Annotated in this window: 51 protein-coding genes (1 of these 51 running past the window's edge); 23 read left to right on the top strand and 28 right to left on the bottom strand. The window is 74.2% G+C overall.

The genetic code is table 11. The annotated features are described in order from the left end of the window. From ACWGJO_RS17710 to ACWGJO_RS17670, 9 genes are all read right to left on the bottom strand, one after another. Positions 1-903, bottom strand: partial view of a M14 family zinc carboxypeptidase gene (locus tag ACWGJO_RS17710; RefSeq protein WP_452184774.1) — the 5' portion only. It extends 408 nt beyond the left edge of the window; the window shows 903 of its 1,311 coding nt (coding positions 1-903); it begins with the start codon at positions 901-903; its stop codon lies off the left edge, out of view. Between the two features lie 118 nt (positions 904-1,021). Next, positions 1,022-4,141, bottom strand: coding sequence for a phosphocholine-specific phospholipase C (locus tag ACWGJO_RS17705; protein ID WP_452184772.1), 3,120 nt, complete (start codon positions 4,139-4,141; stop codon positions 1,022-1,024). Positions 4,142-4,432: 291 nt separating this feature from the next. Beyond that, complete coding sequence (locus tag ACWGJO_RS17700) at positions 4,433-4,912, bottom strand: ATP-binding protein (RefSeq protein WP_452184770.1); 480 nt, start codon at positions 4,910-4,912, stop codon at positions 4,433-4,435. A gap of 138 nt (positions 4,913-5,050) precedes the next feature. Further along, positions 5,051-5,446, bottom strand: a complete 396-nt coding sequence (locus tag ACWGJO_RS17695) for an STAS domain-containing protein (protein ID WP_452184768.1) — start codon at positions 5,444-5,446, stop codon at positions 5,051-5,053. An 82-nt stretch (positions 5,447-5,528) separates the two neighbouring features. After that, positions 5,529-6,431 (bottom strand): SigB/SigF/SigG family RNA polymerase sigma factor, encoded by a 903-nt coding sequence (locus ACWGJO_RS17690; protein WP_452184766.1) that lies wholly within the window; start codon positions 6,429-6,431, stop codon positions 5,529-5,531. A 157-nt stretch (positions 6,432-6,588) separates the two neighbouring features. Further along, a complete protein-coding gene (locus ACWGJO_RS17685; protein WP_452184764.1) occupies positions 6,589-6,891 on the bottom strand; it encodes a DUF7701 domain-containing protein in 303 nt (100 codons plus the stop codon). After that, on the bottom strand, positions 6,888-7,373 hold the full coding sequence (locus ACWGJO_RS17680) for a RipA family octameric membrane protein (protein ID WP_452184762.1): 486 nt from the start codon (positions 7,371-7,373) through the stop codon (positions 6,888-6,890). Before ACWGJO_RS17680 ends, ACWGJO_RS17685 begins: the two co-directional genes overlap by 4 nt. Positions 7,374-7,497: 124 nt before the next feature. Then, on the bottom strand, positions 7,498-10,557 hold the full coding sequence (locus ACWGJO_RS17675) for a BTAD domain-containing putative transcriptional regulator (protein ID WP_452184760.1): 3,060 nt from the start codon (positions 10,555-10,557) through the stop codon (positions 7,498-7,500). Positions 10,558-11,116: 559 nt separating this feature from the next. Then, a complete protein-coding gene (locus ACWGJO_RS17670) occupies positions 11,117-11,644 on the bottom strand; it encodes a peptidylprolyl isomerase (protein WP_452184758.1) in 528 nt (175 codons plus the stop codon). A 319-nt stretch (positions 11,645-11,963) separates the two neighbouring features. Between ACWGJO_RS17670 and ACWGJO_RS17665 the strand changes: the two genes are divergently transcribed. The 3 genes from ACWGJO_RS17665 (at position 11,964) to ACWGJO_RS17655 (ending at position 14,960) form a co-directional block, all read left to right on the top strand. Next, a complete protein-coding gene (locus ACWGJO_RS17665) occupies positions 11,964-13,352 on the top strand; it encodes a uracil-xanthine permease family protein (protein WP_452184756.1) in 1,389 nt (462 codons plus the stop codon). A gap of 153 nt (positions 13,353-13,505) precedes the next feature. Next, complete coding sequence (locus tag ACWGJO_RS17660; RefSeq protein ID WP_452184754.1) at positions 13,506-14,228, top strand: heparin lyase I family protein; 723 nt, start codon at positions 13,506-13,508, stop codon at positions 14,226-14,228. Between the two features lie 150 nt (positions 14,229-14,378). Then, on the top strand, positions 14,379-14,960 hold the full coding sequence (locus ACWGJO_RS17655; RefSeq protein ID WP_452184752.1) for an SMI1/KNR4 family protein: 582 nt from the start codon (positions 14,379-14,381) through the stop codon (positions 14,958-14,960). Between the two features lie 203 nt (positions 14,961-15,163). Here ACWGJO_RS17655 and pepN read toward each other — a convergent pair whose 3' ends face one another. The 4 genes from pepN to ACWGJO_RS17635 form a co-directional block, all read right to left on the bottom strand. Then, a complete protein-coding gene (gene pepN, locus ACWGJO_RS17650) occupies positions 15,164-17,668 on the bottom strand; it encodes an aminopeptidase N (protein WP_452184750.1) in 2,505 nt (834 codons plus the stop codon). Between the two features lie 499 nt (positions 17,669-18,167). Beyond that, positions 18,168-18,707 (bottom strand): RICIN domain-containing protein, encoded by a 540-nt coding sequence (locus tag ACWGJO_RS17645; RefSeq protein WP_452184748.1) that lies wholly within the window; start codon positions 18,705-18,707, stop codon positions 18,168-18,170. Between the two features lie 237 nt (positions 18,708-18,944). Next, the gene (locus tag ACWGJO_RS17640; protein WP_452184746.1) at positions 18,945-19,154 is read right to left on the bottom strand and encodes a DUF397 domain-containing protein; all 210 of its coding nucleotides are present in this window, start codon (positions 19,152-19,154) and stop codon (positions 18,945-18,947) included. Between the two features lie 296 nt (positions 19,155-19,450). Further along, positions 19,451-19,834 (bottom strand): DUF6223 family protein, encoded by a 384-nt coding sequence (locus ACWGJO_RS17635; RefSeq protein WP_452184745.1) that lies wholly within the window; start codon positions 19,832-19,834, stop codon positions 19,451-19,453. Between the two features lie 219 nt (positions 19,835-20,053). On the opposite strand from ACWGJO_RS17635, the gene ACWGJO_RS17630 reads away from it, so the two are divergent. After that, positions 20,054-21,181: a sensor histidine kinase gene (locus ACWGJO_RS17630; protein WP_452184743.1), complete on the top strand. Its 1,128-nt coding sequence runs from the start codon at positions 20,054-20,056 to the stop codon at positions 21,179-21,181. Next, the gene (locus tag ACWGJO_RS17625) at positions 21,178-21,840 is read left to right on the top strand and encodes a response regulator (protein WP_452184741.1); all 663 of its coding nucleotides are present in this window, start codon (positions 21,178-21,180) and stop codon (positions 21,838-21,840) included. Before ACWGJO_RS17630 ends, ACWGJO_RS17625 begins: the two co-directional genes overlap by 4 nt. Before the next feature lie 744 nt (positions 21,841-22,584). Here ACWGJO_RS17625 and ACWGJO_RS17620 read toward each other — a convergent pair. After that, complete coding sequence (locus tag ACWGJO_RS17620; protein ID WP_452184739.1) at positions 22,585-22,797, bottom strand: DUF397 domain-containing protein; 213 nt, start codon at positions 22,795-22,797, stop codon at positions 22,585-22,587. Further along, positions 22,794-23,624, bottom strand: coding sequence for a helix-turn-helix domain-containing protein (locus ACWGJO_RS17615; RefSeq protein ID WP_452184737.1), 831 nt, complete (start codon positions 23,622-23,624; stop codon positions 22,794-22,796). The genes ACWGJO_RS17620 and ACWGJO_RS17615 overlap by 4 nt, the downstream gene beginning before the upstream one ends. 189 nt (positions 23,625-23,813) lie before the next feature. Here ACWGJO_RS17615 and ACWGJO_RS17610 point away from each other — a divergent pair, with 189 nt between their 5' ends. The 7 genes from ACWGJO_RS17610 to ACWGJO_RS17580 all read left to right on the top strand — a co-directional run bounded on the left by ACWGJO_RS17610 (position 23,814) and on the right by ACWGJO_RS17580 (position 28,915). Then, positions 23,814-23,954, top strand: coding sequence for a hypothetical protein (locus ACWGJO_RS17610; RefSeq protein WP_452184735.1), 141 nt, complete (start codon positions 23,814-23,816; stop codon positions 23,952-23,954). Between the two features lie 14 nt (positions 23,955-23,968). Beyond that, entirely contained in the window at positions 23,969-24,457 is a 489-nt protein-coding gene (locus tag ACWGJO_RS17605; protein ID WP_452184733.1) for an NUDIX domain-containing protein, read from the top strand. A gap of 137 nt (positions 24,458-24,594) precedes the next feature. After that, entirely contained in the window at positions 24,595-25,038 is a 444-nt protein-coding gene (locus ACWGJO_RS17600) for an ATP-binding protein (protein ID WP_452184732.1), read from the top strand. A 15-nt stretch (positions 25,039-25,053) separates the two neighbouring features. Beyond that, positions 25,054-25,605 carry a hypothetical protein gene (locus ACWGJO_RS17595; protein WP_452184730.1) on the top strand — a complete coding sequence of 184 codons (552 nt, stop codon included), beginning with the start codon at positions 25,054-25,056 and terminating at the stop codon, positions 25,603-25,605. A gap of 296 nt (positions 25,606-25,901) precedes the next feature. Then, positions 25,902-26,567 (top strand): SMI1/KNR4 family protein, encoded by a 666-nt coding sequence (locus ACWGJO_RS17590; protein ID WP_452184728.1) that lies wholly within the window; start codon positions 25,902-25,904, stop codon positions 26,565-26,567. Positions 26,568-26,638: 71 nt separating this feature from the next. Continuing rightward, the gene (locus ACWGJO_RS17585) at positions 26,639-27,061 is read left to right on the top strand and encodes a PH domain-containing protein (RefSeq protein WP_452184724.1); all 423 of its coding nucleotides are present in this window, start codon (positions 26,639-26,641) and stop codon (positions 27,059-27,061) included. 159 nt (positions 27,062-27,220) lie between these two features. Then, positions 27,221-28,915, top strand: a complete 1,695-nt coding sequence (locus ACWGJO_RS17580; protein ID WP_452184722.1) for an eCIS core domain-containing protein — start codon at positions 27,221-27,223, stop codon at positions 28,913-28,915. Between the two features lie 86 nt (positions 28,916-29,001). Here the strand turns inward: ACWGJO_RS17580 and ACWGJO_RS17575 are convergent, their stop codons facing one another. Together ACWGJO_RS17575 and ACWGJO_RS17570 are read right to left on the bottom strand one after the other, a co-directional pair. Next, positions 29,002-29,307 (bottom strand): hypothetical protein, encoded by a 306-nt coding sequence (locus tag ACWGJO_RS17575; protein WP_401050661.1) that lies wholly within the window; start codon positions 29,305-29,307, stop codon positions 29,002-29,004. 204 nt (positions 29,308-29,511) lie between these two features. Then, positions 29,512-30,009, bottom strand: a complete 498-nt coding sequence (locus ACWGJO_RS17570; protein ID WP_452184720.1) for an aegerolysin family protein — start codon at positions 30,007-30,009, stop codon at positions 29,512-29,514. A gap of 214 nt (positions 30,010-30,223) precedes the next feature. Here ACWGJO_RS17570 and ACWGJO_RS17565 point away from each other — a divergent pair, with 214 nt between their 5' ends. Continuing rightward, positions 30,224-33,247: an AfsR/SARP family transcriptional regulator gene (locus ACWGJO_RS17565; RefSeq protein WP_452184718.1), complete on the top strand. Its 3,024-nt coding sequence runs from the start codon at positions 30,224-30,226 to the stop codon at positions 33,245-33,247. A gap of 31 nt (positions 33,248-33,278) precedes the next feature. Here ACWGJO_RS17565 and ACWGJO_RS17560 read toward each other — a convergent pair whose 3' ends face one another. Then, positions 33,279-35,192, bottom strand: a complete 1,914-nt coding sequence (locus tag ACWGJO_RS17560) for a protein kinase domain-containing protein (protein WP_452184716.1) — start codon at positions 35,190-35,192, stop codon at positions 33,279-33,281. A 488-nt stretch (positions 35,193-35,680) separates the two neighbouring features. Here ACWGJO_RS17560 and ACWGJO_RS17555 point away from each other — a divergent pair, with 488 nt between their 5' ends. Then, on the top strand, positions 35,681-36,526 hold the full coding sequence (locus tag ACWGJO_RS17555) for a MerR family transcriptional regulator (RefSeq protein WP_452184714.1): 846 nt from the start codon (positions 35,681-35,683) through the stop codon (positions 36,524-36,526). 441 nt (positions 36,527-36,967) lie between these two features. Then, the gene (locus tag ACWGJO_RS17550; protein WP_452184712.1) at positions 36,968-38,374 is read left to right on the top strand and encodes an MFS transporter; all 1,407 of its coding nucleotides are present in this window, start codon (positions 36,968-36,970) and stop codon (positions 38,372-38,374) included. A gap of 161 nt (positions 38,375-38,535) precedes the next feature. Here ACWGJO_RS17550 and ACWGJO_RS17545 read toward each other — a convergent pair whose 3' ends face one another. Next, positions 38,536-38,862 carry a hypothetical protein gene (locus ACWGJO_RS17545; protein WP_452184710.1) on the bottom strand — a complete coding sequence of 109 codons (327 nt, stop codon included), beginning with the start codon at positions 38,860-38,862 and terminating at the stop codon, positions 38,536-38,538. 114 nt (positions 38,863-38,976) lie between these two features. On the opposite strand from ACWGJO_RS17545, the gene ACWGJO_RS17540 reads away from it, so the two are divergent. Further along, positions 38,977-40,080 carry an NADH:flavin oxidoreductase/NADH oxidase gene (locus ACWGJO_RS17540; protein ID WP_452184709.1) on the top strand — a complete coding sequence of 368 codons (1,104 nt, stop codon included), beginning with the start codon at positions 38,977-38,979 and terminating at the stop codon, positions 40,078-40,080. Between the two features lie 70 nt (positions 40,081-40,150). Here ACWGJO_RS17540 and ACWGJO_RS17535 read toward each other — a convergent pair whose 3' ends face one another. Then, complete coding sequence (locus ACWGJO_RS17535; protein WP_452184707.1) at positions 40,151-40,669, bottom strand: hypothetical protein; 519 nt, start codon at positions 40,667-40,669, stop codon at positions 40,151-40,153. Positions 40,670-40,944: 275 nt separating this feature from the next. Between ACWGJO_RS17535 and ACWGJO_RS17530 the strand changes: the two genes are divergently transcribed. Further along, complete coding sequence (locus ACWGJO_RS17530) at positions 40,945-41,385, top strand: carboxymuconolactone decarboxylase family protein (RefSeq protein WP_380636383.1); 441 nt, start codon at positions 40,945-40,947, stop codon at positions 41,383-41,385. A 155-nt stretch (positions 41,386-41,540) separates the two neighbouring features. On the opposite strand, the gene ACWGJO_RS17525 is transcribed toward ACWGJO_RS17530, so the two are convergent. Both ACWGJO_RS17525 and ACWGJO_RS17520 read right to left on the bottom strand, forming a co-directional pair. Continuing rightward, positions 41,541-41,753, bottom strand: a complete 213-nt coding sequence (locus ACWGJO_RS17525) for a hypothetical protein (RefSeq protein WP_452184705.1) — start codon at positions 41,751-41,753, stop codon at positions 41,541-41,543. 4 nt (positions 41,754-41,757) lie between these two features. Further along, complete coding sequence (locus ACWGJO_RS17520) at positions 41,758-42,816, bottom strand: zinc-binding alcohol dehydrogenase family protein (protein WP_452184703.1); 1,059 nt, start codon at positions 42,814-42,816, stop codon at positions 41,758-41,760. A gap of 143 nt (positions 42,817-42,959) precedes the next feature. Here ACWGJO_RS17520 and ACWGJO_RS17515 point away from each other — a divergent pair, with 143 nt between their 5' ends. From ACWGJO_RS17515 to ACWGJO_RS17500, 4 genes are all read left to right on the top strand, one after another. Further along, entirely contained in the window at positions 42,960-43,340 is a 381-nt protein-coding gene (locus ACWGJO_RS17515) for a winged helix-turn-helix transcriptional regulator (protein ID WP_387692475.1), read from the top strand. Between the two features lie 74 nt (positions 43,341-43,414). Then, positions 43,415-43,834 (top strand): hypothetical protein, encoded by a 420-nt coding sequence (locus ACWGJO_RS17510; protein WP_452184701.1) that lies wholly within the window; start codon positions 43,415-43,417, stop codon positions 43,832-43,834. 106 nt (positions 43,835-43,940) lie between these two features. Continuing rightward, complete coding sequence (locus ACWGJO_RS17505) at positions 43,941-44,540, top strand: hypothetical protein (protein WP_452184699.1); 600 nt, start codon at positions 43,941-43,943, stop codon at positions 44,538-44,540. A gap of 299 nt (positions 44,541-44,839) precedes the next feature. Further along, positions 44,840-47,746 carry an AfsR/SARP family transcriptional regulator gene (locus ACWGJO_RS17500; RefSeq protein ID WP_452184698.1) on the top strand — a complete coding sequence of 969 codons (2,907 nt, stop codon included), beginning with the start codon at positions 44,840-44,842 and terminating at the stop codon, positions 47,744-47,746. A gap of 25 nt (positions 47,747-47,771) precedes the next feature. On the opposite strand, the gene ACWGJO_RS17495 is transcribed toward ACWGJO_RS17500, so the two are convergent. After that, complete coding sequence (locus tag ACWGJO_RS17495) at positions 47,772-48,986, bottom strand: sensor histidine kinase (protein ID WP_452184696.1); 1,215 nt, start codon at positions 48,984-48,986, stop codon at positions 47,772-47,774. After that, entirely contained in the window at positions 48,983-49,678 is a 696-nt protein-coding gene (locus ACWGJO_RS17490; protein ID WP_452184782.1) for a response regulator transcription factor, read from the bottom strand. The genes ACWGJO_RS17495 and ACWGJO_RS17490 overlap by 4 nt, the downstream gene beginning before the upstream one ends. Before the next feature lie 144 nt (positions 49,679-49,822). Between ACWGJO_RS17490 and ACWGJO_RS17485 the strand changes: the two genes are divergently transcribed. Both ACWGJO_RS17485 and ACWGJO_RS17480 read left to right on the top strand, forming a co-directional pair. Beyond that, the gene (locus ACWGJO_RS17485) at positions 49,823-50,485 is read left to right on the top strand and encodes a M15 family metallopeptidase (protein ID WP_452184694.1); all 663 of its coding nucleotides are present in this window, start codon (positions 49,823-49,825) and stop codon (positions 50,483-50,485) included. 227 nt (positions 50,486-50,712) lie between these two features. Then, positions 50,713-51,612: an endonuclease/exonuclease/phosphatase family protein gene (locus ACWGJO_RS17480; RefSeq protein ID WP_452184692.1), complete on the top strand. Its 900-nt coding sequence runs from the start codon at positions 50,713-50,715 to the stop codon at positions 51,610-51,612. A 519-nt stretch (positions 51,613-52,131) separates the two neighbouring features. Here ACWGJO_RS17480 and ACWGJO_RS17475 read toward each other — a convergent pair. The 4 genes from ACWGJO_RS17475 to ACWGJO_RS17460 form a co-directional block, all read right to left on the bottom strand. Then, positions 52,132-52,782 (bottom strand): hypothetical protein, encoded by a 651-nt coding sequence (locus ACWGJO_RS17475; protein WP_452184690.1) that lies wholly within the window; start codon positions 52,780-52,782, stop codon positions 52,132-52,134. Positions 52,783-52,953: 171 nt separating this feature from the next. Then, complete coding sequence (locus ACWGJO_RS17470) at positions 52,954-53,979, bottom strand: hypothetical protein (RefSeq protein ID WP_452184689.1); 1,026 nt, start codon at positions 53,977-53,979, stop codon at positions 52,954-52,956. Next, the gene (locus ACWGJO_RS17465; RefSeq protein ID WP_452184688.1) at positions 53,976-54,875 is read right to left on the bottom strand and encodes a hypothetical protein; all 900 of its coding nucleotides are present in this window, start codon (positions 54,873-54,875) and stop codon (positions 53,976-53,978) included. Before ACWGJO_RS17465 ends, ACWGJO_RS17470 begins: the two co-directional genes overlap by 4 nt. Beyond that, the coding region (locus tag ACWGJO_RS17460) for a hypothetical protein (protein WP_452184686.1) at positions 54,872-55,694 on the bottom strand (823 nt) is incomplete at its 5' end. The genes ACWGJO_RS17465 and ACWGJO_RS17460, both read right to left, overlap by 4 nt.

Raw genomic sequence — 55,694 nt, 5'->3', positions numbered from 1 at the left:
GAGGAGTGTGCCGCGGTGGCGCAGGCGGTCGGCGCAGGTGCGCAGGTACAGGCGGACGGCGTCTGCGGGGCGGGTGTCGCCGAGGTGGGCGCTGGTCCAGGCGGGGACTTCGACCAGGACGGTCCGGCCGCCGTGGCGCTGGGGGGCGAACCAGGTGCCGGCCCGGCCGCCGCCGTCCTGGTGGGGGGTGAGCATGCCGGTGGTGGTCTCCTGGTGGTCGATGTGGTGGGGGGCCATGAGGTAGAGGCCGGGGGCGGATTCGTGCAGGTGGAAGGTGTCGTAGTTGCCGGTCTCGACGGGGATGCCGAGGTCGGCGGCGGAGCGGGTGAAGGGGTGGGCGAGGGCGGCGGGGTCGCCGGTGGCCTGGACGAAGGTGCCGCCGACGTCGGTGCTGTGCAGGGAGAACTGGAGGGTGGGGCGCAGTTCGTCGATGAGGTGGAGGAGGGTGCGGCTCTCGGGGAGGTCGGAGCCGATGGCGGGGGCCCATTCGGGCTGGTCCTCGGCGGCGGGGCGGTAGTAGTGGTCGTAGTAGGCCCGCAGGGTGCGGGCGGTGCGGCTGCCGTCGGCGAGGTGGGCGCCGTCGGGGTCGAGGCAGAGCAGGAAGTGCCAGGCCAGGTCCGGGTGTTGGGCTGCGAGGGCGTGGTGGGCGAGGTCGGTGACGGCGGCGCGGGCGGCGAATTCGTCGGCGTGGGCGCCGGCGACGACGAGGAGGTTGTGCGGGCCGCGGCCGACGGTCAGCAGGGTCAGGGGGCGTCCGGCGCGGGAGGTGCCGACGGTGCGCACCCGGCACAGGTCGGGCCGCTGTGCGGCGAACTGGTGGGCGGTGGCGGTGAGTTCGTCGAGGCTGGGGTAGCGATCGTGGAGCTGGGCGGCCCGGCCGGCCGGGGTCGTCGCGTCGATCACCTTCGGTTTCCTCCCCTGTGGTCGTGGCAGTAGTTCTACCTGGCGCGCGGGGCCGCCGGTACGGGCCGGGCCCGCCCGGGCGCGGGGGCTCGGGCGGGCCCGGGTGGGGCGGGGGGTGTCAGCCGGTGATGGGGCGGGTGTCGAGGCGGATGTGGTCGACGGCCCAGTACCAGTTGTTGCCGGCGTCGTACATGCGGAACCTGAGGGTCACCGAGCGGGCTCCGGCCGGGACGGCGAAGCTGCGGGTGATCCGGGTGTTCTGCGCGTCCTTGCCGGCGTTGTCGTTGCCGGTGGCGTCGGAGCTGTAGGTGAGCAGGCGGGTCTCGGTGCCGTTGTCGAAGACGGCGGTGACGGAGGCCTTCTGCGGGGCCTCCTGGCGGTAGTGGGAGTCGAAGGCGAGGTGGAGGGTGTCGGTGCCGGCCGGGACGGCGACGGCGGGCGAGACCAGGGTGGAGTCGAAGACGCCCTTGCGGGAGGGGGAGCCGGTGTCGTCCCAGTCGTCGGGGTCGGCGACGGCGACGACGCCCAGGGCGCGGGTGAAGTTGCCGCGGTCCTGGCCGGCGGGGACGGACCACTCGCGCTTGGTGTGGAAGGTCCAGCCCTGGAGGCGGACGGTGCCCTGGGGCATGGCGGGGGCGTTGACGACCGTCCAGCCCTTGGGGGCCCGGGCGGTCCAGCCGAGGACGCCGGCTTCGGGCTTGAGGGTGTCGGCGAGGGATTCGAAGTCCTCGTCGAGGAGGTGGCCGGTCATCACCGGGGCGGGGCGGGCGGCGAGTTCGCCGTCGGCGAGGGCGAAGCGGCCGTCGGCCTGGGCGCGGGCGGTGACCAGCAGGCGGTGGGTGGCGGTGGCGGGCAGCTGGGCGGGCGGGGTGACCTGCCAGACGGCGGTGGCGGCGGCGCCGGCGGCGAGCCGGTCGGGCGCGGCGGTGACGGTGGTGGCGCTCCAGCCGGGCGGGAGCAGCGGCTGGGCCTCCAGGCGGGTGAGGGCGGTGGTGGCGGTGAGGGTGGCGGTGATCGTGGCGGGGTGTCCGGGCAGCAGGACGGGTTCGTCGATGGTGGTGGAGGCGGCGCCGAGGGCGAGGTTCACGGTGAGCGGGTCGGCCAGGCCGAGGGCGGGGTCGGTGACGGTGCGGTCGTCCCAGGGGAAGCGGCCGGCGATGCGGCGGCGGAAGCCGAGGTCGTCCTGGACGGCGACGGCGACGTCGTACCAGCCCTCGGGGCCGACCTTGAGGTTGACGGTGCGGTCGTCGCCGGCCGCCACGCGGACCTCGCGCAGGCCGTCGCCGTAGGCGAGGTCGCCGACCAGGAAGGTCCGGGCGGTGCGCGAGCGGTTGATGACGTCGACCTCCAGGACCTTGCCGTCGCTCTCCTCGGAGAGCGAGACCTCGTAGGCGGAGGCGGTGTCGCCGCGCAGGTGCCACAGGGCGCCGTCGGGGCCGTGGACGCGCAGGTCGTAGCCGGCGGGGCCGACCTTCCAGACGTCGGACAGGCGGCTCTTCGCGGCGACGGTGTAGTGCTTGGGGGCCTCGCCGGGGGCGGGGTAGACGGCGAGGACGGCGCCCTGGCGGCCCTGGTTGACGAAGTCGAGGGTCAGTTCGTCGCCCTTGAGGCGTGGCTTGACGAGCAGGTTGTAGGGGGCGGGGCGGGCGGAGCGGGTGCCGCGTTCCTGCTTCGGGAAGGTCTGCGGGCTGGGCACGGTGGGGGCGGGGAGCTTGCCGGTGTCGACGACCTTCTGGCGGTTGCCGCTGGTGTCGGGCAGTTGCGGCCAGGCGGGGTTGCGGCCGGAGAAGTCGAAGACGTTGGTGAGGTCGCCGCAGACGGCGCGCCGCCAGGGGCTGATGTTGGGTTCCTGGACGCCGAAGCGCTGTTCCAGGAAGCGCAGCACGGAGGTGTGGTCGTAGACGGTGGAGTCGACGACGCCGCCGCGGGTCCACGGGGAGACGACGACCATCGGCACCCGTACGCCCAGGCCCATCGGGTAGGGGCCGGAGACCAGGGTCTCGCCGGCGGGGAGGGTGTCGGACCAGGTGAGGGTGCCGTCGGCGGCCCTGACCCGGTACCGGCCGTCCTGGCCGACGACCCGGTGGTAGGTGGAGGAGCCCTTGGAGACGCGGACGACGACCTCGCCGTCGACCGGGACGTTGGACTTGCCGCGGCCGTCGGCCAGCGGCGGGACGGGCGGCAGCTGGTGGTCGAAGAAGCCGCCGTGCTCGTCGTAGTTGAGGATGAAGACGGTCTTCTGGAACACCTCGGGCTTGGCGGCGAGCGCGGACAGCAGCCGGGAGGTGAGGTGTTCGCCGTTCGGCGGCGCGTAGTTGGCGTGCTCGGACAGCGCGGCGGGGGCGACGATCCAGGAGACCTGCGGGAGGCGGTCGGCCTGGACGTCGGCGGTGAAGGCCTCGACCAGGGCGTCGCCCATGGCGAAGGGGTCCTTGGCCTTGGCCGGGTCGCCGACGGCGCGCATGCCGCGCTCGTAGAGCGGCTCACCGGGCTTGGCCTTGACGAAGGGGGCGAACCAGGCGAGGGCGTTGTCGTCGAAGTTGTCGAGGGCCTGGTAGGTCTTCCAGCTGACGCCGGCCTTCTCCAGGCGCTCGGCGTAGGTGGTCCACTCGTAGCCGCCGGGGATCTCGGTGTTGTCGGTCACCGGGGTGTCCCGGACGGTGCCGCCGCTGGTGCCGGTCATCAGGTGGTCGCGGTTGGTGTTGGTGTTGCACTGCACGGAGGCGTAGTAGGCGTCGCAGACCGTGAACACCGAGGCGAGGGCGTGGTAGAAGGGCATGTCGGCGGACTCGTAGTAGCCCTGGCCGAGCCAGCCGGAGGAGCGGCGGGTGACGGAGCCGTCGGCGCGGCCGTCGTTCCAGGCGTTCATGGAGTCGCCGTAGCCGAAGGCGGGCGCGCCCTGCTGGTAGGCGTTGGTGTGGGCGGCGTTCATCGCGAAGGGCAGCAGGTAGCCCTCCTTGCGGCCGGGGTCGGGCTGGTGGAAGACCGAGCGGCCGTCGACGCCGCGCACGGCGGTGCGGTCGCCGAAGCCCCGCACGCCGGCCATGGTGCCGAAGTAGTGGTCGAAGGCGCGGTTCTCCTGCATGAGCACCACGACGTGCTGGATGTCCGCCAGCCGTCCGGGCCGGGCCGGTGCGGCGAGTGCCTGCTGGACGCTGAGCGGGAGGGCGGACAGCACCGCGGCCGCCGCCGCGCCGCCGAGGACGCTGCGGCGCGACAGTTCGGGCTTCGGACTCATGGGGGTGGGGCTCCTTGCTGACGGACCGCGGTTCTTCGGTACGGGGGCCGGCCGCGCGGTTCGGACCGGACCCGTTATGTGTACGAGACCGAGGTGGACGCGGCCGTGGTGTCCGGTGACGGGCCGATGACCGGCAAGAGACCCCGAGCTGTACAGACAACTTGACGCCCCATGATCAAACGGTCGCCCGATCGACAGGCCGGAGGCGGTACGGGGCCGCGGGGTCGGCGGCGGGACGGCCCGCGCGTCGGCCGCAGGTCGGCGGCGGGCCGGCGGCGGGCCGGCGGCGGGTCAGCGGCGGGTCAGCCGGTGGGCGTCGAACTCGGCCCAGATCGCCTTGCCCCGGCCGTTCGGCTCGGCGCCCCAGCGGTCGGCGGTGCGCTCCACGATGAACAGGCCGTGGCCGCCGGGCAGGGCCGGCTCGTGCGGCAGGCGCAGCACCGGCATGGCCGGGCTGCGGTCGCTGACCTCCACCCGCAGGCGCTGCCCGGTGGCGTCCAGGACCAGCTCCAGCGGGCCGTCCCCGTGCAGCATGGCGTTGGCCACCAGCTCCGCCACCAGCAGCACGACGTCCGCGCCGACGCCCTCGTGGGCGCCGGGCGCGCCGGCGGGCGGGTACCAGTCGCCGACCGCCTCGGCGGTGAAGGCCCGGGCCCGGGCGACCGGCTTGGGGAGCCCGGCCAGCGGCAGCCGGCGGCGCTGGCCGCCGGGCGGCAGGGCGGGCCCGGCCCGGTGCGCGTCGCCGTCCAGGGTTCCCCGGCTCATCGTCATATGAGGGCACCCTTCGGATCGACGGCGGTTCGCATGGTCGGTTTCCCGGCGCTCCCGGGATTATGCCTTCCCCGGCGCCGGGTGCGCGGCATCCGCGACACGCACGGCACCCGCCCCGCGACGGCGTGCCCGGCCGGCTCAGGCCGCCAGGGCCTCCTCGGCCGAGCCGTGGATGGAGAACACCGCCCGGGTGCCGGTCAGTTCGAGGACCCGCATGACGGTGGGCGGCACCGCGGCCAGGTGCAGCCCCACGCCCTCCTCCCCCGCCGCGAGGCGGGTCCTGAGCAGGAGGTTCAGTCCGGAGGAGTCGCAGAATCCCACCCCCGCGAGGTCGATCACCACCGCGCCGGGCCGCCGGGCGACCAGGGCGGTGAGCGTGTCGGCGGCGGGGGCGAGCGTCTCGATGTCGAGGTCGCCCGCCAGGGCGCAGACCACCGCGCCGCCCGCCGCGGGCCGGGTCCGTACCGCGAGTTCCGCACGGTAGGGGGAGGCCGCCGGCGCGAGGCCCCGCTGGTCGTTGTCGGATGGCATCATCGTCGTCCCCTCGTGTCCGTGCCCTCCGACCTTACGTAGGCGGCGTCCCGCGGCCAAGCGGGTGCCGGGGCGCCGGGCGCCCTCAGTCCTCCTCCAGCCCCTCGCGCAGGCGCCGCAGGGTGCGGGAGAGCAGCCGGGAGACGTGCATCTGGGACAGCCCCAGGCGCGCGCCGATCTGCGACTGCGTCAGGTCCTCGCAGAAGCGCATCGACAGGATCTGCCGCTCGCGTTCCGGCAGGGCGGCGACCAGCGGCTTGAGCGCCACCAGGTCCTCCACCCTGGAGAGGTCCGGATCCTCCTCGCCCAGGCGCTCGCCCAGGCAGCCGGGGCGGTCGTCGTCCTCGGCGCCGGTGTCCAGGGAGCCCGCGGTGTGCCCGTTCGAGGCGGTCAGGCCCTCGACCACGTCCTCCTCGGCGAGTTGGAGGTGGTCGGCCAGTTCGGCCACCGTGGGGGCCCGGTCCAGCTCCTGGGCCAGCCGCTCCTGGGCCTTGGCCAGGGCTATCCGCAGCTCCTGGAGGCGGCGGGGCACGTGGACGGCCCAGGTGGTGTCGCGGAAGTGGCGGCGGATCTCGCCGAGCACGGTGGGCAGCGCGAAGGTGGTGAACTCGGCACCCAGCTGCGGGTCGAAGCGGTCGATGGCCTTGATCAGGCCCACCGCGCCGACCTGCAGCAGGTCCTCCTGCGGCTCCCGGTGGGCGTTGAAGCGGCGGATCGCGAACCGGACCAGGGACAGGTTCATCTCCACCAGGGTCGCCCGCACGTACGAGTACTCCCGGGTGCCCTCCTCCAGCGCGGCGAGCCGGCGCAGCAGCACCCGGGTCAGCTCACGGGCGTCGGACGGCGCGACCTCCCGCAGGTCCTCGGCGGCGGCCAGCTCCGGTGGCAGCAGGTCGCGCAGCCCCGCCGTGGCGGAGCCGGCCGTGCGGGAGGGGTCCTTCGTCGGCGAAGCGGCGGGGGCGGTCAGTTCACCAGTGGTCGTGACCATCGGAGTCCTTCCTCTTGTCGGCACGGTCGAACGCCCCGGATACCCCGCCCCGGCCGATCGATGCAGCGACGCCGCGTGGAGGTTTCGTGAATCCCGGACGGGCGTCCGGGCGGGAGGCCGGAGAACAGTGCCTCGGGAACGGCCGGACTCCGGATCCCTAACGCGCGGTGGGGTGGTGGAGCCGGCGGGCGGCGGTGCGGATGGCGAGGGTGTACGGGGCGTCGAGGGCGCGGGTGCGGGCGTCGAGGTCGTCGAAGGGCACCAGGGCCTTGTGGGTGTCGTCGGTGGTCTGGGTCCAGGCCGTCCAGGCGTTGTGGACGTCCTCGTCGGTGACCTGATCGCCCTTGGCCTGGAGCAGCACGGCGTAGATGCGGAAGAGGTCGTCGGAGCCCGCGGGGGGTCTGGCCTCCGACGGCAGGCAGGAGCGGATCAGGTCGGCGATGGGATCGAGGTGGCTCATACGGCCAGTGTGCCGGTGGCGAGCGTGCCCGTGAGCAGGATCAGATGAGCCACCGCGAATATCATCGGCACGAGCCGTTCGGTGGTGCCGAGTTCGGTGTAGTGCCGGTGGCGCCGGCCTGGCGCCGCGGCGTTGCGCAGGACGTCCCACTCGTCGGTGTAGATCCGCGCGGACAGCTTCTCCTCCATGCTGTTGATGACCCGGAACTTGGCGCCGTTGAGGTCCCGGTAGCTGCGCAGCTGCATCCACCAGGCGCCGGAGAGCGTGATGCCGGCCAGCGCGACGGCCGTCGCCACCCACCACGGGGACTCCGACAGCTTGGGTATGCCGAAGCCGATCAGGGTGACCAGCGCGGTCTGCACGGACAGGAAGAAGGTGTTGGCGTTGCCCCGGCGGGCCGAGACCCGGTCGGCCATCTCCACGGCGAGCTTGTACAGCTCCAGCAGCTCGGTCTGACGCGTCGGCTCCGGCGGCGTGGTCATCGCGAAACCCCCTCGGGCAGGTGGTGTGTGCCGGCTTCGCCCGCTGCCCGGGCTCCCCCCGTGGTGTTCATCCTTCCCGGCGGGACGGCCTGTCAGTGCTGCGCGCCGGCGGTGCTGCGGCCCGTCAGTGCTGCGCGCCGGCGGTGGCGGTCGCTCCGGCGGTGGCCGTCGCGACGGCGCCCGCCACGGCGGGGGTGCCGGCCGACAGGGCGCGCAGGGCCGCGCCGGCCTCCGACTCGCCCTCCCCGTACTGGTGGTCGCGGGCGGTGCGCAGGGCGGCCCCGAGGTGGAGCGCGGCCTCCTCCGGCCGGCCGGTGGCGGCCAGGGCGCGACCGTAGAGGGTCTGCAGGACCACCCGGCGGGCGACCGGGAAGGGCGGCTCGGCGACGGCCAGGCCGCGGGCGGCGTGGTGGGCGGCCTCCTCGGCGGCGCCGGCGGCCAGGCACTCGCCGGCCAGGTGCTGGCGGGCGAGGGCGACGAGGTCGGCGTGCCCGGCCCGTTCGGCCAGGGACAGGGCCTTCACCAGCAGGGCGCGCGCCCGGGCGCGGCCGGCCCGGTCGCCGTGGCGGGCGAGGGCGACGGCGAGGTTGACCAGGGCGACGGCCTGGGCGGTGCTGTCGCCGGCCCGGGCGGCGAGGTCGGGGGCGCGTTCCAGGTGGACGAGGGCCTGTTCGGGGCGGCCCTCCTCCAGCAGGACCCAGCCCAGCAGGGCCCGGGCGCGGGACTGGGCGCCGGGGTCGCGGTCGGCCTCGGCGGCGGCCAGGCCGTGTTCGAGCAGCGGCGCCCAGCCGTCCCGGACCTGCCAGACGATCAGCGGCCACTGGAGCAGCACCAGGCGCCAGGCGCGGTCGTGCAGTCCGGCGGCGACCGCCGCCTCGACGGCGCCGCGCAGGGTGTCGCGTTCGGCGGCGTACCAGGCGAGCGCGCCCGCCCGGTCGGGGAAGGGGCGGACCTCGGCGGGGCGGCGGGTGCCGGGCGGCAGGGTGCAGCACGGTTCGCTGCCGGGTTCGGCGGCGGAGCAGGCGGTGAGCAGGGTGTTCAGCAGGTGGTCGAGCAGGCGGGGCAGCACCTGGGTGTCGGTGTCGCCGGGCAGGCTGCGGGCGTAGAGGCGGACCAGGTCGTGCAGGGTGTAGGCGTCCCGGCCGATCTCCACGATCAGGTGGGCGGTGGCCAGTTGGGCCAGCGCGTCGGCGGCCTCGTCGGGGCGGCAGCCGGCCAGGGCGGCGGCGGTGCGGCTGTCGAGGGTGGCGCCGGTGTGGGCGCCGAGGCTGCGGAACGTCCGGCGGACGGGTTCGCTCAGGTGCTGGACGGTCAGGGCGAGGGCGGCGGCCACGCTGGTGTCCTCGACGTCGAGGAGGTTCAGGCGGTCCTGCTCGACGGCGAGTTCCTCGGCGAGGGCGGCCAGCGCGCGGGCGGGGCCGGTGGCGAGGCGGGCGGCGGCCAGCCGCAGGGCCAGCGGCAGGCCGTCGCACAGGCCGGCCAGGCGGGCGGCGGCCTCGGGTTCGGCGGCGACCGGGTCGGGGCCGAGGGTCGCGGCGAGCAGGCCGACGGCCTGCGGGGAGGAGAGTTCGGCGAGCGGCACCGGGCGGGCGGCGTCGGAGGCGACCAGCCCGCCGAGCCGGTCGCGGCTGGTGACCAGGGTGACGCAGTCGTCGCCGTCGGGCAACAGCGGGCGGACCTGCTCGGAGCGGCGGGCGTTGTCCAGGACGATCAGCATCCGGCGGGTGGCGGTCAGTTCCCGGTAGCGGGCGGCCATCGCCTCGGGGGTGGCGGGCATCTGCTCGGCGGGCAGGCCCAGGGCGAGCAGCAGTTCGCGCAGGACGGCGGCGGTGTCGCGCTCCGGCAGCGGGCTGTGGCCGCACAGGTCGACGAAGAGCCGGCCGTCGGGGAAGTCCTGCTGGCGGCGGTGCGCCCAGTACAGGGCGAGGGTGGTCTTGCCGACGCCGGCGCCGCCGGTGACCACGGCGACGGCGCCGGGGGCGGCGGTGGCCCGGTCGAGCGCGGCCAGTTCGTCCTCCCGCCCGGCGAAGCCGCGCGGGCGGCGGGGGAAGGGCCAGGGCGCGGGCTGGTGCCAGGGCGCCGGACGCACGGGAGCGGGCGCGGGGGCGGGGGCGAGCACGGACGCGGCGGGGGCGGGGGCGAGCACGGACGCGGCGGGGGCGGACGGGGCGGCGGGGGCGGGCTCGGGGGCCGCGGCCGGCAGCGGTTCGGAGCCGGGGGCCCGGTCGGGGACGGAGGTCAGACCGCCGACGGTGGGGACCCGCGCGGGCGGGACCCGGTCGCACGATGCGCGGGCGGACGCGACACGGTCGAACGGGACCCGGTCGGACGGGACCCGGTCGGTCGGCTGTTCCTGGTCGCCGGGCAGCCGGGGCGGCGGCACCCGGTCGGACCGGCCCGGCGGGGCCTCGGTGTGCCGCGGGGCCTCGCCGCGCTGCGGCAGGTCGGTGCGCAGCAGGCGGTCGTGGGCGTCGGTGAGTTCCGGTCCGGGGTCGATGCCGAGTTCCTCGGCGAGGGCGCGGCGGGTGCGGTGGAACCAGTCCAGGGCCTCCGAGCGGCGCCCCGCGCGGCCGAGCGCGTGCATGAGGTCGGCGACCAGCGGTTCGCGCAGCGGGTTGGCGGTGGCCTCGGCGTGCAGCAGGTTCGCGGCCGCGCCGTGGTCGCCGAGCCGGCCGTGGGCGCGGGCCAGTTCCTCGGCGGCGGCCAGCCGCAGTTCCTCCAGGGCCTGGGCGGCGCACTGCAGCGGCAGGCCGGGGATGGTGCCGGCGAGGGCGGGGCCCCTCCACAGGGCGAGTGCCTCGCGCAGGGCGGCGGCGGCCTCGGCGGCGTCCTCCAGGGCGCGGGCGCGGACCACCAGGTGTTCGAACCGTACGGTGTCCACCGCGTGGTCGGGGGCCCGCAGCAGGTAGGCGCCGTTGTCGGTGACGAGTTCGACGCCGGCGGCGGGGGCGTCGTGGGCGGTGAGCAGGGCGCGCAGCCCGGAGACGTGGTTGTGGATGACGGTGCGCGAGTGCCGGGGCGGCTCCTCGTCCCAGAGGGTCTCGGTGAGCCGTTCGACGGTGACCGGTGCTCCGGGGTTCAGCAGCAGCATGGCGAGCAGGCTGCGGCGCTTCGCCGATCCGGCCGGAAGCTCCCGGCCGTCCGCGGCCACCACGGCCACCGAGCCCAGCAGTCGGAACTCCACGCACCCCCCTTAGATGGATTAGATGTATATGACAAGCTTATGACACCAGGCGATCCGTCGATCGCGGAGCGTCGTCCCGGGCGGCCCGGCGGAGGGAGGCGGGACCGGGGCCGCCGCGCCCGAGGACTACCAGGTGACGGCGTCGTCCATGGTCCGCTGCCAGTAGGTGACCTTGAGCGAGCCGTCGATGTACAGACCCTTGACGGGCAGCGAAGGGTTGCTTCCCGCGCCGACACTCTCGTTGCCCGAGGGGCCCTGGAAGTGGACGGCCGGTGAAGTCTCGGTGCGGCCGTGGCCCTTCGGTGCTCGGGTCGGTGCGGCGCTCGGGTCGGTGCGGTGCTCGGACGACCGGAGCCTGCGCGGTGATCCGTCCCGGCCGCAAGGGTCAACGGCCGATCAGGGACGGCGGGACACTGGAACGGGCTCCGAGCAGGGGGAATGCCGGGGCCCTGGAACGCGGGGATGGAACGCGGGGCTGTGCGGTGGAACGGGTCGTCGCCGGGCGCGCGCCGTTCCGGGGCCGGGCGCCCACGGCCGGGCGCCCGGGAGAGTCTTCCGGTCAGCGGGTCTCGATGACGACCTTCTCGATGACCACGTCCTCCAGCGGGCGGTCGTTGCGGGGGTTGGTCTCCGCCGTCGCGATGGCGTCGACGACCTTCCGGCCGGCCTCGTCGGCGACCTCGCCGAAGATGGTGTGCTTGCCGGTGAGCCAGGTGGTCGCCCCGACGGTGATGAAGAACTGGGAGCCGTTGGTGCCCGGTCCGGCGTTGGCCATGGCCAGCAGGTAGGGCTTGGTGAAGGCCAGGTCCGGGTGGAACTCGTCCGCGAACTTGTACCCGGGGCCGCCTGTCCCGTTGCCCAGGGGGTCGCCGCCCTGGATCATGAAGCCCTCGATGACCCGGTGGAAGACCGTGCCGTCGTAGAGCTTGTCCGTGGTCCTCTCGCCGGTCTCCGGGTTGATCCACTCCCGCTCGCCGCTGGCGAGCTCCACGAAGTTCTTCACGGTCTTGGGGGCGTGGTTCGGCAGCAGCCGGATCACGATGTCGCCCTTGGTGGTCTTCAGCGTCGCGTACAGCTCTTCCGCCATGGCACGTCCTTCGGTAGGTCCTACGGATGCGGCCAGTCTTCAGGGCTGCCGGCGGGTTCGAGCGGCGGCGACGCGGCAGTACACCCACACGGGTGACACCCCGCGAACGGGCATCCGGCCCGCGGCCGGATCCTGTGGCGCGCGGCCGGATCCGCGGTGCGCGGGCGGTGGCCGTAAGATCCCCGACAGCACCGGGCCCGTCAGGCCTCGTCGCACGTCTCCGCAGCTCACGCGGGTCCGTGTGATCGCCGGGACATCCGGCGGCCACGAGAATGGTGCGGACAGTTCCCCGGAAGTACAGAGAAAGCGATACCTCACCATGGATCTCGGCGTGCGCTGGAAGCTGCACGGTGACGGGCGCACGCCCGCACCGGGGGCGGTGGTCCGTCCCGACGAACGGCTCTCCTGGCCCCGCACGGCGGGCCTCGGCGCCCAGCACGTGGTGGCGATGTTCGGGGCGAGCTTCGTGGCGCCCGTGCTGATGGGGCTCGACCCCAACCTCGCGATCATGATGTCCGGCGTCTCGACCGTGATCTTCCTGCTGGCCACCAAGGGCCGGGTGCCCAGCTACCTGGGCTGCTCGCTGTCCTTCGTGGGCGTGGCCGCGGTGATCCGGGCCCAGGGCGGCACCAGCGCCACGGTGACCGGCGCGGTGTTCGTGGTGGGCGTGGCGCTGTTCCTGGTGGGTGTGGCGGTCCAGCGGTTCGGGGCGCGCATCATCCACGCCGCGATGCCGCCGATCGTCACCGGCGCGGTGGTCATGCTGATCGGCTTCAACCTCGCCCCGGTGACCGCCTCGGTGTACTGGCCGCAGGACCAGTGGACGGCGCTGCTGGTGATGCTGTTCACCGGCCTGGCCGTGGTGTGCCTGCGCGGCTTCTGGTCGCGGGTGGCGATCTTCCTGGGGCTGCTGTTCGGCTACGGGATCTCCTGGCTGTTCGACCGGGTCTTCGGGAAGATCCACTCGGTGGACGGCGGCGGGCACATGACCGACCACTGGCGCCTGGACCTGTCGGGCGTCGGCAAGGCGGACTGGATCGGCCTGCCGACCTTCCACGGCCCGTCCTTCCAGTGGTCGGCGATCCTGGTCGCGCTGCCCGTGGTGATCGCGCTGGTCGCGGAGAACGCCGGACACGTCAAGGCCGTCGGCGAGATGACCGGCACGAACCTGGACGACAAGCTGGGCACCGCGATCTCCGCGGACGGCGTCGGCTCCATGCTCTCCACCGCGGTCGGCGGCCCGCCGAACACCACGTACTCGGAGAACATCGGCGTCATGGCCGCCACCCGCGTCTACTCGACGGCCGCGTACTGGGCCGCGGCCTGCTTCGCGCTGCTGTTCGGCCTGTGCCCGAAGTTCGGCGCGATCGTGGCCGCGATCCCGGGCGGGGTGCTCGGCGGGATCACCGTCATCCTCTACGGCATGATCGGGCTGCTGGGCGCGCAGATCTGGACCAAGTCCCAGGTGGACCTGCGCAACCCGCTCAACCTGGTGCCGGCCGCGGCGGGCATCATCATCGGCATCGGCAACGTGACGCTGAAGTTCACCGACACCTTCAGCCTCAGCGGCATCGCGCTCGGCACGCTGGTCGTCATCACCGGCTACCACGTGCTGCGGGCGCTGGCCCCGGCACACCTCAAGACGCAGGAGCCGCTGCTGGACGAGGGCACCTCCTCGTACGACCAGGAGAACCGGCCCGACGCGTAACGGACGAGGTCGGGGCCGGGTTCAGCTCCGGAGGGCGGCCGGCGGAAGTGTCCTAAAAGGATCTTCCGCCGGCCGTTCGCCTTTCCCGGACGGGCCGGGCGGTGGTCGAATCACTGCTCGCTCGTATCGGCCACTCATCCCCCCGGGAGAGGCATGTCCCTTCTGACGCACCGCCGCAAGGCCGCCGCCGCGGCCGTCGCCCTCGGCACGTTCGCGATCACCTGCGCCGGGGTGACGCCCAGCAGCGCGGCCGGCCAGGTCCTGTGGACCCCGAGCACCAGCACGGGCCCGTCCTCGTTCAAGGCGGTCCAGTGCGCGGCCGGCAACTTCGGGGTGGTGAAGGACTCCGCCAAGGGCAACGTGTGGCGCGCCTTCCAGGCCGGCGGGGAGGAGCGCTGCGAGACGCTCAGCCCGGACCTGAAGGAGGGCGACACCTTCTACCTGGGCTGGTCGTCCAAGGTGGACATCCAGGACACCAACAGCCGGTACGTGTTCCAGCTGAAGTGCTCGCCGAGCACCGACACGGCCAACCACCCGATCGAGATCGACATCGTGAACGGGCGCGTCCGCCTGCAGGAGTGGGACACCGCCCACGTGTCGCACTCCCTGTGGACCGCGCAGACGGCCAACAACACGTGGCACTCCTACGCGCTGAAGATCCGCCTGGGCCGCACGGACGGCACCATCGACTTCTGGTTCGACGGCGTGAAGCAGACGTTCACGACGGGGTCGGGCACCTTCAAGGGCACCACCTGGGACGGCGACCGCAACTACCTCAAGTGGGGCTCGTACCACCCCTCCACGGGCGACGCGACGAACACCTTCACCAGCCCGATCATGGCCACGACCCTGGAGGCGGCCACCGCCGGCTCGTGACCGGCCGGTCGGGTCCACATCGACCGGACGCCGGGCCCCGACCCGTGGCGCGTAGCCTCTCCTGATCCCGTGCTCCGCACCCCCGCCGGCCCTCGGGCCCGGCGGGGGTGCGGGCCGGTCTCGCTGCCCCGAGTTGACTGGAGCCAACCCGTGATCGACTTTCTGGAAGAAGTACGTGGGATCATCGGGCCGCCCAGTGGGCCCGGTGTTCCGGCGGAGCGCTGGCACGGGCTGGAAGCCGAGCTGGGCGTGGAACTGCCGGGAGACTTCAAGACCCTGGCCGAGCGCTACGCGCCGATCGAGATCGGCCGGTCGATCTCACTGAGGGGACCTGCCGCGCAGGGGTGGGACCTGGGCAAGTACATACGGGAGACCGTGGTCGCCTACCAGGACTGCGAGTTCACGGACGAGAACTTCCCCGGATTCCCCGCACCCCTGGGGTTCGGCGCGCCGGACGGCCTGATCCCCATCATGTCGACCGCGCACGGGGAAGAGGTGTTCCTGCTGCGCACCGGCACCGGGTACGGCTGGTGCATCGTGGTCTACGTCGGCGACGACGACGAGTTCTACCGCTACGACCTGACATTCGCGGAATGGTTCTGCCGGTACCTGCGCGGAGAGGACATGACCGGGCCGAACAGCGGACAGGAGTTCTCGAACCCGATCGAGTTGACGGACTACGGCGTGCTGCCGGTGCGGACGGAGCGATTCGGCCCGGTACGGGATGCGTGAGGGCCGCACACGCACGGCGACCGGCACCGATCCTCGGTGAGCCGTCGTGGCGGCACCAGGGCGACGGGAACCGGAAGCGGCAGCAGCCCTGACCGGAGGAACCCGCAGGCCCGGACCGCCACAACGTGCGGTCCGGGCCTGCGGGTTCTTCCGGGTGGTGGGGCGGTCACGGGCGGGGCCGGTAACCGACCGGTCGGCGGGCTCTACTGCCCGGTCAGCGCCCGGGCCCGGACGGCGCGGCGCAGGGTGTCCAGTTGGTCGACCAGGCCACGTCGGGTCGCCGCGGTGAGGTCCGGGTCGGCGAGGCAGGCCTCGGCCGCCCGGACGGTCCGTTCGGTGGCGGCGCAGGCGGGGAAGGCCGCCGTGGTGAGCACCCGGGCCAGGGCGGGGCCGCGGCGGGCGGCGGCCGGGGCCAGCTCCTCGAAGTAGCGCACGGTCAGTTCGTCGAGCAGTTCGGCCTGCTCGGGCTGCCACAGCCCCTTGGCGGTGGCGGCGGCCAGGTAGTTGGAGAGCCCGCCGTGGAACAGCGCCTGCCAGGCGGCCTCCTTGGCGGCCGGGTCGGGCAGGGCGGCGCGGCAGCGGGCGGCGCCCTGCTCGCTGGTGTCGCTGGGGTCGGCGGCGAGTTCGGCGGCGATCTCCGGCTCGCCCGCCGCGCCGAGCACGCACAGCCGCGCCAGCAGCTGCCAGCGCAGGTCCGGGTCGAGTTCCGGCCCGCCGGGCACCGTGCCGGCGGCCAGCCAGTCGCGCAGTTCGGCGGCACCGGCCTCGTCGGCGGTGGCGATCACGCCGCGCGCGGCCACCAGGCGCAGGCCGGTGCGGTCCGGCTCGCCCTCGGTGCGCCGCAGCAGGGTGCGGCAGACCCGGGCCAGTTCGGCCAGGGCGGCCGGCCGTTCGGCGGGCGGCACGGCGCTGTCCGCCACGAAGTCGCGGGCGAAGGAGAGCACCGCGTCCACCAGGTGCACCGAGGTCTCGCCGGGCAGGTGGTCGGCGACCAGCCGCAGGTACTCGCCGGGCGCGAGTTCCCCGTCGCGCACTTGGTCGCGGGCGGCGCCCCAGAGCACCGCCCGGGCGAGTTCCTCGGGTACGGCGCCGAGCGAGGTGCGCGCGGTCTGCCAGGAGGCGGGGTCGAGGCGGATCTTGACGTAGCCGAGGTCGGTGTCGTTGAGCAGGGTCAGGTCGGTGCCGTCGGCCGGAAGGTCCAGCGGCACGGCGCCGTCGGCGGCAAGGTCGAGCGGCACGCGGTGGGCGAGTTTCAGGGCGCCGTCGGCGGTGCGCCGGTAGTGGCCCGCGGTCAGCTGGTGCGGGCGCAGGGCGCCGTCGGCGGAGGTGTGCTCGATGCGGCCGTCGGTCACCCGCAGGGTGTCCACGCCGCTGGTGCGCAGCCAGCGGTCGGCCCAGCCGTGGACGTCGCGGCCGCTGGCGGCGGCGAGGGCCCGGAGCAGGTCGTCGAGGGTGGCGTTGCCGAAGGCGTGCGCGTCGAAGTAGTCGTTGACCCCGGCCAGGAAGGTCTCCTCGCCGAGCCAGGCGACGAGCTGGCGCAGGACGGCGGCGCCCTTGGCGTAGGAGATGCCGTCGAAGTTCTGCAGCGCCTGGGCGGTGTCGTCGACCGTGCCGGGGGCCACCGGGTGGGTGGAGGGGCGCTGGTCGGCGTCGTAGCCCCAGGGCTTGCGGTCGGCGGCGAAGCCGGTCCAGGCGCCGGTGAAGCGGGTGGAGGCGGCGGTGACGCTGTAGGCCATGTACTCGGCGAAGGACTCGTTCAGCCACAGGTCGTCCCACCACTTCATGGTGACCAGGTCGCCGAACCACATGTGCGCCATCTCGTGGATCACCACCATGGCGCGTTCCTCGCGCCTGGTGTCGGTCACGGCGGAGCGGAAGACGTACTCGTCGCGCAGCGTGACGCAGCCCGGGTTCTCCATCGCGCCGGCGTTGAACTCCGGGACGAAGCACTGGTCGTAGCTGTCGAAGGGGTAGCGGTGCCGGAACACCCGGTGGTAGTGGTCGAAGCCCTGCCGGGTGATCTCCAGCAGTTCGGCGGCGTCGGCGTCCAGGTGGGCGGCGAGCGAGCGGCGGCAGTGCAGGCCGAGCGGGATCCCGTCGTGCTCGGCGCGCACCGAGTGCAGCGGTCCGGCGACCACGGAGACCAGGTAGCTGCTGATCGCCGGGGTGGGGTCGAACTCCCAGCGGCCGGGCGAGCTCTGGCGGCCCAGGCTGTTGCCGACCACGGTCCACTGCTGCGGCGCGGTGACGGACACCGTGTACCGCGCCTTGAGGTCGGGCTGGTCGAAGGAGGCGAACACCCGGGGGCCGTCGTCGAGGAAGGACTGGGTGTAGACGTAGTCCTCGCCGTCGGCGGGGTCGGTGAAGCGGTGCATGCCCTCGCCGGTGTGCGAGTAGGCCATGTCGGCTTCGACGGTGAGCTCGTTGTCGGCCGCCAGGTCGGTGAGCGGGAGACGGCCGTTGCGGAGCGTGGTGACGTCCAGTTCGCGGCCGTTCAGCACCACCCGGTGGAGTGCGGCCGGTTTGACGTCCACGTAGGTGGCGGCGCCGGGGGTGGTGCAGGCGAAGCGGATGACCGTGGTGGAGCCGAACACCTCCCGGCCGCGGGTCAGGTCGAGGTCGAGGTGGACGGTGCGGACGTCGAGCAGGCGGTGGCGCTCGGCGGCCTCGGTGCGGGTGAGGATGGAGGTATCAGACACAGGGGTCATGCTGCTCCATCCGGCGGGCGGACGGCACCGGTTTTCGGCTCCGTGCGGGGCGGCGGGGGCGGGGCCCGGGACTCGGACGGGGCCGGCCGACAACCCCACCATCCGCCGCCTGGACCGGGCCGCGGAACACTGAGTCCCCGAGAGCGGGGACGCGACGCGCGCGAGAAGTCGGCCCCGCCGACTCCTCGCGCAGAGCCCTCGACCGGCTGGGCAGGGGCGGATCAGCCGGCTTTCGACGCCCGTGGAAGCGCTCCGGGATTCGAATGCGGAAGGTTGCCGAGGTGTGCCGGGGGCAGGTGCACGGCGCTGGTCGGAAGTGTGTCGAAGCGTGGCACGAGGCCCTTCCGGTCGCCGGCCGGCGCGGATGTCGAATTGCTCCGCGCCGATCCGGAAGGCCCCACTCGTGTCGGGACCGACGTACGGTGCGTGCGCCGCCGGGCCGCGCGGAGTGGGAAGTCGGACCGGCCGACTTCCCACTCCCGAGGTCGGCCGGTGAGCGTCAGTCCTGGTAGACGATCCAGTTCTGGTCGGGGCTGCCGGGCAGGCCCGCGCCGGTCGGGCCGCCGCCGGTGTTGGGGGCCGGGGAGCCGGCGACGGGCTGGCCGACTCCGGTGGTGTGGAGGACGAGGCCCAAGTCGCCGTGGCTCCTGATCAGGGTGGTGTCCTGGCTGACGTCGATGATCCAGCGCTGGGTCAGGTCGCCGCTGCGGCACGGCTCCTGGACGACGGCCTGCCCGATGCCCTTGGCGGTGACGCACTTCCCGGAGGTGCTGCCCTTGACGGTGAAGACGCCGACGGACTCGAAGGCGTGGTCGACCTTGTCGAACACCCAGGTCTGGCCGGTCGGAGCGGCGGCGCGGGCGAGGACGTCGGTGCCCGTACCCTCGTCCAGGTAGGTCTGGTCGCCCTGGACCTGGAGCTGCCCGGTGAAGTGGGCCAGTCCGGCGGACGCCGGGGCGCTGTTGAGGGCCGCGATACCGGTGAAGGCGACGGTCGCCCCCGCGAGGGTGGCGAGGGTCCTGTGGGTGATGAGCCTCATGTGCTCCGACGGTACGCCAACGGACCAGCGGCGGGAAGAAGGCTGGGACTTGGAGAGGATCGTCGAGCGCACCGACGACCTGTCCGGGTTCCGCGTCGTCCCGCGCCGCCGGGTTGCAGGGAGAGCGCTCGGCTGGGGGAAACCCCAGCCGAGCGCCCGACTGCCTCTTCACGGCCTTGACTTGGACGGCGACCAACCCCGCACCCCAGGCAGGGGGCTCCTCTCCCGGGCTCAGGCTCAGATGTCGCCGAACTCGCCGACGCGGACAGCGGCAACGAACGACACCCAGGCCTCGGCGGGGAAGACAAGGGCCGGGCCGCGGGGGTCCTTCGAGTCATCGGCGCTCGAAGCGGCCGGGCCCGGCAGGGTCCAGGGAACTTCACCGCGCTGTACGGTCGGGCGAGTACCGCAGCCGTCGACACAGGAGCCGAGATGGGACCGGTTCATGTTCCCGACTGGTTCTGGGAGGTCCTGGAAGCGACACGACCGCGTCTGTCTGCCCTGGAGTTGTGGTTGGAGTCCCACTCGCGGGAGGTGCTTGAAGCCTTCGCGCTCGCATACGAGTCCGCGGCCGAATCGCTGGCTGGTTTTGTACGAAAACGGACAGAACTTGTGCACCAGCTTGGGAGGCAGCCAGCGCCCATCAGCGAGTCGAAAAGTTCACGAGTTTCGACGGCGCCGGTACTCGGCGGCATCTGATCGGTCTTCAGGCGACTGCGAACGCGCGCTCGTATCTGCGGCGGTCAGCCGGTGCGGCGGGAGCGGGTCCGGGTCAGCCCGCCGAGGATCACGGCGATCAGTCCCAGCACCAGGGCCACGTAGCCGCCGGCGATCCCGTTGCCGGTGCCGAGACCACCGTCGGCGGTGACCACCACCAGCCCGCCGTTGACCACGGCGATCAGCCCCGCCACCAGAGCCGCGATGGCCCCCCTTCCCCCGCTGCCGTTGCCGACACGACCGGCGGAGCGGGCCAGAGCCAGCCCGCCGATGACCACGCCGGCCAGCGCCAGCAGCGCGGCTGCGGTGGCCCAGGCCCGCTCGGGGGTCAGGCCGGAAACACTGGCGGCGACCGGCTGGACCGAGACGCGCGCGGCCACCGGTGCGGCCATCAGGTGACGGACAGACATGACATGCTCCTTCTCCTTCTACGACTGAACGTTGCCTGATCATGTCCGCTGGACCCACCGCCGGTCGTCCAGCAGACGCAGGCACTTCGCGCTGCCGCCGATGACGCACCCGGCTGCTACAGGTGCGGTAGGCGCCGCGAAGGTACTGCGTGCGCGGTAGTCGTCCGCTCGTCCGCGAGCGGGACTCGCCCGCGGCAGCATCCGGCTAGGGTGCGGCGCATGAGCAAAGGAAGGTTCGGCGTTCGGGCCGGTGTCGGAGACTGGGTGATCGCCGTCGGCGTGGCGGCGGCGCTGCTGGTCACCGGGCTGTCCGGGCAGCACTCCGCCACGGACATCGACCTGCTCGGCTACGCGCTGCTGGCAGTCGGCGGCCTGGCGCTGGCTGCGCGCCGCCGGGCTCCGGTTCCGGTCCTGGCCGTTACCGGGCTGTGCGCGGTGGGGTACCAGGCGGCCGGTTTCGACGTGCCTGTCGTCGCGTACCTGTTCGCGGTGTACGCCGCCGTGCGGGCGGGACATCGCACCGTCACGGTGGTGGCGAGTGTGACCATGCTGGCCGCTCTCCCCCTCGCGGCCCTGGCCTCGGGCCTGCACGACACGGGCGAGGCGTTCGCGCAGGCCCGAGGCGCCCTCGAGCTGGCCTGGCTGATCGCCGCCGGTGCGGCGGGGGAAGCCCTGCGGCAGGCCGAGCGGCGGGCGGACGAGGCCGAGCGCACCCGGGAGGAGACCGCGCGGCGTCGCGCCGACGAGGAGCGGCTGCACATCGCGAGGGAGCTGCACGATTCGCTCACTCATCAGATCTCGGTCATCAAGGTGCAGGCCGAAGTCGCCGTCCACGTGGCCCGCAAGCGGGGTGAACCGGTGCCTGAGGCCCTGTTGGCGATCCGGGAGGCCGGGCGTGAGGCGGCCCGGGAGCTGCGAGCGACGCTGGAGGCGCTGCGCGACGACGACACGACCCCTCCGCACGGGCTCGACCATGTCCCGGAGCTGGTGGAGCGGGCCGGCAGGACCGGCCTGAAGGCGACGCTGACACTCGAGGGACAGCGGCACGACGTGCCGGCCGCCATGGGCCGGACCGTGTACCGGATCGTTCAGGAGTCGCTCACCAACATCGCCCGTCACGCGGACGCCGCCACGGCGTCGGTCCGGATCGACTGCCGGCCGGACGCCCTCGCAGTACGCATCGATGACGACGGCAAGGCCACACCGGGCACCCCGCCGACGCCCGGCGTCGGGCTGCTCGGGATGCGCGAACGCGTCACCGCCCTCGGTGGCCGGCTGCGGGCGGAACCACGCCGCGAGGGCGGCTTCACCGTCCAGGCCGAACTCCCCGTGGACCGAACGTCATGATCCGTGTCCTGCTGGTCGACGACCAGCCGCTCATCCGCAGCGGATTCCGCGCGCTCCTCGACCTCGAAGACGACATCGAGGTGGTGGCCGAGGCCGCCGACGGCAGCGAGGGCCTGAGACTCGCCGAAGAGCACCTGCCCGACATCGCGCTCGTCGACATCCAGATGCCGGTCGTCGACGGCATCGAGGCGACCCGGCGCATCGCCGCGGACCCGGCCCTGGCCGGGGTCCACGTCATCATCCTCACCAACTACGGCCTGGACGAATACGTCTTCAACGCGCTGCGCGCCGGCGCTGCCGGATTCCTCGTCAAGGACATCGAGCCGGAGGACTTCCTGCACGCCGTACGCGTCGCCGCGCGCGGCGACGCCCTGCTCGCACCCTCGATCACCCGAAAGCTGATCAACCGGTACGTCACCCAGCCGCTCAACACCGGCACCGGCACCGGGCTGGAAGAGCTGACCAGCCGCGAACGCGAGGCTGTCATCCTGGTCGCGCAGGGCCTGTCCAACGACGAGATCGCGGGCCGTATGGTGATCAGCCCGCTGACCGCGAAAACCCACATCAACCGGGCCATGGCCAAGCTCCATACCCGTGACCGGGCCCAACTCGTCGTCCTCGCCTACGAGTCCGGCCTGGTAACCCCGCGCAACTCCTGACATCCACAGTCAAGTCGTCGGATGCCTCGGACGGGTGCTGTCGTTTCTCGTGAACACCGAACACGGCGGAGTTTGGGTGCCTCCCAAAGAGCTGACCGATCGCTGTCACAACTCCTGAACAGAGCCACGCTGGCCGACTGCTCGGAAGGTGTGAGCGTGGATGGGGACGTCTGGTCCGAGGACAGCACCGAGGACCTGTGCATGTGGGTGGTCGGGCAGGGCTACGGGCTGTGGAGCTCGGTGGTTGTGGGAGAACTACGGCTGGAAGAAGCCGCTCGGATGTATCCGGGCCGTGCTCCGCTGCTTCCAGAAGGCGTGGCGCCGTGGGACGGGATGTCCCGGACCCTGAGCACAGGGGCTACCAGTCCCCCGGGGCCATCGTCCACGGCGTCTACCGGACGCGATTCGCCGAGGAGCTCCATGAACGGCTTGAGGGCAGGTGAGGAGATTGCCCGGGCCGGGCGGGTGACGCGGCGGGGCTTCTGGCAGATGCAGCGGTTGTCCAGCGGTCGCATTGCCAGGGGCTCCTTGTGTCCTTTTGCCCTGCCGGACGCCGGCCGGATCGAGCTCCATAGCGCTCACAGCCCTTCCGCGCCCTCCCCCGCTCACACAGAAACGCTCGGCTGGGCAACCCCAGCCGAGCGCCTGACTACCTCTTCACAGCCTGACCCCGGTCAGGCGGCCACGTGCCGCCATGCCCCGGAAACAGCCCCCGAGCAGGGGCCGCCTCCTTCGGGCTCGGGCTCAGACGTCGCCGAACTCGCCGCTGCGAACAGCGGCAACGAACGACTTCCACGCCTCGGCCGGGAAGACGAGAGCCGGGCCCTGGGGGTCCTTGGAGTCACGGACAGGAGTCAGGCCGGGGAAGTCGGGAGCCACCTCGACGCAAGACCCGCCATTGTTGCTGTAACTGCTCTTGAACCATGCGGCGTCGGACAGGTCTACAGGGGAAATCATGACGTTCCTCTCACGCCTTGCTTGCGGATCATCTCCAGTGACGCAGCCTTCGACAGCGCTTCCACCTGGAGCTGATGGTAGTCCCGTTCCCAGGCCTGGGCCGTATCAGCGTCTCGCGCGAGGAAGCCGCGCAGCTGGCACTCCGAGTATGCCAGGAGTGATCGATCCGCCAGGGTAAGCAGCGTGACCATCATGGTGAACGGCAGCTCTTCTGCGAGGGAGAACGGCGCCACCTGGATGGTGACGTTCGGACGGCTTGCGAGATCTTCAAGGTGCGCCAGCTGCCGCGCCATGACCCTGGACCCTCCCACCCTTCGCAGGAGCGCACCTTCATCCAGGACGAAGTGCAGGCGCGGAGCCGACCGCTGGTCGAGCAGCTTCTGGCGTGTGGCCAGGAAGTCGAGGCGATCCGCCGCCTGCTCCTCAGTGATGCTGCCGCGCCGAACGGCCGCAGAGGCAAAGGCGTTGGCGTACTCCATGGTCTGAGCCAGGCCGGGCACGACGCCCAGTTCGAAGTGGGAGATGCCCTGAGCTTTCGCCTCTTGCGCCGCGTACTCGGGAAACCCTTCCAGCAACGACGACCTGCTCAGGCTCCAGTACGTCAGTTCCAATGTTCCACCGGCATCGATGACCTTGTCAGCCTTACGAACCCAGTCAAGCGTGGGATTGCGCGTCCCTCTTTCGAGGTTCGAAATCTGACTGTCACTCAAGTTAGTCCGCTGGCCGAGCTGGGTCTGCGTCAAGCCCGCCGCCTTGCGCAGCTTGCGCAGTTGGGCCCCGAACGCCTTGAGAGGCGAGGCCGATGGATCCAGCTGAGACTCACGCATCGTCAGACCTCCACTGCTGCGCGAATACCACACGGGGGAACTGTCAAGTGGGAAAGCCTTCCGATCGTAGCGGGCAAGGGGCCACTATGGCTACACCTGGTGATTCATCGGGAGCACAGAGCAACCGACGGAGGCCCCATGCACCCCTCGCGGAATCCCAAGGCTCGCCTTCAACTCCATGAACTTGCAATGGACTTCACCATTCCTGAGAGCGGCGATCCGCGCTCGGGCATCGTCATGGAGGTCGCGCCCGGGAAGGCCTACCGCCCGACCGCCGACGGGTGGCCACTGGCGCCCGCCATCAATTCCTCTTACCTGGAGCAGAGTTGAGCAGGACCCGCATCATGAGCAAGCCCCCGGCCCGCCGTTCGGGCCAGCAGATCTTCGCCCTGCGCGAGGACCCCGGCGGATCGGGCGACCTGCTCGCCCTCCTCGTCGATCCCGTCTACATGGACGGCCTGATCCTCCCCGGCGGCAGCGCCGAGCAGGACGAACTTCCCCACCTCGCGGCCCGCCGGCACCTCGAAACCGAGACCGGCCTCGTCCTGCCCCTGCGCACCGTCCTCACCATCGACTACATGCCCGCCGCCGAGTTCCCCGAGGGCCTCAACCTCGTCTACGCGGGCGGGAAGCTCACACCCCAACAGGTCACCACCGCGACCAACCACCGGCCCCCGGAGGAACTGCGCGCCCTCCACTGGGTCCCCCGTCACCGGCTCCGCGACCTCATGACCGACGACCAGTGCCGCCGCGTCGAGGACGCCTGGGACGCCTGGGAGCACGGCGACGGCCTCCCCCTCCTCGTCCGGGGCGTCCCGGTCCCGGTCGGCTGATCACGCCGACACCCCAGGGGCCGGACCGCCATCGCCGCGGTCCGGGCCCTCACTTCGGCAAGACCCCCGAGTCGGCGCCGTAGCGCACCGCACGGCGCACTCCATTCGCACGCAATCCTCCCTTGAGGCACTCCCCCATGCTCAAAACCCACCGCCGCCCCCGCATGTTCGTCGCGCGCCTCGACTCCCGTACCGAGTCCACGCCCCTGGCCCGCTACCTGCTCCGCGCGTACCTCTCCGGCCTCCCCTCCGGGGACCGGTACTCGGACACCGCCGAACTGCTCCTCGGCGAGCTGTTCGCCAACGCCGTGCAGCACTCCGACGCCCCCGACGACTGCCATATCGAGATCCGCTTCACTCTCACCGGCTCCCGTCTGCGGCTGGAAGTCCACGACGCCGGCAGTGGCCGCCCGGTCCTCTGTGCCGCCACCCCTGACGACGAGCACGGGCGCGGCCTGCTCCTCGTCGACGCACTCGCCGAACGCTGGGGCAGCGCCAACCGCCCCGGCGGCATCGGCAAGTACGTCTGGGCGCTCGTCACGCCCGCCCCCGGCCCCACCATCTCGCTCGCCACCGCCTGAAAGACCGAACCCCCCATGCACCTCACCACCCTCGCCGGCCACGCCCTCTCCCGCGGCCGCACCCCCGCCGACACCTACGCCCTCCTCGCCCGCCGCACCCGCGAGCCGCTGCCCTCCGCCCGCGCCGTCTGCCTGGCCCTGACCATCCCCCTCGCCGAGACCGTCCGCCGCCTGGCCGACTGCCACGACGCCCTCCTCGCCAACCCCCGGCCCAACTCCGAGACCGACACCGGCGAACTCCTCGAAGCCCTCGGCGTCTTCGACGTCCCCGCCTCCCTCACCGACACCGAACTCACCGTCGTCGACCACTTCCTGACCGCCATCGACGCCATGGGCGGCATCCGACCCGGCCACCACCACGGCCTCACCCGCTGGTTCACCACCGGAAACCTCACCGCCGCCTACCTCTCCCTCGCCGCCGCCCGCCCCATGCCCCGCACCGGCAACCCCACCCTCTACTGGACCACCCTCGTCACCGCCGGCGAACTCCTCACCACCACCCCCAACCCCGACACCCGCCTCACCTACGCCCTCACCCACTGCCGCACCCAAGCCACCCGCACCTGAGCAACAACCGTTGCTGCGCGGGAAGTCGGCCCCACCGACTTCCCGCGCAGCAGCACACGCCGATCGCCCCGCCCCAGGTCACCTACGACCTGACGGAACTCGGTGTCAGCCTGGCCGGACCGCTGACCGAGCTCATCCAGTGGTTCGGCCGACACGGGGACGAGCTCCTCGCCGCCCAGGAGCACTACGACCGCCGGCAGGAGCCGCCGCACGCGTCCTGAGTGGGACGGCAGCCTGTCGGAGCCGTCGCCTAGAGTGCGGCATCGGATGCGACGACGGCCGACGAGGGATGGGCGATGACCGAGGCGTGGGACCGACTGCGGGCGGTCATGGGAGAGCCGGTGTACGCCCCGGCGCGGGTTCCGTGGGAGCTGGCGCCCGCCGAACTCGGGGTCCAGCTGCCCTCGGACTACCGCGCGTTCGTCGACCTGTACGGCGGAGTGAGTCTGAACGGCGAGTGGGGGGTGTACACGCCGAGCGAGAAGCCGTCCTTCTACAAGGCGCCGGGCGGCCTGGCGGACTGGCGTATCACGAACGACGTCGATCTCCGCGACCAGATCGAGGGCGAGGAGCACTGGTGGGACCAGCCCGGCCCCACCCCGGTGTTCCCGGACCCGGGCGGCCTGCTGTCCTGGGGCTGGAACAGCAACCACAACCAGTGCTGCTGGCTGACGACCGGTCCGGACCCCGAGCAGTGGCCGGTGACGGTGTTCTACGAGGACCGGCTCGACCACTTCGACGGCGGTTTCGCGGAGTTCGTGGCAACTGTGCTGACCGGCGGCTACGCGGCGGAGGACGAGTTGCTGGTGCGCGCGGACCCCGAGGTGTGGGGGCCTCGGCCGGCCCGACCCCTCTGGTCTCCCAAGAGCGACTGGGCGGGCAGGAACTGGGGCGCCGAGTGGGGTATCGAGGGATTCCTCGACGCGCCCGGGTCGACGGAGATGCCGTGGGTCAGGACGTGATGGACGATCGGCACGGCGGGCAGCACTGTTTCAGGGCCCCGATCCGGTACCGGCGGACGGGCCGGCGGACCTTGGTCCTCTTCCCGACCGCTCTGGCCTGCGCCCTTGCCTTCGTCCTCGCCGCAGGGGCCAAGGGCCGGGATCCCGCGATGATCGCGGCCTTCACGGTCTGCCTGATCGTCGCCTACGTCGTCGCCGCCTCCTTCGTGGGCCCGTTCTGCGGCAGTACCACGGTGGATTCCGCGGGCCTGACCACGCGGACGCTGCTGAGGACACGGGTGGTCACCTGGCCGCAGGTGCGGTCGTTCGGGTTCTCGCCGGAGGTCAACCGCGGCATCGAGCACTGTCTGCTGGAGGTGCGTCTGCACCAGGGGCGGGCGGTCGTCCTGCCGGGCCTGGTCGCGTCGAGCGCGGACGACCCGGAGCTCCGGTCGCGCCTGTCCCAGCTGCGGGCCGCGTGGACCGCGCACCGATCCGGCGCCGCGGCCGGGTGATGCGGCTCGACGGGCGTGCTGCCGCGGCCGGGACGGCCGGGCGGCCCGGCCGGGTCTGCCCCGCGGGGACAGCGACTCTGCCCCCGCGTACCTGGCCGGGGGCCAACCGCGGCCCGTATACAGGAGGCTGAGCCGTCCTCCGCCCCGAAAGGGTCCCTCATGCACGCACGGGAAGCCGCCAGAACGCCGGACGGCGCCCGCTCCGGCCGCCGGGGCGCCGACTCCGCGCGGACGGCCCGCACCGCGGCCGTGCCGGTACGGCCGGGGGCGGGCCTTCCGTCCCCGCAGGAGGTGGCCGCCCTGCAGCGCACCGTCGGCAACGCCGCCGTGGCCCGGATGTTCGAGGAGGCCCGCCACCGGCACGCCCCGGGCTGCGGCCACCAGGAGCCGGACGGCGGCGGGACGCCCGTGCAGCGCTCCGCCGTGCACCGCGTCCTCGGATCGCCGGGCCGGCCGCTCGACGCCGGGCTGCGGGAGGAGATGGAGCAGCGGCTGCAGGCGGACTTCTCCGACGTGCGGGTGCACACCGGCACGACGGCGCAGCGTTCGGCGCAGGAGGTGGGCGCCCGCGCCTACACCTCGGGCAGCCATGTCGTCCTCGGTGCCGGAGGGGCGGACAAGCACACCCTGGCCCATGAGTTGACCCATGTGATCCAGCAGCGGAGCGGCCCGGTCCTGGGCACGGACCACGGGAACGGCCTGCGGGTCAGCGACCCGTCCGACCGCTTCGAGCGCGAGGCGGAGGCGACCGCGCGCCGGGTGATGGCGGCGCCGGTGCAGCGGGCCGTCGCCGTCCCGGACGTCCCCGGCCGTGCGGACCGTGCCCCGGGCGGGGCGGTACCGGGCGGGGCGGCCCCGGCGGTGCAGCGGGTCGTCACCGTCGCCAGGGGAACGATCAGCAGTTCGGGGGAGACCGACAAGGTCCAGTGGAATGCCGGGCGTCACAAGAACCTGCCGGAGGCGGACAGGAAGGCCATCCTGGCCGAGATCGGGAGGATGGCCGACGCGGAGGAATCCGAACACTTCACCTCGTACGAGAAGCTCATCGACGCGGCCCACGCCCGGGTGCGGGCGGCGAGCGGGCAGAACCTGGCGCCCGTGACGCCCGTCGCCGTCGCCACCGGGGCGCTCCAGCACACCTTGACGATCTCCGACGAGGAGCAGATGAAGCGCCACAAGGAAGTGCGCCGGCGGCTGTCCCTGCGCGGGGTCAGCCTCGACCTGGAGGCGTTCCGCAACCGGCAGGCGATGGTGAACCCGTTCACGTACAGCGACGTGGAGGACGGCGCCTCCTACACCATCGGCGCCGGCGGGAACTTCGTTCTCGGCAGCGTGCAGGAGGGCGACTACTCCCAGCTGTTCGACCTGGCCAGGAGCAAGTCGGGCCTCACGGAGCAGCAGTTGGCGAACCGGTTCATCAAGGCGCTGTCGGAGAGCGGCAGCAGGCCGTTCGACGATCTGCCCAAGGACGCGCAGAAGTACTGCGCCAAGATCGTGGCCATCATCCAGGGCGCCGAGTTCCGCCGGGCCGCCGCCAACCCGACCGCGGCCGTCGCGGCGTTCAACAAGGTGGTCACCGGTGAGACGGCCACGCTCCACGAAGCGATGAACACGTTCACCCTGTTCGCCAAGGCCGGCGGCGGATCGGCGGACTCGCAGTACCACCGCGCCGGCAAGGAGCCCGACGCGGAGCTCAACGCCCGCATCCTCCAGGAGTTCAGGTCACTGGCCCAGCTGGTGTCCGCGAACGGCTTCGACCCCAACGACGAGAAGCAGTTCTACACGGCCTGCGAGACCATCGCGGTCGGCTCCATGAACTCCTTCAAGTCGAACTTCAGCTACACGATGACGTGAGCGGACCGGCCCCCGGGACCCCGCAGGCGCCGAGGTGTCGGCCGTCGCCGCCGAGGCGACGACGGCCGACACCCTTGTGCGGTGGGTCAGTTGTCGTTGTTGACCTTGGTGTAGGCCGCGCTGTAGCCGGTCGGACAGTAGAGGGTGTCGCTCCCGTTGCCCATGTGCCAGGAGCCGAGGACCGTCGTCTGGTTGCCCTTGACGTTGTCGTTGTTGCAGACCAGCACCAGCTGCCAGTGGTTCTTGGTGGCGGTGGTCTGGCAGCTCACCGATCCCCAGTTCGTGCCCTGGGTGGTGCTGCAGTACGAGGTCGCCGACGCCCCCGGCGCCGCCATCACACCGGCGGCCACCAGCAGCGCCGCACCGGTTCCCAGAGCCGCAATTCGACGCATGACCTTCTCCTTCGTCGCATCTCGAACAAGCTGTGCGGTCAGCATGCCGAGGATGCGATCAGTTGTATCCACTGTCGGCGCGACTGGCCGAAACCGGCCGTTCCGCTCTCCCGGGCGGCACCTGCCGGGACCGCCGCACGCCCGGGGCGCCCGGCCGAGGGGGGAAGGTCCCGGCCGGGCGCCCGACGGTCAACCGGCTACCGCTCAGGGGCCCGTGATCGTCCAGTACACGGCGGCGTTGTTGCCACTGCCCCCGCTCTGCGCGAACCGGAACATCGGGTCGGAGCCGGCGGAGTCGTAGCCGTTGCTGCCGGCGTACGGGTTGTTCCAGTGGAGCTGCACGCGCTTGCCGTTGAGCCCGGGGTTCCCGCAGTTCTCGGCGTCGTAGATGACGTGGCCCTCGGTCCCGGTGAGGAAGCCGTTGCTCTCGGACTGCCAGCGCCCGGTGTTCCCGTCGCGCACGACGGCGTCCGGGGCCAGGCCGCTCGACCAGATGCCGTGGTCCAGCCAGGCGTTCTGCAGGCGCAGTTCGCAGCCCGTCCAGTTGACGACCGCGACCTGGGTGCTGCGCGCCGCGCTCAGCGCCTGCGCCGGCTGCTGGTCCGCGGTGGCCGCGCCGGCCGGGGCGGCCGTCGCGAACAGGGCGGCGGCGACGCCGGCCGCGGCCAGCGCCGAACGGACCAGGGACTTCCGCTGTGCCATGGAGTACTCCTCTCGTTCCCGGACCGCGTCGGTGCGGTCCTGCTGCTCGAAGCCTCGGCCGGGCCCGTCAACAGGCGGTCGACAATGCGTTGACAGGTGATGGACAAGCAGCGCGTCGTCGACCGCCCGGACCGGGCACGGCGCCTCTGACCAGGGGTGATGCGGTCGGTAAAATGCGCCGGGGGGATCGTGTGCGGGCGAAGGGGGACAGCCGGTGGGTGGTTTGCGGTTCGCGGTGCTGGGGCCGCTGCGGGGGTGGCGGGACGGCGGCGAGCTCGTGCTCGGGTCGCCGCAGCAGCGGAGCCTGCTGCTCGCGCTGCTGCTGCGGGCCAACCACCCGGTGTCGACCGGTCAGCTCGTCGACGACCTGTGGGGCGAGGAGCCGCCCGCCAAGCCCTCCGCCGTGATCCGCACCTACGTCCACCGCCTGCGCCGCGTCCTGGGGCCCGACGCGCCGACCACGCTCAGCGGGGGCTACCTGCTCGCCCTGGACCCGGGCGCGCTGGACACCCACCGCGTCGAGGAACTCCTCGACGAGGCGAAGGAGCTGCGCGCCGACGGCGAGCACGCCCACGCCGCCGGCGTGCTCCGCTCGGCGCTGGCCCTGTGGCAGGGCGAGCCGATGACCGCGCTCCCCGGCCCCTACGCCGAACGGCAGCGCGGTGAGTGGGCCGAACGCCGGGTGACCGTCCTGGAGTCCTGCCTGGAGGCCGAGATCGAGGCCGGACCGTCCGGCGAGCTCGTCGCCGAACTGACCGCCGTCGTGGCCGAACACCCGCTCAGGGAACGGTTCTCCGAACTGCTGATGCTCGCCCTCTACGGCACGGGCCGGCAGGCCGAGGCCCTGGGCGTCTTCCGCACGGCGGACCGGCGGCTGCGCGAGCAGCTCGGCGTCAGCGCGGGGCCCGGACTGCGCGAGCTGCAGCGCCGGATCCTGGTGGCCGACACCGGCCTGGTGGCGCCCGCGCGGCCCCGGCCCGCCGCCGCGACCCGCCCGCCCCACCGGCCCGGCCCGCCGTACCGGGCGGCGGTCCGGCCCACCCAGGTCCCGGCCGACCTCGCCGACTTCACCGGCCGCGAGGCGCAGACCGAGGCCCTGCGGGCCGTTCTGCTCGCCCCCCGCACCGTGCCCGTGGCCACCGTCTCCGGCCTGGGCGGCGTGGGCAAGACGGCGCTGGCCGTCCACGTCGCGCACGAGCTGGCCGCCGACTTCCCCGACGGCCAGCTCTACCTCGACCTGCACGGCGCCGACGGCCGCCCGACCCGCCCCGAGGAGGCCGTGGGCACCTTCCTGCGCTCCCTCGGCGTACCGGCGGACGCGCTGGCCCCCGGGCTCGCCGAACGCTCCGCCCAGTTCCGCTCGCTGCTCTCCGACCGGCGCGTGCTGGTCGTCCTCGACAACGCCCGGGACGCCGAACAGATCCGGCCGCTGCTGCCCGGCCGGCCCGGCTGCGCCGTGCTCGTCACCAGCCGGGCCAGGCTCGGTTCGCTGCCCAACGCGCACGTCGTCGAGCTCTCCGCCTTCGCCCGGCAGGAGGCCCTCGGCCTGCTCGGCCGGGTGATCGGCGGGCAGCGGCTGCGGGCCGAGGAGCGGACGGCCGCGGAACTCGTCCGGCTCTGCGGGCATCTCCCGCTGGCCGTGCGCATCCTCGCCGCCCGCCTCGCCTGCCGGCCGGACTGGACCATGGCCCGGCTGCTCGACAAGCTGTCCGGGAACGGGCGGCGGCTGGACGTGCTGCGCGCCGGGGACCTCGCCGTCGAACCGGCGTTCCGCTTCGGCTACGACCAGCTGACGCCCGAACAGGCCCGGGCCTTCCGGCTGTTGGCGGTGCCGGAGGTGCCGGACCTGTCGCCGGGCGCGGTCGCGGCGGTGCTCGGCCTGCCCGAGGAGGAGGCCGAGGAACTGGCCGAGTCGCTGGTCGACTGCTCGATGCTGGAGACCGCGCCACCGGACCGCTACCGGTACCACGACCTGCTGCGCGCCTTCGCCCAGCAGCTCGCCCCGGCCCCGCCGGCCGGGGCGCAGGCGGGGGCCGGCTCGCAGGCGGAGGAGGAGGAGGACTTCCCGGCTGCCGTCCTCACCCGACTGGCGGCCCACCACCACGCCGGGACCGTCGCGGCCCTCGGCCCGTCCGCCGCCCGCGCCGCCCTGCCCGGTGCCGACTCCGGTACCGGTGGCGGTGGCGGTGGCGGTGGCGGAGCCGCCTCCCGCGCCGCGGCACCGCGCCACGGCCGTGTCGACTACCACGGCATCGGCGCACTGGTCGGCCAGTACGCCGGGCTCCCCGAGCCGCCCCGGCTCGACCTGGTCGCCGAACTGCTGCTCGGCTGCAGCCTGTTGTGCGACACCGGCCAGGCCACCCGGCCGCTCGGGCACGCGGCCAAGGTTCTGCTCCGGGCCGCCCTCCGGCAGGGCGACCGCACGGCCGAGGTCAGGGCCCGGCTGGTGCTCGGACGGCTGCTCACCGAGGTCGGCTCCGAACCCGCGGCCCTCGCCGAACTGCTCAGGGCCCGCGACCTGTGCACCGCCCACGACCTGCCGGGGCCGCTGCTCGCCCTGGCCCACGCCTCACTGGCCGCCCTGTTCGTCCAGGTCGGCCGGCCGGGCGACGCGGTCGCCGGCTTCACGGCGGCGGTCTCGGCCTGGGAGAAGCTCGGCGACCGGCGCTCGGTGGCGGCCGAACTGCTCAACCTGGCCCGCGCGTTCACCGAACTCGGCCGGTTCGACGCGGCCGTCCGCGTCGTCGACCAGTCTCTGCTGATCTGCCACCGGCTCGCCGACCACGACCTCCAGGCGCTCGCCCTCGACTCGATGGGGACGATCGCCCACGACCGCGGCGAGTTCGAACAGGCCCTGCACCACCACCGCAACGCCCTGTCCCTGCTGCGGCCGGACGACCGGCGCCGTACGGGCCGTACGCTGCTGCGGCTCACCGAGTCGCTGCGCGCCGTCGGCCGCGGCGAGGAGGCCGCGGCGGCGGCCGACCGGGCGGTCGAGGTGCTGACACTCGACGGCGACCGCCGCGGACGGGGGCTGGCCCTGGCGGCGCTCGGCGACGCACTCGCCGAGCGCGGCGGGGACGGCGACGGGGACGCGGCCCGGGCCCACCGGTCGGAGGCCTACGACATCCTGGCCTCCCTCGGCTCCCCCGAGGCCAACCGGCTGCGCGCCCTGATCGGCCCGGACGGGCCCGCCGTGCGGCCCCGCCGGCAGTGGCCGTCCTGGCTGCCGGAGTGACCCGCCCAGGGCCCGGCCGGCGGCCGGCGGCTCACCTCAACGTCCACACCTGGTTGTCCGCGCCCGAGCAGGGCGCCACTCGCACCCAGTGGCCCACGCCGTCGGACGTCAGACACAGGTTGGTGTCGGCGTTGACGATCCGGTGGCCGCCCGGAACCGGCGTGATGGCCCAGACCTGGTTCCAGTTGGACGGCGGGCTCGTCCAGATCTGCACCCGGCCGCTGTCCCTGTCCTGGTCCAGCCCCTTGGTGAAGTTGCTGGAGGCGTTGCGCAGGTAGTACCGCCCCTCGTCGACCTTGTCCAGCCGCCACACCTGCGCCAGCGTGCCGTTGGCATCGAAGGTGTCGACCTGGTTGCCGTCCCAGTCCTTGGAGTAGGAGTTGTCCAGCGTGCCGCCGTTGCTGCTGATCCGCGCCAGCTCGGGCAGCGGCGCCACCGGCTGCCGGGTGGGCTGCGTCGGCGTCGCGGACGGCGTGGGCGTGGCCGTTTCGCCGGGGTCCGGCCGGCCCGGGGCGGTGGGGGTCGGCGCGGGCGCGGCGGGGTTCTCCCCGGTGGTGGAGGCCGGGGCCGGGAGCGGGGCGGAGCCGCGGGTGGGCACGGCGGCGGCCGGGGCGAAGGGGCTCCGGGTGGTCGGCGCGGGGGCGGCCGGGGCGGGGGCGGGACTCTCGCCCGTGCCCGGCACGGCCGGCGGGGGCGGGAGCGGGAGCGCCGCCGGGGCGGACGGCTGTCCGGTGAGCGGGCTGCCGGCCTCCACGAACGCGGCGGCGTCCGGCCGGGCGGGGCCGTCCGTGGGCCCGGCGACGGCGGCGGTGTCCTGCGGCGCGCCGTCCCGGCCGGGCCGGACCACCGTCGCCCCGGCGGCCCCGGCCACGCAGAGCAGGATCAGCGCCGTCACCCCGGCCAGTGCCCGCAGGCGGCGCCCGACCCGGTGGGCGCCTCCGGTCCGCGGGGCACGTCCGGTTCGTGGGGCGCGCGCCGCGACCGGCCGGGGACCGGTCCTGCTCCCCGTCCAGGACGGGGACGGGGACGGCGCCGCCTCCACCGCGGCGAGAGCGCGGCGTGCGGCGGTGGCCATCGTCGCCGCGTCGGGCCAGCGCTCACCGGGTTCCTTGGCCATCGCCCGCTCGACGAGCGCCCGCACCGGCGCGGGCACCTCCCCGGGAAGCGGCGGCACCGGCTCCGTCAGGTGCTTGAGGATCACTTCGAGGGCGGTCTCCCCCTCGTACGGGAGCCGGCCGGCGAGACACTCGTAGAGGACCACGCCGAGCGCGTAGAGGTCGGCCGAGGCGGTGACCGTCCCGGTGGACGCCTGTTCCGGTGCCTGATAGGCGGCGGTGCCCAGCACCATCCCCGGGACGGTCGTCCGGGCGTCGCAGTCGGGCCGGGCGATGCCGAAGTCCGCGATCACCGTACGGTCGCCGCGGACCATCAGGTTGGCCGGTTTGATGTCCCGGTGGACCACCCCGGACCCGTGCGCGGCCTCCAGCGCCTCCAGCACCTGCAGGGCCAGCTCCAGGACCTCCGCCACCGGCAGGGCTCCGCGGCGCTCCAGGACGGCGCTCAGCGGCTGCCCTTCGATCAGCTCCATGACCAGATAGCCGACCGGGCGCCGCCCGTTCGCGGCGCCGGGCCCCGCGCCGGGCCCGCGGTCGTCGCCAAGCCCGTGGCCGGGCCCGCGGTCGTGGTCGTGGTCGTGGCCGGGCCCGCGATCGTGCCCGTAGTCGTACACGCCGACGATGCCCGGGTGCCGCAGCCGGGCCATGACCCGGGCCTCGGCGTGGAAGCGCTCGGCGAAGCCGGGCTCGTCCAGCAGGGCGGGCTTCACCACCTTGACCGCCACCCGGCGGCCGAGGACCTCGTCCTCGGCGAGCCACACATCGCCCATCGACCCGCCGCCCAGCCAGTCCACCAGTCGGTAGCGGTCGGCGAGCACGGTGCCGCGCATGCATCCCCCTGAATCGAGCCCGAGGACCGGAGCGGATCCGGGGACCGGCCCGGTTCCCGGGCGCGCCCTGGTCCGGGCGCACTCCGAGGATCATGACACCGGCAAGTCAACTACTGAATTCCCATCATATGAACCGCTCTCGGCTCGGGCCATCACCGGCCCCCGCCCCCGGCGGGCCGGCGGCGGGCCCGGTCTCCTCCGGCGGCGTGCGGGGCGCCCGATTCGTCGTTCGTCCACCGACGGTGCTGCCCCGGGGGCGTCTCCGCCCAGGTCGCAGGCAGCCGACCGTGCACGGACGGCCTCCGGTCCACGGCCCGGTGAACCGCCCCGCCCGGCACCGCGAACAGGCGGCGGATCCGGCGGGCCTCTACGGACTTCCGCGGGTTCTGCGAACTTCAGTGGGCGGTTCCGGTGCGAATGCTGACGCACCGCCGCATAGCGTTCCGGGGTTTGCCCCTCCCCCAGGGGAAGGCGGCACAGTGGCGGGCGTGCAGGAGAACGTGATCACCATCGGCGAACTCGCCGCCCGGACCAGGCTCAGCCTCAAGGCCCTGCGGCTCTACGACGAGCGGGGGCTGCTGCCGCCCGCCCTGGTCGACGCGCGCACCGGAGTGCGCCGCTACGGCCCGGCGCAGGTCGAGCGGGCCCGGCGGATCGCGCTGCTGCGCGCCGCCGGGCTGCCGCTGGCGCGGATCGCGGCCGTACTGGACGCGGCCGTGCCGGACCCCGACGCGGACGCCGACGGCAACGCGGGCGAGCGGGAGCTGCTGGCGTACTGGCGGGAGCGGGAGGCCGAGCACGCGGCCCGCCGGGAGGCGGTGGGCTACGCCCGGGAAGTTCTGAGCGGAAGGAGCACCACCGTGTTCGAGATCGTCGAGCGCGACATACCCGAGCAGCGGGTCCTGTTCGTGCGCCGGCACGTGGACGCCGCCGCGCTGCCCGGCTTCCTCGCCGAGGCCGGCGAGCTGCTGCTCGGCCGGCTGCGGGAGGTCGGCGCGTGCCTGTCCGGACCGCTGTTCGCGGTGTACCACGGCCTGGTGGGCGAGGACTGCGACGCCCTGGTCGAGGTCTGCGCCCCCACCCCGAACGACGTCGGGCCGCACGGCCCGTTCGCGGTGCGCATCGAACCCGCGCACCGCGAGGCGTACACCGCCCTGACCCGGCGGGGCTTCACCGCGATGGCCGCCGCCCACGACGCGGTGGGCGCCTGGGCCGCCGCCCGCGGGTACGGGCGGGGCGGGCCGAACCGGGAGGTGTACCACCCGAACCGGGCGACCGCCGGACCGCAGGAGCACGTCGTGGACGTCGCCGTGCCGCTGGCCGCGGGCCGGTAGCCCGCGACCCCCAGCCGGGGGTTGACGGCGAGCCGACGCGGGGCCCGCCGCGGCCCGCCGAGGATGACGCACCGGGGTCGCCCCCGTACGGACGGGCACCGCCCGGGTGTGGAATGGGCCACAGTTGCGGGGCTGTCGGGGGTCGCGGGTGAGAAGGGTCACGCCCGGAGCGCATTCGCGGCCCGCGGCGGCGCCCGCCCCCGGCAGAACTGGGCGGGCGCCGTTCCGGCACGGGCGAAGGGCCCGTCCGCTTCGGGACCTTGGTCGTGAATCCCCTCGACCTTCGGCCCGGTGGCGGCCCCGCGGGACCGGGGCAACCGTGGACGGTCGCCCGTTGTGACCGGGCGATGGCGCCGTCCGAGGTGGGCGGCGTCTTCCCCTGCCGTCTACCCGGCGCACGGTGCGCAGTGCGTGCCGTACGCTCCGGAGGACCCCAAGCACATGTCCCAGACCATCGACAACGCCCCGTATACCGCGTTCCACCGCAGGCTGGCCCTGGCCTGTTCGGGCGGACCCCTGCTCGACGGCTACATCCTGAGCATCGTCGGCGTCGCCCTGATCGGGATGCGCCCGGACCTCGGGCTCTCCACCGCCGAGGTCAGCCTGATCGGCGCCGCCGCACTGGTCGGCATGTTCGTCGGCGGCGCGCTCTTCGGCGTGCTGACCGACAAGATCGGCCGGGAGGTGATGTACACCGCCGACCTGCTCGTGATGGTCGCCTGCTCGGTGCTCTCCTTCTGGGTGGACGCGGTGTGGGCGATCGCCGTGCTGCGCTTCGTGCTCGGCATGGCCGTGGCCGCCGACTACCCCATCGCCACCTCGCTGCTCGCCGAGTGGCTGCCCGCCAAGAAGCGCGGCCGCCTGCTCGGGCAGCAGATCGTCGCCTGGTACGCCGGCTCGGTGCTCGCCTACGTGGTGGGCTACCTGTTCCTGGAGCTGGCCGGGCCGGGCAGCTGGCGGTGGATGCTGGCGAGCTCCACGGTGCTGTGCGTGGTGTTCCTGGTGATCCGGCGCGGCTCGCCGGAGTCCCCGCGCTGGCTCGCCGCCAACGGGCGGGTCGGTGACGCGGTGCGCGTGGTCGAGAAGCACCTCGGGGTCCGGGTCGACGGCCGCGAGCTGATGCCCGATCCGGCCGAACGCGGCCGCCCCGCCGGGCTGCGCCTGCTGATGACCCAGCCCTACCGGCGCCGCACCCTGTTCTGCGGCCTGTTCTTCATGTGCCAGGTCGGCCCGCTGTTCGCGATGCTCACCTTCGGCCCGCAGATCCTCTCCTCCTTCGGCATGCCGGGCGGCACCGTGATGGAGACCCTCGGCACCGGCCTGATCAGCCTGGTCTTCCTGCTCGGCTGCTACCCGGCGCTGCGCCTGATCGACACCCGCGGCCGGCGGCCCGTCATCATCTGGTCCTTCGCGCTGATGACCGTCCCGCTGGCGCTGCTGGGCGTGTGGCCCACCGCCCCGGCCGCCGTCGCGCTCACCGCGCTGTGCGCGTACGCCTTCCTGTGCGGCGGGCCGAACGTGCTCGACTGGACGTACCCCAACGAGCTGTTCCCCACCGAGATCCGCGCCACCGCCGTGGGCGTCGCCACCTCGGTCAGCCGGATCGGCGCGGCCGTCGGCACCTACCTGCTGCCGCTGTCGCTGACCGGGCTCGGCACCGGCCCGACCATGCTGATCGCCGCCGGGACCACCGCCGTCGGCCTGCTGGTCTGCGTCCTGTGGGCCGAGGAGACCCGCGGCACCGCGCTCGGCGCCTCCCCCGCGGCCGCCGCCGGCGCCTCCGGCTCCGCCCCGCGTTCGGCCCGGGCCGCCGTCCCGGCCCAGCGGGTCCCGCAGACGGCTCGCTGACGGCCCCGCTGCGCACGGCCCCCGCGCACCGCTTCGACGGCGCCGCCCGGTTCCCCCGGGCGGCGCCGTCGGGCGTTACGGGGCGCCGACTCCCTTTTCCCGCACCACCGACGGCGCCCGCCCGACTCGCACCGGCGGCACCGACCGCACCGACCGCACCGTCATGAGCCGCCGGCCCCCGCGCCCCGAAGGCGTTCCAGGGTGGCGTGGTAGGCCCGCCACAGGGGGCGCGGGCCGCACCAGTAGTGGGGCGGCAGGAGGTCGTCGCGCTCCACGTCGGCGGGCAACCGGCCGGTGACGGGTGTGACCACGCGTCCGCGGTGGTGGGCGAGGTAGGTCCAGAAGCCGACGGCGAGCGGTGCGGCGGCCACGCCCGCGGGGACCGGCCAGGTCTCGCCGGTCCGCGGGTGCCGCGGCACCACGGCGATGTCCGGGAGCGGGCCGGGGCGGGGCCGGGGCAGGGCCGGTCCGACGGAGAACCCTTGCAAGTCCCTGCGTGCGCAACTATTGTTTGCGAATGTAAATGCAGCTGCAAAAGTTGCACACCAGCCCTTGATTCGCCTCCGCGTCCTGGCGCCGACCCGACCCACCGGGAGTCCGACATGAGCACCTCTCTCTTCGCCCCGCTCACCCTGCGGTCGCTGACCGTCCCCAACCGCATCTGGATGCCGGCGATGTGCCAGTACAGCGCCGCCCCGAACGGGGACGCGGCCGGCGTGCCCACCGACTGGCACTTCACCCACCTCGCGGCCCGCGCCGCCGGCGGCACCGGGCTGATCATCACGGAGGCCACCGCGGTCAGCCCCGAAGGACGCATCAGCCCGTACGACCTCGGCATCTGGAACGACGAGCAGGTCACCGCCTTCCGCCGGATCACCGACTTCCTGAAGAGCCAGGGCACCGTCCCCGCCATCCAGCTCGCCCACGCCGGGCGCAAGGCCTCCACCGAGCGCACCTGGATCGACCGCGGACGCCCCGTCACCCCGGACGAGGAGCACGGCTGGACCCCGGTCGGCCCCAGCGCCGACGCCTTCTCCCCCGCCCACACCACCCCGGACGAGCTGACCGAGGAGCAGATCGGCGAGATCGTGCGGCAGTTCGCCGACGCCGCCCGGCGCGCGCTCGACGCCGGCTTCCAGGTCGCCGAGGTCCACGGCGCCCACGGCTACCTGATCCACCAGTTCCTCTCCCCCGCGTCCAACCACCGCACCGACGGCTACGGCGGCTCCTACGAGGGCCGCATCCGCTTCGCGCTGGAGGTCGTCGACGCCGTCCGCTCGGTGTGGCCCGAGGACCTGCCGGTCTTCTTCCGCGTCTCCGCGACCGACTGGCTCACCGAGAACCCGCAGGACGGCCGCGAGGGCTGGACCTCGCAGGACACCGTCCGCCTCGCCAAGGAGCTCCGGGCCCACGGCGTCGACCTGCTCGACGTCTCCACCGGCGGCCTCGTCCCCGACGCCCGGATCGAGGCCGGGCCCGGCTTCCAGGTGCCCTTCGCCGAGGCCGTGCGCCGCGAGACCGACCTGCCGGTGGCGGCCGTCGGCCTGATCACCGACCCCGCGCAGGCCCAGGCCGTCCTCACCGAGGGCCGCGCCGACGCCGTCCTGCTCGGCCGCGAACTGCTGCGCGACCCCTACTGGGCCCGCCACGCCGCCGCCGCCCTCGGCGGCGAGGTCGCCACCCCCGCCCCGTACCACCGCGCCTGACGCCCGCATGCGGGTGGGGCGGGGAGCCGATCCGGCCGACTCCCCGCCCCGCGCGTGCACCGGGGGCTGCTCAGGCCCCCTGTCGCCCCGAGTCGTCGGCGCCTTCGTCATCCACGGCCGTGGCGTCGCTCAAGTCCTCCACCCGCACCGGCCGTTGGCCGTCGAACACGACCGCGAGGCCGTAGGGGTCGCAGATCGGCAGCCGACCCTCTGCGAAACGCAGGTGCCACTCGTCGAGGTAGAAGTCGAGCTGCGGGCAGTCCAGTGGGAAGTCCGCGACGGGCAGGCCGCGGTAGGGCCGCGACTGCGCTTCGGTGAGGCCGAAGAAGGCCGGGTCGGCCTCCACCTGCTCGCACACGAAGCGGATCCCCGTCCCGATGTAGTGGTCGACCCTGCCGAGCACCTCGCCGACCAGGGGAAGATCGACCCGGTCGAGGTCGTCGGTGCCTTCGAGCAGGATGGTGGCCTCGACGGGGGCACCGTACAGCGCGCTCCTCGGCGCCCGGGCCACGCTCCAGACCCTCAGCCCATCGGGCCCCTGATCGGGGAACAGCTGCCCGATGCCGCTGCGGAAGACGGTCGAGGACATGGCTGCTCCATCTCGCGAAACCCGGGAACGGACGGACAACGTTACCCCGGCGCAGCGCGGGCCCGTCCGGTCGGGTGCGTGGTCCACAGGAAATCTTTCGGCTCCAGTAGCGCACGATGATGCCATTTCAGGGGGTCCTGGCCGCAAATCTTCCTGTGGAGGTGGGGCTGCGTGGCGACTTGAGTTGGAGTGCGTTCCAAGTTCTACGGTTTCCTCCGAGGTCGCCGCCGCCGTGGTCGGCGCCGGGAAACGGGAGAGGAGCAGCGCAGATGAGCATGTCCGCGAGTGAGGCCGAGGTCCGCCGGGAGCGCTTCGCGCACGGGGCCGAGGTGCTCGACCGGATCGACGGCGAGGCCGGGCGGCGGGTGGTGGAGTCGCTGGGCGAGGTGAGCCCCGAGCTCGGGCACCAGGTGGTCGCCTGGGGGTTCGGGGAGATCTACAGCCGTCCCGGACTGGCGCCGCGCGAGCGGCAGTTGGTCACCCTGGGCATGCTCACCGCGCTCGGCGGGTGCGAGCCGCAGCTGGAGGTCCACGTCAACGCCTCGCTGAACGTCGGGCTGACGCCGCAGGAGATCGTCGAGGCGCTGCTGCACTCCGCCGTCTACTGCGGGTTCCCGAAGGCGCTGAACGCGACCTTCGTCGCCAAGAAGGTGTTCGGCGAGCGCGGCCTCCTGCCGGTCGTGACGGACGGGCAGGAGGACCGGTCGGTCGGCTGAGCGGCAGTCGGGCCCGTCGGCGGGTCAGGCCGCGGCCGGTGGTGCTTCCTCGGGCAGCAGGTGCCGGCCGAGGTGCGCCGTGAGGAACGCGGCAATCGTCTCCGCATCGGTGGACTCCGCCGGCAGGTCACCCGGGCGGGGCTGCAGCCGGGGCGTCAGTCCCCCGGCCGCCGCAGCAGCCACCGGTGGATCAGGGCCGCCGTGCCGGCCCCGACGGCCAGGACCGCCGTGTCGGCCCCTTCGAGCACGGCCGGGTCCTGCCCGTGGTGCTGGTACACCCCGGACAGCAGGGCCCTGGCGGCCAGGGCCGCCACCGCCCCGCCGCCGGTGGCCAGGAGGGCCTCGACCTGGCCGGTGCGCCGGGACACCGGCTCAGAACCCGGTCAGGGTCGTCTTCCCGATCGCCGCACCGGACTCCTGGAGGCGGTGGGCCGCCCGGAGGTTGGCGGCGTTGACGGGGCCGAGGTCGCGGGTGGCGGTGGTGGTCAGGACGCCCGCGTCCACCAGGCGCGCGACCCGGTCGAGGATCCGGTGCTGCACCGCCTGGTCGGCAGTGGCGTGCAGGGAGCGGGTGAACATGAACTCCCAGTGGAAGGAGATGCTCTTGCCCTTGAGGACGCCGATGTCCAGGGAGTCGAAGTCGTCGATGGCGACGATGCCGCCGAAGGGGTTCAGGGCCTCGGCGTAGGCGGCGAGGTTGCGGTCGGTGGCGACGGTGCTGAAGACGTGGTCGAGGCCGCCGGGGGCGGCCTTCGCCAGTTGCGGGCCGAGCGGGCGCGTGTGGTCGATCACGTGGTCGGCGCCCATGCGGCGGGCGAAGTCGGCCGACTCCGGGCGGGACGCGGTGCCGATCACGGTCAGGCCGGTGAGGGCGCGGGCGAGCTGGGTGACGAGGGAGCCGACGCCGCCCGCGGCGGCGGTCACCAGCAGGGTGCCGCCCTGCTCCGGGCCGCCGGTGCCCAGGCCGAGGCGTTCGAAGAGGCCCTCCCAGGCGGTCAGCGCGGTCAGCGGCAGCGCGGCGGCCCCGGCGTGGGAGAGGGTGGCCGGCTTGTGGCCGACCAGGCGCTCGTCCACCGCGTGGTAGCGGGAGTTGGTGCCGGGCCGCTCCAGGGCGCCGGCGTAGTACACCTCGTCGCCGACCTCGAACAGTTCCGTCTGCGGGCCGACCGCGACCACGGTGCCGGACGCGTCCCAGCCCAGCACCCGCGGCTCGCCGCCCGGGTCGGCGTTCTGCCGGACCTTGTGGTCCACCGGGTTGACGGCCACCGCCTCCACCCGCACGAGCAGGTCGCGCGGGCCCGGCCGGGGCACCGGCAGCTCGACGTCGAGCAGGCTCTGCGGGTCGTCGACCGGCAGGCTCCTGCGGTAGGCGACGGCGGGCATCGTCGCGGGGATCGCGGTCGCCCCGGGGGTCGTGGTCGTCTCGGGCATCAGGGGTCTCCTCGTCGGAAGGGATGGGCGGCGCACCGCCGTCCGGGCACGTCGGCGACGGTATGCGAGGGGTGGTGGTTACCCGCAAGGACCATTGGTACCCATCGGGTACCGAAGCAGTACCCGATGGGTACCATCGGCGGGTGACGACGACCCGTACGACGAGGACCCACGCCCCCGACTGCACCGACCCCAGGTCCGTCTACGCCGCGGCCTGCCCCTGTCGCGACATGCTCGACCTGCTGGCCAACAAGTGGAGCGCCCTCGCGCTGGGTGCCCTGGAGGACGGCCCGCAACGCTTCGGCGCGCTGCGCACCCGCCTGCAGGGCGTCAGCCCCAAGGTGCTCACCCAGACGCTGCGCCGGCTGGAGGAGCACGGTCTGGTCGACCGCGAGATCCACGCCGAGGTCCCCCCGCGGGTCGAGTACAGCCTCACCGCGCTGGGCGCGGACGCCTGCGTCCCGCTGGCGCATCTGCGCACCTGGGTGGAGCACAACATCGACCGCTTCCCCGGCCCCGCCTGAGCCCGGCCCGCCCGAAAGGCCCCGGGGCGAAACGCGCGTGCGCCCGCGTCGGGGCGTCTGCCATCCTCGGGCGCATGCCAGCCCGCAACCGCCGACTGCCGCGCGATCTGTCGTGGCCGCTCACCCCGACCGACATCCGCGCCGTCCTCGGCGCGCAGGAGGCGGAGGCCGCCCACCTGGAGTTCGGCAACCGCCCGTGGGAGGACGGGACCGCGCTGCACGTCGAGTGGGTGCCGGGCCTGTCCGCCGACCACGGCGGCGGCATCCGCCCCCGATGGTGGTCCCCGGTGCGGATCGGGGTCGCCCCGCTCCCGGCCTCCGAACGGGCCGCGGCCCGGCACGTCCTGCGGCAGAGCGCGCTTCCCGAACTCGCGGCCTGGATCGACGCCGCCCGCCGGGCACCGCAGACCTGGACCCTGTCCCGGCACAGTCGCTCCTGGCGGCCCGAAGGCAGCGGCACCGCCCACCGCGACGACCTCCGGCCCTATTCCTGAACCGGGCTCGGCGAGGGACGGGAACCGCCCTTCGCCCGGTCGGGCCGCACCCGCGGCTGCCGTCCCGGATCACGGCCGGTGCCGAGGCCCTGGCTACGGTGGCGGGATGAACGGATCGACGACGACGGGCAGCGGTACCACCGGCTCGGCCCATCCCGACGCACTGCTGCCTCTCCTGGCCGCCGACGAGGAGGTCGTCGCGTTCTTCGCCCGGGTCGCGGACCTCGACGCGACGAACCCGGCCGAACACGAGCTGGAGGACGGCGTCCGTCTGGCCTCCGGGGCCCGGCTGGAGCAGTTCGCGCGGGCGGGCACAGGAGACGCGTTCTGCTTCGTCGGCGAGGGCGGCGAGGAACGCCCGGTGGTGTACGTGAGCCTCGACGGCGAGGCCGGCCCGCTCGCCCTCGGACTGCGGGAGCTGGTGGAACTGTGCCTCGTGGCACCGTGGTGGCGGGACGCCCCCGGTCGGACGGCCGAAGAACTCCGGACCGTCGCCGATGAGTACCGGGAGGACCTGCCCGACCTCGACCGGCGACGCGACCGCGCGGCCCGGGCGCTTGGTCTTGAACCCGCCGCGCTGCCCACCGAGGCGGCGGCACTCGCCCGGCTCACCGAGCTGTCCCGGGGGCCGGTCGCGACGACCTGCCTCGTCGTCGGACACGAGGGTGATCCGCTCGACCCCATCTTCGGTACCGACCGATCCTGACTCCGTCCGGCCCCGGAGGCGGGTGACGAGGCGGCACGAGGACGGCGGCGGTGGCGGCGCCGGCCAGGCCGAACGTGCCCGTCGGCGAATTCCTCATGACCGGATCACGACGCCCGTACGGGCCGCCCGATGACATGCCGTGGACAGGACAGGTCGCCCGAGCGAGGATGGCCCTGCCCCGTCGTCGTCCGTGTCCGTACGGCCGTTCGGGCGGCGGGGCCGAGCGCGCCCGGGGGCGCGGCGAAGGGCGGCAGTACCGGTGCGCCACCGCGGCGTCCGGTCCACCGGAGGGGCGGGGAGTGGAGTTCAGGATCCTGGGGGCGCTGGAGGTTCGGGCCCCGGACTCCACCGTGCTCGCCGTCGGCGGGCGCCGCCAACAGGCGTTGCTGGCCGCACTGGTGGCCCATGCCGGGCGGACGGTGTCGGTGTCCCGGCTGGTCGACGCGGTCTGGGACGAGGAGCCGCCGGCCACGGCCGACCGCCAGGTCAGGAACATGGTCGGCCTGTTGCGCCGGGCGCTCGCCCCCGCCCCGGGGCAGGTCCCGCCGATCCGCACCGACGGACCCGGCTACCTCCTGGACGGGCCCGAAGTCCGGGTGGACGCGCTGGAGTTCGTGGCCCTGGTGGAGTCCGCCGCCGCGGCGGGCGCCGATCAGGCCGCCCGGCTGCGCGGCGCGCTGGCGCTGTGGCGCGGCCCGGCACTGGACGGACTGCCGGGCCGGGCGCTGGCCGCGGTCGCGGCCGGTCTGGAGGAACGGCGGATGTCCGCCCTGGAGCGGCTCTACGAACTGGAGCTGGCAGCCGGGCGGCCCGACCGGATCGTCTCCGAACTCACCGCCCTGGTCGCCGAGTTCCCGATCCGCGACGGCCTGGTGCGACACCTGCTGACGGCCCTGTCCCGCTCCGGCCGGCACGCCGAGGGCCTGGAGGCCTACCGCCGCTACGCCGGGCACCTCGCGCAGGAGCTGGGCCTGGACCCGTCCCCCGAACTGCGCTCGCTCCAGCGCGAACTGCTGGGCGCGGCAGGACCGCTCGCACCCCACCGGCCCGTTCCGGCGCCCCCGCCCTCGGCGCCGCCCCGCCTCCGCCCCGCCCAACTCCCCTGGGAGTTGCCGTCCTTCGTCGGCCGCGACACCCCTCTGCGCGCCATGGAACGCCACCTGGCCGGGGCCGGCGGGCCCGACAGCCCCGAGCACCCCAGCAGCCGCGACGGCAGCGGCGACGGCGGCCCGGCCCCGACGGCCATCACCGTGATCACCGGCATCGCCGGCGGCGGCAAGTCGGCCCTGGCCGTGCGCTGGTCGCAGCGCGCCCGGGACCGGTTCCCCGACGGCCAGCTCTTCGCCGACCTGCGCGGCTGGTCGCCGGCCGGCCCGCAGGAGCCGCACGCCGTCCTCGCCGCCTTCCTGCGGGCCCTCGGCGTACCGGCCGAGGAGGTCCCGGGCCGGCTCGACGAGGCGGCCGCGCTCTACCGCTCCGTCCTGGCCGACCGCCGGGTCCTGATCGTCCTGGACAACGCCCTCGACGCCGAGCAGGTCCGCCCGCTGCTGCCCGGCACCGGGGGCTGCGCGGTCGTCGTGACCAGCCGCGACCGGCTCACCGGGCTCGTCGTGCGCGAGGGCGCCCACCGGATAGAGCTGGCGGACTTCAGCCCGGCCGAGGGGCGGGCGCTGGTGCACCGGGTGCTCGGGGCCGAACGCGTCGAGGACCGGGAGCACGCCGTCACCCGGCTGCTCGACGCCTGCGGCCACCTCCCGCTGGCCGTCGGCCTCGCCGTCGCCCGGTTGCGCGACCGCCCGCACCACGACCTCGCCGACTTCGCCGCCGAACTCGCCGCCGCGGGCACCCGCCTGGACGTCCTCGAAGCGGACGCCGACGACCCGTCCGCCCGCCTGCGCACGGTGTTCGCGCTGTCCTACCGCGCGCTCGACGCACCCGCCGCACGCCTGCTGCGGCTGCTCGCGGCCAGCCCCGCCGTCGACCTCTCGGCACCGGTCGCCGAGGCGGTCGGCGGGCTGGACGGCGTGCAGAGCGCACGGATCCTGCGCCGGCTGGCCAACGTCCACCTCCTCGCCGAGCACTCCGCCGGCCGCTACCGCTTCCACGACCTGGTCCGGCTGTTCGCCGCCGAGCGGGCCGCGCTGCAGGAGAGCGAGCACTCCCGCGGCCTCGCCCGGCGCCGCTGGTACGCCTGGTGCCTGCGGCACGCCTGGGCCGCCGCCCGGCTGCTGCTCCCCGGACGGCCCCGGGTGGCGCTGCCGCCACCGCCCGGGGACCTGCCCACCACGGCCTTCGCCGGAGCGGACTTCACCGGGGCTGCCTTCACCGGGGCGGACGAGGCCATGCGGTGGTGCGAGGGGCAGCGCGCCAACCTGCTCGCCACCCCCGGCCACGCCTACGAGCACGGGGACGACGAAACCGCCTGGAAACTCCCCTCGCTGCTGTGGATCCACCTCCACCGCAGCGGCCGGCACGCCGAACGGCTGGCCCTCGGCCGCACCGCGGTGGCCGCGGCCCGGCGCCTCGCGGACCCGCTCGCCGAGGGCCGCGCCCTCAACGACCAGGGACACGCCTGGAGCACCGTGGGCGACCTCGACCGGGCCCGCCGGCACTACGAGCAGGCCCTCGACCTGGTCCGCACCGCCGCCGCCCCGGCCGCCGAGGGTCAGGTGCTGGCCAACCTCGGCGCGCTCCACTTCTTCTCCCGCGACTACGCCGGAGCGGCCCGCCACTACGAGGGCGCCCTGCTGCTGCTCCCCGCCGACGGGCCGGACGCCGACCGGTGGACGATCCGCCTGTGCGAGACCAGCCTGGCCTCGGTCCACGCCTTCCTCGGCCGGTACGAGGCCGCGCAGGCCCTGGCCGAACGGCTGCTCGCACCCGGGATGGGCCTGCACGACACCGTCCTGGGGTGCTCGCTGCACAACGTCCTGGGCCTCGCCCGCTACGCCGCCGGACGGCCCGACGAGGCGCTGCGCCACTTCGCGCGGTCCCTGTCCGTCGGCCGGAACATCGCCGGGTTCACCGACCAGCGGGCCAACTCCCTGGCCGGACTGGCCGCCGCCCAGCAGGCACTGGGCCGCCCGGCCGCCGCCCGGCGCTCCTGGGCCGCCGCCCTCGACCTGTACCGGGAGCTCCCCGAGCACTACCGCGGCCCGGTCGCCCTCCTGACCTCCCTCGGCTTCACCCCGCCCGAGCTCCCCTGACCCGCCGCCGGCCGGCCGCGAAGGGTCATCCGGCTGCGCGCGGGTCGGGCCGTTCCGGGTCGGCGGCCGGGCCGGGCAGGGCGAGGGTCGCCCGCAGGCCGCCGGCCGGGTCGGGGGCGAGGTGGAGTTCGCCGTGGTGGGCCTCGGCGACGGCGGCGACGATCGCCAGGCCCAGGCCGTGGCCGCGGCGGGCCGGGTCGGTCTCGGCGGTGCGCCCGCGTCCGCGCAGGAACGGTTCGGTGAAGGTGGCCACGGCCTCCTCCGTCAGCCGCGGGCCGGTGTTGGTGACGGTCAGGTGCACCCGGCCGGGCCGTTCGGGGTCGGCTCCGGTGGCGACGGTGACCCGCCCGCCGGCGCCGGGCGGCAGGTTGTGCCGCAGCGCGTTGTGCAGCAGGTTGACGGCCGCCTGGCGCAGCAGGACGGGGTTGCCGGTGGTCGGGGCGGGGCGCAGGTCGGCGGCGAGGGTGACGCCGAAGGCCTCGGCCTCGTCGCGGACGGCGGCCAGCGCCTCTCCGGTGGCGGCGGCGAGGTCGGTGGGGGCGAGGTCGGGCGGGGCGTGGCCGAGGTCGGCGAGCTGGAGCAGGGCCTCGCTGATCTCGATGCCGCGCTGGTTGGTGTCCTGGAGGCGGGTGACGAGGCGGCCCCAGTCCTGGCCGGCCGGGTCGGCGGCGGCGACCTGGAGCATGGTGCGGGTGATCGCCAGCGGGGTGCGCAGTTCGTGGGAGGCGTTGGCGGCGAAGCGCTGCTGGGCCTCGAAGGAGCGCTGGAGGCGCGCGAGCATCTCGTCGAAGGCGTCGGAGAGGTCGGTGAACTCGTCGCGCGGCCCGGTGAGGGCGATGCGGTGTTCCAGGGCCCCGCTCGCGGCGCGGTGGGCGGCGCGGGTGATGTCCTGCAGCGGGCGCAGCACCCGGCCGGCGATCAGCCAGCCGCCGATCAGGCCGACGGCGGTCAGCAGGGCCAGGGCGTAGCCGCTGGCCCTGAGCAGCGAGTCCAGGATCTCCTGGCGGGAGGGGGCGTCGGAGCGGTAGCGCGGGTTGGAGGAGGTGAGGGGGTAGTTGGGGACGTAGCGCATGCCGACGTAGACCACGGCGAGGGAGAGGAGGCCGGCGGTGACGGCGAAGAGGGTGTAGCTGAGGGTCAGGCGCATCCGGGCGGTCAGGCGGCGCGGGCGGTTTCCGGTGCGGCGTCCGCCCGTGCGGGGCCCGGGGTCGGAGGGGTCGGGGCCGGGGTCGGGGTTCACCGCGGGGTGCCTTCCTGGCCGGGGTCGGTGGAGGGGTCGGTGAGGCGGTAGCCCACGCCCGGCACGGTCTGGATCACCCACGGGTCGCCGAGGCGTTTGCGCAGACCGGAGATGGTGATGCGGACGGCGTTGGTGAAGGGGTCGGCGTTCTCGTCCCAGGCGCGTTCCAGCAGGTCCTCGGCGCTGATGACGCCGCCGTGCGCCGCCATCAGAACCTCCAGGACGGCGAACTGCTTGCGGGACAGGCCCACGTAGCGGCCGTCCCGGTAGACCTCCCGGCGGAAGGGGTCCAGGCGCAGCCCGGCGTACTCCAGGACGGGCGGGGCGGCCTGGGCCGGGCGGCGGGCCAGCGAGCGCAGCCGTACGACGAGTTCGGCGAGGTCGAAGGGCTTGGTGAGGTAGTCGTCGGCGCCGAGTTCGAAGCCGGCGACCTTCTCGTTCAGGCGGGCGGCGGCGGTGAGCATCAGGACCCGGCAGCCGAGGCCGCCGCGGACGATGCTGCGGCAGACGTCGTCGCCGTGGGTGCCGGGGATGTCGCGGTCGAGGACGACGACGTCGTAGCTGTGGACGGCCAGGCGCTCCAGCGCCGCGTCGCCGTCGGTGACGATGTCGCAGGCGATCGCCTCCAGCCGCAGGCCCGCCTGGACCGCCTCCGCGAGGTAGATCTCGTCCTCCACCACCAGGACCCGCACGTGCTGTTCTCCCTGCTCTTCGCTGTTCGTACCCATTGGACCCGATGGGACCTATCGAAAACGTATCGGCCTGCGCAGACGTCCTCGCAACACCGGTTCTCCTCCAATGGTCCGGCAACGGACGAGCAACACCGGGAGGCAGGAATGGACACGACGGACACCCCGACGGAGACGGGGACCGGCACGGGCACGGCGGCGCGCGGCGGACGGCGGCGGCTGGCCGCGGGCGCCGCCGCGACGGCGGTGCTGACCCTGGCCGGGGCGTGCGCCGCCGCCGACCCGCCGGGCACCGAGGCCGTCCTGCGCACCCTGGCGGCCACCGTCACCGCCCAGCCCGTCACCGCCTCGCCCGCCACGACGCAGGCGTCGGCGGAGGCGGAGGGGGAGATACCCGACGGCCGGACGCTGACCCCCTCCGACACCGGCTCCCCCGCCGTGGGCAACCTGGACGGGCCGCTGCGCGAGGCCCTGCAGCGGGCGGCCGTCGACGCCCGGGCCCAGGGCATCGAGATGACCGTCACCTCCGGCTGGCGCAGCAAGGCCTACCAGCAGCGGCTGCTGGACCGGGGGGTGGTCAAGTACGGGAGCCTGGAGCAGGCCCGGAAGTTCGTCAACACCCCGGAGAAGTCCGCGCACGTCTCCGGCAAGGCGGTGGACGTCGGCCCGACCAGCGCCGACTACTGGCTGATCCAGAACGGCGCCCGGTACGGGCTGTGCCAGGTGTACGCCAACGAGATCTGGCACTTCGAACTGCTCACCCCGCCGGGCGGGACCTGCCCGGCTCCGCTGCCGGACGCCGCAGGGTGAGGGGGCGCGCCGTGACGTCTTCCGTACCGTCCGTACCGTCCGTGCCGTCCGAGACGCCCGCCCGGCCCGGCCCGCCGCGCCGGCGGCGACGGGCCGCGCCGACGTGGCCGGCCGCGCCGAAGTGGCTGACCGCACTGAAGCGGCTCTTCGCGTCGAGGGGGCCGGGCGCACCGGGGCGGGGAGCCGCACCCGCGTGGCGCGCCGTCCCCCGGTGGCGGCGCGGACGCGTGCCCGCCGCGCTCGGGCTGCTCACCGCGCTCGCCCTGGGCGGCCACCGGCTGGTGCCGGAGCTCGGCGTGGGCCTGGGCAGCCTGTGGGAGAGCGCCCTGCCGTGGAGCGGCCTGGTGGCGGTGGCGGCGCTGCTGTGCGCGGCGCTGCGCCGGGCACCGGCGGCGGCCTGCGCGGGCGGGGTGCTGGTGACGGTGTGGGCGGTGGTGTTCGGGCCGCTGCTGCTGTCCGGCGGGGCCCCGGCGGGCGGGGCCGGCGGGCCGGGCCTGACGGTGGTCACCCACAACGTGAACGCCGCCAACCGGGACCCGGCCGGCACCGCCCGGGCGCTGCTCGCCGCCGACCCGGACCTCGTCGCGCTGGAGGAGGTCACCGACGCGGCCCTGCCCGCCTACCGGAGTGTGCTGGACCGGGCACTGCCCCACCACGCCCGCACCGGCACCGTCGCCCTGTGGAGCCGCTACCCGGTGACGGAGTCCCGGCGGCTGATCATCGACCCCGGCTGGAACCGCTCCCTGCGGGCCGAAGTCAGCTCCCCGGGCGGTCCGTTGGCGGTGTACGTCGCCCACCTGGCCTCGGTGCGCACGACCTTCTCCGGCTTCGCCACCGCCCACCGCGACCGCGACATCGCCGCCCTCGCCGGGGCCCTGGACGCCGAACCGCTGCGCCGGGTCGTACTGCTGGGCGACCTCAACACCGCCGCCGACGACCGCGCCCTGGCCCCGCTGGCCCGCCGTCTCACCCCGGCCCGCAGCGGCTTCGGCTTCAGCTGGCCGGCCGCGTTCCCCCTGGTCCGCATCGACCACGTGCTCACCCGCGGCCTCGCCGCCACCGGCACCTGGACCCTCCCCGCCACCCCCAGCGACCACCGCCCGGTGGCGGCGAGGCTGCGGGGGTGACGGCAGGGGCCCGGCGGCCGGGCCGGGACCGTGCTCCCGGCCCGGTCGGGCGGCCAGGCGCAGCCGGGCGGCCGCGAGTGCGGCGTGACCGGCCGGGGTCGGGTGGACGCCGTCCGCGGACCAGTGCTCCGGTCGGGTCGTCGCGCCGAGTTCGGCGAACCTGCCGTCGGCGGCGAGCAGTTGGGCGCCGTACCGGCGGGCGGGCCTGCGCACGGCCTGGATCTTCGGGTCCAGGTCGGCGCGCCACTGCTCGCGTTCCTTCTCGCCGATGAGCACCGCGTCGCGGGCCTCGACGACGCCGTGGATCGGCACGAGGAACGGCTCGATGAGGACCAGCTGGGTGCCCGCCTCGGCGAGGGGCGCGAGCAGGCGGTCGTAGGTCGCCTGATCGTCATGTGCGCTCCTCGGAAGAGGTGGGACAGGTCCTCTTCCAAGGTGCCGGGCCGCACCGTCGGTACACTGGCGGCCGTCGGCATTCCACCGTCATCCGGCTTTCACCGTCCCGGATGTGACGTTGTGTCAGTTCGCGGGGACGGCGTCCTTCGGCAGGGTGTGCCAGTTGGTGACGACCGGCTTGTCGACCGGGGTGGTGCCGACGGGGACGCTCGCCGGGTTCGGGTCGGGGGTGCCGATACCGATGATGACGTCGGTGTACTGGACGGCCTGGTTGCCCTTGGTGGTCTTGGCCATGATGCCCGCGTAGGCGGTCCTGGCGCCGCTCAGGGTGATCGACTCCCCGGTGCCGTGCTCGAAGGGCGCGGCCTCGATGCCGCCGGAGCCGAACGCGATGACGGGGTGGGTGCCGGGGAGCGTGCAGGTGATGCCCTGCTTGGCCTTGGCGCTGATCAGGATGTAGCCGCCGGCCTGGCTCTCGGTCTTCGCGGTGAAGTCCAGGTCGTTGGCGCCGCAGGCCTGGCCGTACCCGCTCTTGTCGGCGGAGGGGGCGGAGGGAGCCGCGGAGGACTTGGGCGGGGCGGTCTTGGTCGGCGCGGCGCCGGCCGGGGCGGCCGTGGCGGCGGTGGGTGCCGCGGCGCCGGCCGCGGGGCCGGTGGCGGGGCCGGTGGCGGCGGGAGCGGCGCTCGTGTCGCTGTTGTCCGGTCCGCAGGCCGTGGCGGTGGCGGCGATCGCCGCGACGGCGGCGGCGGTGAGGACGAGGCGGCGCTTGCGCATGGGTTCTCCTGCTGTCGTTTTTCGGCGGTGCGTTCTCCGATGCGTGATCACCGTACGCGGGGGTCGTTCACGGGCCGGTGCGGGAAATATCCCGGTCCTGTCCCAGAAGGGCGCGCGGGAGGACGGCCGGGCCGGCTCCCCGGGGGAACCGGCCCGGTCGCTGAGGCAGAGTCAGGACAGCAGGTCCGCCTGGAGGGTGACGACCTGCCGGAACGGCGCGGTGGGCACGCCGGCGGGGTTGGTCATGGTGACGACGGCGAGGACGTCGGCGGCGGAGAGGTAGGCGACGCGGGCGGTGGGGGCGCCCTTGGAACCGGCCGCGGTGGACTCCACGGTGGTCAGGCTCATGCCGTCGAGGGTGTCCCAGTCGTCGTGGGGGGTGCTCCTGGTGTCGGCGGCGGCCTTGGGGCGGCCCTTGGAGCGCAGGTCGGCGAAGGCCTCCCAGGACTCCCGCACGGAGCCGAAGCGCAGCAGCCGGATCTGGGTGCGGGTGCCGTCGGAGGCCGTCCACTCCCGGACGGTGGCCGCGCGGCAGGCGTCCTCCAGCAGCAGGACGCGCACCTTGACCGGGTCCTGCTGGTCCTCGGCGAGCGCGTCGCAGGGCACCCACTGGCCGAACCCGGAGCCGGCGGCGGGCGCGCCGGCGGAGGCCGAGGGCGCCGGGGAGGCGGTCGGCGACCCCGAGGCGGTGGGCGACCCCGAGGGGGCGGCACCGGCACCGGGGGCCGGGAAGACGGGCGGGGTCAGCGAACCGCCGGCCTCCTTGGGCGCGGGCAGCAGCAGGTGGCGCAGGTCCGCGTGGTGCAGGGACTTGCCCTTGTCGTCCGGGGCGTTCCTGCCGGCGGGCAGCGGCGGCAGGGTCAGCGGCGCGAAGGTGTAGCGGCCGTCGCTCGCGGTGGCCAGGCCCGGCAGGTCGGTGCGCTCGGGCGCGGTGACGGCCAGGGCGGTGCCGGTGCCGGCGAGGACGAACACCAGGGCGGCGCCGCCCCAGCGCACCGCGGCCTTGCGGCGCAGGGCCCGGCGGGCCTCCCGCTCCGCGAGGACGGCCGGGTCCTCGGGGACGGCGACGGGCGCGGCGAGCGCCGCCAGGAGCGGATCGGGCGCGTTCTGCGGTGCGTTCGCGGGTGCGGGCGCGTTCTGCGGCGCGGGCGCGGGGACGTTCCCGGGCACGGGCGGCGGGGTGGCGTGGCCGGTCATACGGACGCTCCCGGGCGGGCGAGGCGGTCGAGCTGGGCGGTGAAGAGGGCGACGATCCTGTCCTTGGGCAGCGGTGCCACGCCCTCGGCGCTCATGATCACCAGGAGGTCGCCCTCGGCGGCCGAGCACTCCAGGTAGTCGATCGGCGCGGACGGCGGCGCCGGCATCAGATAGCAGTGCGCCTCGGGGTGGCCGGGGATCGCCGGGCCGATCCGGAACAGGCCGGTGTCGCCGGTGAAGACCGCGGTGTACTCGTTGATCCGCTGCACTTCCTGCTGGTTGAACTGGCGCAGCTTCAGGCCGATCACCAGGTCGTCCCCGTCGGCGCGGTAGGTGCGCACGCCGGTGGCCTTGACGTGCATGCTCTCCCAGTAGGAGCGCATCTTGTCGCGCTTCTCCTTGGGGAGCTGCTGGAGGTCGGCGTCCAGCTCGGCGGCCAGCTGCTCGCCGCCCAGCTCGGTGTCGTTGCCGTAGCCGCCGTCGTCCGGGCCGGGCCGGTAGCCGGCCGGGACGGGCAGCAGCAGGTCGCGCAGCGAGCCGAAGTGGCTGCCGTTGGACTTGGCGCCGTACGGCGTGGCGGTCGCGGTGGGCGTGGGACCGGTGGACGGGGCGGCGACGGTGACCGGCGCGGGGTCGTCGTACCGGGTCTTGATGATGCCGACGCCGATGACCACGCCGACCAGCGCGGCCGCGGCGGTCGCGGCGCCCGCGCGCAGCAGGCGGCGGGAGGCGGGGCTCGGACCCGCGGGTGCGGCGGACGCCGCGTCGACGGACCCGGGCGGCGGAACGGACCCGCCGGGCGGAACGGACCCGATGGGCGGGCCGGTCAGGGCGGACGGGGCGCCGGGCGCCGGCTCGGGCGCGCCCGGGGCGGCGGTCACGGTGTCGTCGTTCATACCAGCCGCTCCCACTGCCGCTTGGCGAGGTCCTTGAGGGTGTCGGGGTTCACCGGCTGGGGGCCGAAGACCTCGACCTTCATCTCCAGCGGGCCGCGCTTGGCGACGGCCTCGCCGAGGTAGTACTGCTCGTTGCTGTCGGCCCAGTGGTGCGGCGCGGCGTCCACCTTGTAGCCGCCGGGAGCGCCGTCGGCGAACGCCGGCCAGGTGACGGAGCGCACCTGGTCCGCGTGGTCCGCGGTGTACTGGGTCAGCGTGATGCGGTAGCGGACGTCGTCCTTCTTCCAGGCCACCTCGGCCGCGCGGCGGAAGCCGTTGGAGGCGAGGTCCTTGAAGGTGGCGACCTCGTCGCCGTTCTCCTCGGCGAGTTCGCCGATCGAGACCCAGCTCGGCTTGTCCGCGAAGTCCGCCCAGGGGGCGCTGCCCTCGGGGGCGGTGATCAGCAGCTTGGTCAGGTCGCCGTCGATGGCCAGCGGCTTGGGCTGTTCGGCGGCGAGGGCGGCCGGGTCGACCGTGCCGGCCGGGTAGGACGGGTGGGCGACCTGGAGCGGCGGCAGCGGCGTGGGCGGGCGCTGGGCCTGCACGGCGTAGCCGATGCCGCCGCCGGCCAGGGTGCCCAGCACCAGGGCGCAGGCGCCCAGCAGCACGGGGCGGGGGCGGCGTGGGGCGCGCGGGGCGGGGGCGGGCTCGGCCGCGAACGGCCCGGCGGGGACGGCGGGTTCGCCGTGCTCCGGCGCGACGGGCGGGGCGGCGGGCGGCGGCGGAACAGCGTCCGCGGGCACGGTGGGCGCGGCGGGCGCCGGCTCCGCAGGTTCGGTG

The organism is Kitasatospora sp. NPDC054795 (assembly GCF_053611565.1).
This window is presented reverse-complemented; position numbering and strand designations above follow the sequence as displayed.

What these genes read in the sequence shown, in the direction of transcription:
- ACWGJO_RS17660 (WP_452184754.1), top strand. Translation starts at nt 13,506, where the DNA reads ATGTCCCTTCTGACGCACCGCCGCAAGGCCGCCGCCGCGGCCGTCGCC.
- ACWGJO_RS17615 (WP_452184737.1), bottom strand. Translation starts at nt 23,624, where the DNA reads ATGCGTGAGTCTCAGCTGGATCCATCGGCCTCGCCTCTCAAGGCGTTC.
- ACWGJO_RS17570 (WP_452184720.1), bottom strand. Translation starts at nt 30,009, where the DNA reads ATGGCACAGCGGAAGTCCCTGGTCCGTTCGGCGCTGGCCGCGGCCGGC.
- ACWGJO_RS17680 (WP_452184762.1), bottom strand. Translation starts at nt 7,373, where the DNA reads ATGACCACGCCGCCGGAGCCGACGCGTCAGACCGAGCTGCTGGAGCTG.
- ACWGJO_RS17550 (WP_452184712.1), top strand. Translation starts at nt 36,968, where the DNA reads ATGTCCCAGACCATCGACAACGCCCCGTATACCGCGTTCCACCGCAGG.
- ACWGJO_RS17645 (WP_452184748.1), bottom strand. Translation starts at nt 18,707, where the DNA reads ATGAGGCTCATCACCCACAGGACCCTCGCCACCCTCGCGGGGGCGACC.
- ACWGJO_RS17530 (WP_380636383.1), top strand. Translation starts at nt 40,945, where the DNA reads ATGTCCGCGAGTGAGGCCGAGGTCCGCCGGGAGCGCTTCGCGCACGGG.
- ACWGJO_RS17575 (WP_401050661.1), bottom strand. Translation starts at nt 29,307, where the DNA reads ATGCGTCGAATTGCGGCTCTGGGAACCGGTGCGGCGCTGCTGGTGGCC.
- ACWGJO_RS17685 (WP_452184764.1), bottom strand. Translation starts at nt 6,891, where the DNA reads ATGAGCCACCTCGATCCCATCGCCGACCTGATCCGCTCCTGCCTGCCG.
- ACWGJO_RS17520 (WP_452184703.1), bottom strand. Translation starts at nt 42,816, where the DNA reads ATGCCCGAGACGACCACGACCCCCGGGGCGACCGCGATCCCCGCGACG.
- ACWGJO_RS17630 (WP_452184743.1), top strand. Translation starts at nt 20,054, where the DNA reads ATGAGCAAAGGAAGGTTCGGCGTTCGGGCCGGTGTCGGAGACTGGGTG.
- ACWGJO_RS17560 (WP_452184716.1), bottom strand. Translation starts at nt 35,192, where the DNA reads ATGCGCGGCACCGTGCTCGCCGACCGCTACCGACTGGTGGACTGGCTG.
- ACWGJO_RS17510 (WP_452184701.1), top strand. Translation starts at nt 43,415, where the DNA reads ATGCCAGCCCGCAACCGCCGACTGCCGCGCGATCTGTCGTGGCCGCTC.
- pepN (WP_452184750.1), bottom strand. Translation starts at nt 17,668, where the DNA reads ATGACCCCTGTGTCTGATACCTCCATCCTCACCCGCACCGAGGCCGCC.
- ACWGJO_RS17465 (WP_452184688.1), bottom strand. Translation starts at nt 54,875, where the DNA reads ATGAACGACGACACCGTGACCGCCGCCCCGGGCGCGCCCGAGCCGGCG.
- ACWGJO_RS17695 (WP_452184768.1), bottom strand. Translation starts at nt 5,446, where the DNA reads ATGATGCCATCCGACAACGACCAGCGGGGCCTCGCGCCGGCGGCCTCC.
- ACWGJO_RS17600 (WP_452184732.1), top strand. Translation starts at nt 24,595, where the DNA reads ATGCTCAAAACCCACCGCCGCCCCCGCATGTTCGTCGCGCGCCTCGAC.
- ACWGJO_RS17485 (WP_452184694.1), top strand. Translation starts at nt 49,823, where the DNA reads ATGGACACGACGGACACCCCGACGGAGACGGGGACCGGCACGGGCACG.
- ACWGJO_RS17670 (WP_452184758.1), bottom strand. Translation starts at nt 11,644, where the DNA reads ATGGCGGAAGAGCTGTACGCGACGCTGAAGACCACCAAGGGCGACATC.
- ACWGJO_RS17640 (WP_452184746.1), bottom strand. Translation starts at nt 19,154, where the DNA reads ATGAACCGGTCCCATCTCGGCTCCTGTGTCGACGGCTGCGGTACTCGC.
- ACWGJO_RS17635 (WP_452184745.1), bottom strand. Translation starts at nt 19,834, where the DNA reads ATGTCTGTCCGTCACCTGATGGCCGCACCGGTGGCCGCGCGCGTCTCG.
- ACWGJO_RS17610 (WP_452184735.1), top strand. Translation starts at nt 23,814, where the DNA reads ATGGACTTCACCATTCCTGAGAGCGGCGATCCGCGCTCGGGCATCGTC.
- ACWGJO_RS17590 (WP_452184728.1), top strand. Translation starts at nt 25,902, where the DNA reads ATGACCGAGGCGTGGGACCGACTGCGGGCGGTCATGGGAGAGCCGGTG.
- ACWGJO_RS17580 (WP_452184722.1), top strand. Translation starts at nt 27,221, where the DNA reads ATGCACGCACGGGAAGCCGCCAGAACGCCGGACGGCGCCCGCTCCGGC.
- ACWGJO_RS17700 (WP_452184770.1), bottom strand. Translation starts at nt 4,912, where the DNA reads ATGACGATGAGCCGGGGAACCCTGGACGGCGACGCGCACCGGGCCGGG.
- ACWGJO_RS17505 (WP_452184699.1), top strand. Translation starts at nt 43,941, where the DNA reads ATGAACGGATCGACGACGACGGGCAGCGGTACCACCGGCTCGGCCCAT.
- ACWGJO_RS17470 (WP_452184689.1), bottom strand. Translation starts at nt 53,979, where the DNA reads ATGACCGGCCACGCCACCCCGCCGCCCGTGCCCGGGAACGTCCCCGCG.
- ACWGJO_RS17665 (WP_452184756.1), top strand. Translation starts at nt 11,964, where the DNA reads ATGGATCTCGGCGTGCGCTGGAAGCTGCACGGTGACGGGCGCACGCCC.
- ACWGJO_RS17605 (WP_452184733.1), top strand. Translation starts at nt 23,969, where the DNA reads ATGAGCAAGCCCCCGGCCCGCCGTTCGGGCCAGCAGATCTTCGCCCTG.
- ACWGJO_RS17625 (WP_452184741.1), top strand. Translation starts at nt 21,178, where the DNA reads ATGATCCGTGTCCTGCTGGTCGACGACCAGCCGCTCATCCGCAGCGGA.
- ACWGJO_RS17540 (WP_452184709.1), top strand. Translation starts at nt 38,977, where the DNA reads ATGAGCACCTCTCTCTTCGCCCCGCTCACCCTGCGGTCGCTGACCGTC.
- ACWGJO_RS17705 (WP_452184772.1), bottom strand. Translation starts at nt 4,141, where the DNA reads ATGAGTCCGAAGCCCGAACTGTCGCGCCGCAGCGTCCTCGGCGGCGCG.
- ACWGJO_RS17475 (WP_452184690.1), bottom strand. Translation starts at nt 52,782, where the DNA reads ATGCGCAAGCGCCGCCTCGTCCTCACCGCCGCCGCCGTCGCGGCGATC.
- ACWGJO_RS17595 (WP_452184730.1), top strand. Translation starts at nt 25,054, where the DNA reads ATGCACCTCACCACCCTCGCCGGCCACGCCCTCTCCCGCGGCCGCACC.
- ACWGJO_RS17690 (WP_452184766.1), bottom strand. Translation starts at nt 6,431, where the DNA reads ATGGTCACGACCACTGGTGAACTGACCGCCCCCGCCGCTTCGCCGACG.
- ACWGJO_RS17535 (WP_452184707.1), bottom strand. Translation starts at nt 40,669, where the DNA reads ATGTCCTCGACCGTCTTCCGCAGCGGCATCGGGCAGCTGTTCCCCGAT.
- ACWGJO_RS17620 (WP_452184739.1), bottom strand. Translation starts at nt 22,797, where the DNA reads ATGATTTCCCCTGTAGACCTGTCCGACGCCGCATGGTTCAAGAGCAGT.